This window comes from Stenotrophomonas maltophilia, from assembly GCF_004920835.1.
Lineage (GTDB): Bacteria > Pseudomonadota > Gammaproteobacteria > Xanthomonadales > Xanthomonadaceae > Stenotrophomonas > Stenotrophomonas maltophilia_AQ.
This window is the reverse complement of the sequence record NZ_QFHO01000011.1, coordinates 1-57,671: the sequence shown is the minus strand read 5'-3', so window position 1 is coordinate 57,671 and position 57,671 is coordinate 1. Positions and strand designations below refer to the sequence as shown.

Annotated in this window: 49 protein-coding genes (1 of these 49 running past the window's edge); 29 read left to right on the top strand and 20 right to left on the bottom strand. The window is 66.5% G+C overall.

What is annotated here, in order from left to right; genetic code table 11:
- The 19 genes from DI041_RS10070 to DI041_RS09980 form a co-directional block, all read left to right on the top strand.
- Positions 1-670: the 3' portion of a fimbrial biogenesis chaperone gene (locus DI041_RS10070; RefSeq protein WP_136638659.1), read on the top strand. Its footprint begins 29 nt before the window's first position; only the last 670 of its 699 coding nucleotides appear in the window; its start codon lies off the left edge, out of view; the stop codon is at positions 668-670.
- A gap of 219 nt (positions 671-889) precedes the next feature.
- On the top strand, positions 890-1,693 hold the full coding sequence (rpsB, locus tag DI041_RS10065; RefSeq protein WP_012510514.1) for a 30S ribosomal protein S2: 804 nt from the start codon (positions 890-892) through the stop codon (positions 1,691-1,693).
- 125 nt (positions 1,694-1,818) lie between these two features.
- On the top strand, positions 1,819-2,694 hold the full coding sequence (gene tsf, locus DI041_RS10060; RefSeq protein ID WP_046983136.1) for a translation elongation factor Ts: 876 nt from the start codon (positions 1,819-1,821) through the stop codon (positions 2,692-2,694).
- A 281-nt stretch (positions 2,695-2,975) separates the two neighbouring features.
- Positions 2,976-4,514 (top strand): GGDEF domain-containing protein, encoded by a 1,539-nt coding sequence (locus tag DI041_RS10055; protein ID WP_046983137.1) that lies wholly within the window; start codon positions 2,976-2,978, stop codon positions 4,512-4,514.
- Positions 4,515-4,634: 120 nt separating this feature from the next.
- Positions 4,635-5,363 (top strand): UMP kinase, encoded by a 729-nt coding sequence (pyrH, locus tag DI041_RS10050; protein ID WP_005408745.1) that lies wholly within the window; start codon positions 4,635-4,637, stop codon positions 5,361-5,363.
- A gap of 96 nt (positions 5,364-5,459) precedes the next feature.
- Positions 5,460-6,014 carry a ribosome recycling factor gene (gene frr / locus DI041_RS10045; protein ID WP_004151064.1) on the top strand — a complete coding sequence of 185 codons (555 nt, stop codon included), beginning with the start codon at positions 5,460-5,462 and terminating at the stop codon, positions 6,012-6,014.
- Between the two features lie 5 nt (positions 6,015-6,019).
- The gene (gene uppS / locus DI041_RS10040) at positions 6,020-6,787 is read left to right on the top strand and encodes a polyprenyl diphosphate synthase (protein WP_046983138.1); all 768 of its coding nucleotides are present in this window, start codon (positions 6,020-6,022) and stop codon (positions 6,785-6,787) included.
- Positions 6,784-7,620, top strand: coding sequence for a phosphatidate cytidylyltransferase (locus DI041_RS10035; protein WP_046983139.1), 837 nt, complete (start codon positions 6,784-6,786; stop codon positions 7,618-7,620). The genes uppS and DI041_RS10035 overlap by 4 nt, the downstream gene beginning before the upstream one ends.
- Positions 7,621-7,622: 2 nt before the next feature.
- The gene (locus tag DI041_RS10030) at positions 7,623-8,813 is read left to right on the top strand and encodes a 1-deoxy-D-xylulose-5-phosphate reductoisomerase (protein WP_046983140.1); all 1,191 of its coding nucleotides are present in this window, start codon (positions 7,623-7,625) and stop codon (positions 8,811-8,813) included.
- A gap of 55 nt (positions 8,814-8,868) precedes the next feature.
- Positions 8,869-10,227, top strand: a complete 1,359-nt coding sequence (gene rseP, locus DI041_RS10025; RefSeq protein ID WP_046983141.1) for an RIP metalloprotease RseP — start codon at positions 8,869-8,871, stop codon at positions 10,225-10,227.
- A gap of 74 nt (positions 10,228-10,301) precedes the next feature.
- On the top strand, positions 10,302-12,665 hold the full coding sequence (bamA, locus tag DI041_RS10020; RefSeq protein WP_046983142.1) for an outer membrane protein assembly factor BamA: 2,364 nt from the start codon (positions 10,302-10,304) through the stop codon (positions 12,663-12,665).
- Between the two features lie 376 nt (positions 12,666-13,041).
- Positions 13,042-14,064 (top strand): UDP-3-O-(3-hydroxymyristoyl)glucosamine N-acyltransferase, encoded by a 1,023-nt coding sequence (gene lpxD / locus DI041_RS10015; protein ID WP_046983143.1) that lies wholly within the window; start codon positions 13,042-13,044, stop codon positions 14,062-14,064.
- A complete protein-coding gene (fabZ, locus tag DI041_RS10010) occupies positions 14,061-14,519 on the top strand; it encodes a 3-hydroxyacyl-ACP dehydratase FabZ (protein WP_004150978.1) in 459 nt (152 codons plus the stop codon). The genes lpxD and fabZ overlap by 4 nt, the downstream gene beginning before the upstream one ends.
- 16 nt (positions 14,520-14,535) lie before the next feature.
- Entirely contained in the window at positions 14,536-15,327 is a 792-nt protein-coding gene (lpxA, locus tag DI041_RS10005) for an acyl-ACP--UDP-N-acetylglucosamine O-acyltransferase (protein WP_012510508.1), read from the top strand.
- Positions 15,324-16,583 (top strand): lipid-A-disaccharide synthase, encoded by a 1,260-nt coding sequence (gene lpxB, locus DI041_RS10000; RefSeq protein WP_046983144.1) that lies wholly within the window; start codon positions 15,324-15,326, stop codon positions 16,581-16,583. The genes lpxA and lpxB overlap by 4 nt, the downstream gene beginning before the upstream one ends.
- Complete coding sequence (locus tag DI041_RS09995) at positions 16,580-17,254, top strand: ribonuclease HII (protein ID WP_046983145.1); 675 nt, start codon at positions 16,580-16,582, stop codon at positions 17,252-17,254. Before lpxB ends, DI041_RS09995 begins: the two co-directional genes overlap by 4 nt.
- A 260-nt stretch (positions 17,255-17,514) precedes the next feature.
- Positions 17,515-21,105: a DNA polymerase III subunit alpha gene (gene dnaE, locus DI041_RS09990; RefSeq protein ID WP_046983146.1), complete on the top strand. Its 3,591-nt coding sequence runs from the start codon at positions 17,515-17,517 to the stop codon at positions 21,103-21,105.
- Between the two features lie 65 nt (positions 21,106-21,170).
- Positions 21,171-22,040 (top strand): hypothetical protein, encoded by an 870-nt coding sequence (locus tag DI041_RS09985; protein ID WP_046983147.1) that lies wholly within the window; start codon positions 21,171-21,173, stop codon positions 22,038-22,040.
- Positions 22,041-22,153: 113 nt separating this feature from the next.
- Positions 22,154-23,113 (top strand): acetyl-CoA carboxylase carboxyltransferase subunit alpha, encoded by a 960-nt coding sequence (locus DI041_RS09980; protein ID WP_012510504.1) that lies wholly within the window; start codon positions 22,154-22,156, stop codon positions 23,111-23,113.
- A gap of 327 nt (positions 23,114-23,440) precedes the next feature.
- On the opposite strand, the gene DI041_RS09975 is transcribed toward DI041_RS09980, so the two are convergent.
- Positions 23,441-23,896 (bottom strand): CopD family protein, encoded by a 456-nt coding sequence (locus tag DI041_RS09975; RefSeq protein ID WP_136638660.1) that lies wholly within the window; start codon positions 23,894-23,896, stop codon positions 23,441-23,443.
- Between the two features lie 147 nt (positions 23,897-24,043).
- Between DI041_RS09975 and DI041_RS09970 the strand changes: the two genes are divergently transcribed.
- Together DI041_RS09970 and DI041_RS09965 are read left to right on the top strand one after the other, a co-directional pair.
- The gene (locus tag DI041_RS09970; RefSeq protein ID WP_046983149.1) at positions 24,044-24,634 is read left to right on the top strand and encodes a class I SAM-dependent DNA methyltransferase; all 591 of its coding nucleotides are present in this window, start codon (positions 24,044-24,046) and stop codon (positions 24,632-24,634) included.
- Between the two features lie 93 nt (positions 24,635-24,727).
- Positions 24,728-26,035, top strand: a complete 1,308-nt coding sequence (locus DI041_RS09965) for a polyhydroxyalkanoate depolymerase (protein ID WP_065722413.1) — start codon at positions 24,728-24,730, stop codon at positions 26,033-26,035.
- A gap of 106 nt (positions 26,036-26,141) precedes the next feature.
- Here the strand turns inward: DI041_RS09965 and DI041_RS09960 are convergent, their stop codons facing one another.
- The 3 genes from DI041_RS09960 to DI041_RS09950 all read right to left on the bottom strand — a co-directional run bounded on the left by DI041_RS09960 (position 26,142) and on the right by DI041_RS09950 (position 29,025).
- The gene (locus DI041_RS09960) at positions 26,142-27,131 is read right to left on the bottom strand and encodes a sensor domain-containing protein (protein WP_046983151.1); all 990 of its coding nucleotides are present in this window, start codon (positions 27,129-27,131) and stop codon (positions 26,142-26,144) included.
- Complete coding sequence (locus DI041_RS09955; RefSeq protein ID WP_004150914.1) at positions 27,128-27,493, bottom strand: PadR family transcriptional regulator; 366 nt, start codon at positions 27,491-27,493, stop codon at positions 27,128-27,130. The genes DI041_RS09960 and DI041_RS09955 overlap by 4 nt, the downstream gene beginning before the upstream one ends.
- A 92-nt stretch (positions 27,494-27,585) precedes the next feature.
- A complete protein-coding gene (locus DI041_RS09950; protein ID WP_136638661.1) occupies positions 27,586-29,025 on the bottom strand; it encodes a HEAT repeat domain-containing protein in 1,440 nt (479 codons plus the stop codon).
- A 170-nt stretch (positions 29,026-29,195) separates the two neighbouring features.
- Between DI041_RS09950 and DI041_RS09945 the strand changes: the two genes are divergently transcribed.
- Positions 29,196-30,098 (top strand): peptidylprolyl isomerase, encoded by a 903-nt coding sequence (locus DI041_RS09945; protein WP_136638662.1) that lies wholly within the window; start codon positions 29,196-29,198, stop codon positions 30,096-30,098.
- Between the two features lie 563 nt (positions 30,099-30,661).
- Here DI041_RS09945 and DI041_RS09940 read toward each other — a convergent pair.
- Positions 30,662-31,534, bottom strand: a complete 873-nt coding sequence (locus DI041_RS09940) for a DMT family transporter (protein ID WP_046983154.1) — start codon at positions 31,532-31,534, stop codon at positions 30,662-30,664.
- A 116-nt stretch (positions 31,535-31,650) separates the two neighbouring features.
- Here DI041_RS09940 and DI041_RS09935 point away from each other — a divergent pair, with 116 nt between their 5' ends.
- Both DI041_RS09935 and DI041_RS09930 read left to right on the top strand, forming a co-directional pair.
- Positions 31,651-32,595, top strand: coding sequence for a LysR substrate-binding domain-containing protein (locus DI041_RS09935; RefSeq protein WP_004150868.1), 945 nt, complete (start codon positions 31,651-31,653; stop codon positions 32,593-32,595).
- A 69-nt stretch (positions 32,596-32,664) separates the two neighbouring features.
- Positions 32,665-32,958, top strand: coding sequence for a hypothetical protein (locus tag DI041_RS09930; RefSeq protein ID WP_046983155.1), 294 nt, complete (start codon positions 32,665-32,667; stop codon positions 32,956-32,958).
- 120 nt (positions 32,959-33,078) lie between these two features.
- On the opposite strand, the gene DI041_RS09925 is transcribed toward DI041_RS09930, so the two are convergent.
- Positions 33,079-33,846 (bottom strand): DUF4349 domain-containing protein, encoded by a 768-nt coding sequence (locus DI041_RS09925; RefSeq protein ID WP_211195195.1) that lies wholly within the window; start codon positions 33,844-33,846, stop codon positions 33,079-33,081.
- Positions 33,847-33,878: 32 nt separating this feature from the next.
- Complete coding sequence (locus DI041_RS09920) at positions 33,879-34,235, bottom strand: GFA family protein (protein WP_046983156.1); 357 nt, start codon at positions 34,233-34,235, stop codon at positions 33,879-33,881.
- A gap of 113 nt (positions 34,236-34,348) precedes the next feature.
- Here DI041_RS09920 and DI041_RS09915 point away from each other — a divergent pair, with 113 nt between their 5' ends.
- Positions 34,349-36,157 carry a DUF885 domain-containing protein gene (locus tag DI041_RS09915; RefSeq protein ID WP_136638663.1) on the top strand — a complete coding sequence of 603 codons (1,809 nt, stop codon included), beginning with the start codon at positions 34,349-34,351 and terminating at the stop codon, positions 36,155-36,157.
- Between the two features lie 474 nt (positions 36,158-36,631).
- On the opposite strand, the gene agp is transcribed toward DI041_RS09915, so the two are convergent.
- The 3 genes from agp to DI041_RS09895 all read right to left on the bottom strand — a co-directional run bounded on the left by agp (position 36,632) and on the right by DI041_RS09895 (position 41,497).
- Positions 36,632-37,849 (bottom strand): bifunctional glucose-1-phosphatase/inositol phosphatase, encoded by a 1,218-nt coding sequence (gene agp, locus DI041_RS09905; RefSeq protein ID WP_136638664.1) that lies wholly within the window; start codon positions 37,847-37,849, stop codon positions 36,632-36,634.
- Between the two features lie 120 nt (positions 37,850-37,969).
- Positions 37,970-39,802, bottom strand: coding sequence for a multidrug efflux ABC transporter SmrA (smrA, locus tag DI041_RS09900; protein WP_136638665.1), 1,833 nt, complete (start codon positions 39,800-39,802; stop codon positions 37,970-37,972).
- Positions 39,803-39,934: 132 nt separating this feature from the next.
- Positions 39,935-41,497 carry a serine hydrolase gene (locus DI041_RS09895; RefSeq protein ID WP_136638666.1) on the bottom strand — a complete coding sequence of 521 codons (1,563 nt, stop codon included), beginning with the start codon at positions 41,495-41,497 and terminating at the stop codon, positions 39,935-39,937.
- 110 nt (positions 41,498-41,607) lie between these two features.
- Between DI041_RS09895 and DI041_RS09890 the strand changes: the two genes are divergently transcribed.
- Genes DI041_RS09890 through DI041_RS09880 form a run of 3 tightly spaced genes read left to right on the top strand, consistent with a single transcriptional unit; the run spans position 41,608 to position 43,880 of the window.
- The gene (locus tag DI041_RS09890) at positions 41,608-42,075 is read left to right on the top strand and encodes a VOC family protein (protein WP_136638667.1); all 468 of its coding nucleotides are present in this window, start codon (positions 41,608-41,610) and stop codon (positions 42,073-42,075) included.
- A complete protein-coding gene (locus DI041_RS09885; protein ID WP_136638668.1) occupies positions 42,072-42,887 on the top strand; it encodes a DUF72 domain-containing protein in 816 nt (271 codons plus the stop codon). Before DI041_RS09890 ends, DI041_RS09885 begins: the two co-directional genes overlap by 4 nt.
- 45 nt (positions 42,888-42,932) lie before the next feature.
- Positions 42,933-43,880, top strand: coding sequence for a DMT family transporter (locus DI041_RS09880; protein WP_046983164.1), 948 nt, complete (start codon positions 42,933-42,935; stop codon positions 43,878-43,880).
- A 30-nt stretch (positions 43,881-43,910) separates the two neighbouring features.
- On the opposite strand, the gene DI041_RS09875 is transcribed toward DI041_RS09880, so the two are convergent.
- From DI041_RS09875 to DI041_RS09850, 6 genes are all read right to left on the bottom strand, one after another.
- On the bottom strand, positions 43,911-45,071 hold the full coding sequence (locus DI041_RS09875; protein ID WP_136638669.1) for an AAA family ATPase: 1,161 nt from the start codon (positions 45,069-45,071) through the stop codon (positions 43,911-43,913).
- A 121-nt stretch (positions 45,072-45,192) separates the two neighbouring features.
- Positions 45,193-46,263 (bottom strand): GGDEF domain-containing protein, encoded by a 1,071-nt coding sequence (locus tag DI041_RS09870; protein ID WP_136638670.1) that lies wholly within the window; start codon positions 46,261-46,263, stop codon positions 45,193-45,195.
- A 144-nt stretch (positions 46,264-46,407) separates the two neighbouring features.
- Positions 46,408-47,130 carry a pseudouridine synthase gene (locus DI041_RS09865; protein WP_012510490.1) on the bottom strand — a complete coding sequence of 241 codons (723 nt, stop codon included), beginning with the start codon at positions 47,128-47,130 and terminating at the stop codon, positions 46,408-46,410.
- Between the two features lie 34 nt (positions 47,131-47,164).
- Entirely contained in the window at positions 47,165-48,829 is a 1,665-nt protein-coding gene (locus DI041_RS09860) for a sensor domain-containing diguanylate cyclase (RefSeq protein WP_136638671.1), read from the bottom strand.
- Positions 48,830-48,938: 109 nt separating this feature from the next.
- A complete protein-coding gene (locus DI041_RS09855) occupies positions 48,939-51,362 on the bottom strand; it encodes a putative bifunctional diguanylate cyclase/phosphodiesterase (protein WP_136638672.1) in 2,424 nt (807 codons plus the stop codon).
- Between the two features lie 227 nt (positions 51,363-51,589).
- Positions 51,590-53,527, bottom strand: a complete 1,938-nt coding sequence (locus DI041_RS09850; RefSeq protein WP_046983170.1) for a DEAD/DEAH box helicase — start codon at positions 53,525-53,527, stop codon at positions 51,590-51,592.
- Between the two features lie 265 nt (positions 53,528-53,792).
- Between DI041_RS09850 and DI041_RS09845 the strand changes: the two genes are divergently transcribed.
- The gene (locus tag DI041_RS09845; RefSeq protein WP_006426190.1) at positions 53,793-54,014 is read left to right on the top strand and encodes an RNA-binding S4 domain-containing protein; all 222 of its coding nucleotides are present in this window, start codon (positions 53,793-53,795) and stop codon (positions 54,012-54,014) included.
- Positions 54,015-54,025: 11 nt separating this feature from the next.
- On the opposite strand, the gene ubiM is transcribed toward DI041_RS09845, so the two are convergent.
- The 4 genes from ubiM to DI041_RS09825 all read right to left on the bottom strand — a co-directional run bounded on the left by ubiM (position 54,026) and on the right by DI041_RS09825 (position 57,453).
- The gene (ubiM, locus tag DI041_RS09840; protein WP_136638673.1) at positions 54,026-55,204 is read right to left on the bottom strand and encodes a 5-demethoxyubiquinol-8 5-hydroxylase UbiM; all 1,179 of its coding nucleotides are present in this window, start codon (positions 55,202-55,204) and stop codon (positions 54,026-54,028) included.
- Positions 55,205-55,284: 80 nt separating this feature from the next.
- On the bottom strand, positions 55,285-55,674 hold the full coding sequence (locus tag DI041_RS09835; protein ID WP_032128357.1) for an MAPEG family protein: 390 nt from the start codon (positions 55,672-55,674) through the stop codon (positions 55,285-55,287).
- An 11-nt stretch (positions 55,675-55,685) separates the two neighbouring features.
- Positions 55,686-56,231: a DUF4019 domain-containing protein gene (locus DI041_RS09830; protein ID WP_136638674.1), complete on the bottom strand. Its 546-nt coding sequence runs from the start codon at positions 56,229-56,231 to the stop codon at positions 55,686-55,688.
- A 58-nt stretch (positions 56,232-56,289) separates the two neighbouring features.
- Entirely contained in the window at positions 56,290-57,453 is a 1,164-nt protein-coding gene (locus tag DI041_RS09825; RefSeq protein ID WP_136638675.1) for a COG3904 family protein, read from the bottom strand.
- Between the last annotated feature and the right edge of the window lie 218 nt (positions 57,454-57,671).

Here is a 57,671-nt window from a genome sequence, read left to right as displayed (position 1 = left end):
GCTGCTGGCACTGCCTGCCGCAGCGCTGGAGCTAATGCCGACCACGTTGCAGCTGCCGGCCGAAGGTGGTCATGCCGAATTGTGGCTGCACAACCCGGGCCCAAGCCGCTGGCAGGGCCAGGTGCACATACTGGCGTGGCAACAGCACCCCGATGCCGAAGTGTTGCGGCCCAGCGACCAGATCCTGGCCAGCCCCACGCAGCTGGACCTCGCCCCCGGGGCACGCCAACGCATCTGGCTGCTGCCACGTCAGCCCGCGCCAAGTGTTGGCGAGCAGGCCTACCGGATCGTGCTGGCTCCAGGTGTACCTGACCTGCCTCGTTACTCGCTGCCGCTTTTCCGTGGCCAGGCCGCACCCGTGGCGCAGCCGCGACTGCATGCCCGCGTCGAACCGGGCATGTCGCAACCCGTGCTGCGACTGAACAACACGGGCGCCTTGCACGCCCGCCTCCACGATCTCTCGTTCATCACCGATGGCGGTCGCCGCAACCTCCTGCTGCCGGGGCTGGCCGGCTACATCCTGCCCGGCCAAGTCCGCCGCTGGGCCCTGCCCCAGCGCGCCCAGGGCTACACTGGTGGCCGGTTCCTGGCCCGGCTGCAGGACGGGCGCGAGGTCGAGTTGGCCGTGCCAGACCCTGTGATTGCAGCCAGCGCATCGAGCGGGCTATAATCGTCCGGATTCCTGCCGCATGCGTGCGCGGGAACCCGTCCACACCGGACGTCACCGGTGAATCCACACCTGCTGCCCCCATCCGTGCCGGGGTGCTCCGCAAGGAGTTCGGCCACGGAGGCAACAGGGAAGCCCAACCCCGGAACCATCCGCGCTTCCACGCGTCCCGCATACCTATCCCGCGGGCGGAATCGCCGGTTCCATATCAGGAGTATTGCAATGCCCCAGGTCACCATGCGTCAGATGCTGGAAGCCGGCGTCCACTTCGGCCACCAGACCCGCTACTGGAACCCGAAGATGGCTCCGTACATCTTCGGCGCCCGCGGCAAGATCCACATCATCAACCTGGAAAAGACCGTCCCGCTGTTCAACGATGCGATGAACTTCATCTCGTCGGTTGCCCAGAAGCGCGGCACCGTCCTGTTCCTGGGCACCAAGCGCAGCGCCCGCGAAACCATCAAGGAAGAAGCCGAGCGTTGCGGCATGCCGTTCATGAACCAGCGTTGGCTGGGCGGCACCCTGACCAACTTCCGTACCGTCAAGCAGTCGGTTGCCCGCCTGAAGGAACTGGAAGCCGGTGAAACCGACGGCACCTTCGAGAAGCTGGTCAAGCACGAAGTGCTGGGCCTGCGTCGCGAGCGCGACAAGCTGGAAGCCTCGCTGGGCGGCATCAAGGACATGAACCGCCTGCCGGACGCCATCTTCGTGATCGATATCGGCCACGAAGACATCGCGATCAAGGAAGCCAAGAAGCTGGGCATCCCGGTCATCGCCGTGGTTGATACCAACTACAACCCGGAACTGGTGGATTACGCGATCCCGGGCAACGACGACGCCATCCGTGCCGTGCAGCTGTACTCGCGCGCCGCCGCCGACGCCGTGCTGGAAGGCAAGGCTGCTGCTCCGCACGCCGCCACCGTCCGTGAAGAAGAGTTCGCCGACGCTCCGGCCGAAGACGCCAAGCCGGCCCGCCGCGCTCCGGCCAAGAAGGCTGCTGCCGACAAGGGCGAAGCCCAGGCCTGATCCAGGCCCCGGTGGGCGCCACGCGCCCACCTGTCCTGTCCGCTGCCGATGGCGCGACGACAGGACACTGTCACACGGGCCGGCCACCATGCCGGCCCAACCCCTTTCTTTCGTGAGGTAATCCCGTGGAAATCACTGCTTCCCTGGTCAAGGAACTGCGCGAGCGCACCGGCGCCGGCATGATGGAATGCAAGAAGGCTCTCACCGAAGCCAACGGCGACATCGACGCTGCTGCTGAAGCCATGCGCAAGTCCGGCGCTGCCAAGGCCGACAAGAAGGCTGACCGCGTGGCCGCCGAAGGCCGTCTGGGCCTGGCCCAGGATGGCGGCAAGGCCGTGCTGGTCGAAGTCAACTCGGAAACCGACTTCGTCGCCAACGACGTCAACTTCAAGAACTTCGTCGATTCCGTCGCCGCTGCCGCCCTGGCATCGGGCGCCAACGACGTCGAAGCCGTGAAGGCTGCCAAGCTGGCCGATGGCCGCACCGTTGAAGAAGCCCGCGCCACCGCCGTGCAGACCCTGGGTGAGAACATCCAGATCCGTCGCATGGTGAAGGTTGATGGCAACAACACCATCGGCGCCTACGTCCACACCAACGGCAAGGTTGGCGTGCTGGTCGACCTGGTCGGCGGCGACGTCGAGCTGGCCCGTGGCCTGGCCATGCACGTGGCTGCCCTGAAGCCGCCGCACAACAAGGCTGCGGACGTCCCGGCCGAGTTCGTCGAGAAGGAAAAGGAAATCGAGCTGGCCAAGATGTCCGAAAAGGACAAGGCCAAGCCGGCCGAGATCCTGGAAAAGATCATCAGCGGCAAGATCAACAAGATCGTCAGCGACGTGACCCTGTACGGCCAGACCTACGTGCTGGGCGACACCACCGTCGAGCAGGTGGTCAAGGCCGCTGGCGCCGACGTGGCAGGCTTCAAGCTGCTGGTCGTCGGCGAAGGCATCGAGAAGGTGGTGGAAGACTACGCCGCCGAAGTTGCCAAGGCGATGCAGGTCTGATTCCAGCCTCCCGGCTGTGATGCGACCAGAAGGAGCCGCGGGGAACCGCGGCTCTTTTTTTATGCCCGCCCCGGTGACAGGTGCGCACCGCTGGTGCCATCTCTGCCATATCTGTGGGTGCGCACCGTTGGTGCGCATACCGGCACCCAGGGTCTTTGCGTTGCGCGCGAATCAGGCCGATACTCGGCGCAGGGAATCCACAGTCACATAGCAGGAACGAAAGTCGCGGACTGTGATGTATTCCTAGGTATTCTTGTCCTAATGGAATTGAACGATCCGACATGCCTCCCGAGCTGACAGCTGCCCTGGCGCTCTGCCGCAACCTGCCTTCGCCGCCCGGTATTGCCCTGCGCATCATCGAACTGGCCCAGGACCCGGAAGCGGACATCGCCACCGCCGCCGACATCATCGCCATCGACATGGCGCTGAGCGCTCGCATGCTGCGCATCGCCAATTCGCCGCTGTATGCCAGCCGCCGCCGGATCGAGAACCTCGGCCAGGCACTGACCATGCTCGGCCTGAACGCCACGATCAGCCTCGCGCTCGGCTTCACCGTCACACAGGGCCTGACCGGTGGCGCTGGGGCCGATCATGACCTGCGCCAGCGGGCGTGGAAGCGCAGCATCCTCAGCGCACTGGCCGCCAGCCAGCTGGGCCAGGCCCGCGGCCTGCGCCGGCTGGAGGAGCTCATGCTGGCCGGCCTGCTACAGGACCTCGGCGTACTCTGCCTGGCCCAGGCCGAATCGGAACGCTACCTGCCGCTGCTGCGCGAGGCCGGCGACAACACCGACCTGGTGGCGCGCGAGCGCAGCGAACTGGGTTGCAGCCACGCCGATGTCGGCGCCTGGGTGGCCGAACAATGGGGCCTGCCGCGCTACCTGGTGGAAAGCATCAGCCACAGCGAGGATGAAGGCGCTGCCGAATCGCCGTTCCAGGCGTGCGTACAGCTGTCCGGCGCGGTGGCCGACATCTGGCTGGATACCGATGCCGACGCCGCCCGCGAACGCGCCCTGCAGCAGGTACACGACCGCCTGGAGCTGGACAGCGCCCGCTTCGACCAGGTGCTGGCCCGCATCAGTGCCGCCCTGCCGGACATCGCCAGCCTGTTCGAGGCCGGACTGAACTCGCCGTCGCGGGTGCGCGAACTGATCGACCACGCCCAGGAACTGGCGACCCTGCGCAACCTGCGCGAACTGCAGGATGCCGACCAGGCACGCCGCCGCGCCGACGAATTCGAGGCCCGGGCCAAGCGCCTGGCCGACCAGGCGCACCGCGACGCACTGACCGGCGTACTCAACCGCCGCCAGCTGGAGGCGGTGCTGGAACAGGAATTCCTGCGCGCCGGCCGCCAGGGCTGGCCACTGTCGGTGGCCTTCATCGACCTCGACGACTTCAAGAAGATCAACGACGCCCACGGCCACCTGACCGGCGACGAAGTGCTGCGGGCCTTCGCCGGCAAGCTGCAGGGCCAGCTGCGCAACAGCGACACCGTGGCCCGCTTTGGCGGTGAGGAGTTCGTCGCACTGCTGCCCAATACCAGCGAGTCGGTGGCACTGGACGTAATCCGCCGGGTATTGGCCAACATCGTTGCCACGCCGATGGCCGAGATCGAGGGTGGCCCGCTGTTCGTCACCTTCTCCGCCGGCGTGGCCACCCAGGGCGGCTACGAGCGCTTCGCTGACGTGCAGGACCTGCTGCGCGCCGCCGACGACGTGCTGTACCGCTCGAAGAACCTGGGCCGCAACCGGGTGATCGCCCGCTCGCCCGGCGCCCTCGGCCACGACGAGCTGTCAGCCACCGCCGGCGCTGAACTGGGCTGAACGAACGCCCCGGATGACCGGGGTGAACGCCGGCATTTTGCGCCGCAGTGCACAAAACACTTTGGCGCAACGCTGCATGCGCGTAGAATCGCCCGCGATTTCCACGCACCCGAGGTCCCTATGTCCAAGCTCGCCTATCGCCGCATCCTTCTGAAACTGTCCGGGGAGGCGCTGATGGGAGATGAGGACTACGGCATCGACCCGAAGATCATCAACCGCCTGGCCCGCGAGGTCATCGAAGCCCAGCAGGCCGGTGCCGAAGTGGCACTGGTGATCGGCGGCGGCAACATCTTCCGCGGTGCCGGCCTGGCCGCTGGCGGCATGGACCGGGTCACCGGCGACCAGATGGGCATGCTGGCCACGGTCATCAATGCGCTGGCCATGCAGGATGCCCTTGAAAAGCTGGGCGCCAAGGCCCGCGTGATGAGCGCGATCAAGATCAACGACGTGTGCGAGGACTACATCCGCCGCCGCGCCATCCGCCACCTGGAAAAGGGCCGCCTGGTGATCTTCGCCGCCGGCGTTGGCAGCCCGTTCTTCACCACCGATTCGGGCGCCGCCCTGCGCGCCATCGAAATCGGCGCCGACCTGCTGCTGAAGGCGACCAAGGTCGATGGCGTCTACGACAAGGACCCGAACAAGCACAGTGACGCGGTCCGCTTCGACAGCCTGAGCTACGACGAAGTGATCCGCCGCGGCCTGGAAGTGATGGATACCGCCGCCTTCGCGCTGGCGCGCGACAGCGACCTGCCGATGCGCGTGTTCGACATGGGCCAGCCGGGCGAGCTGCTGAAGATCCTCAACGGCGAGAACATCGGCACCCTGGTCCAGGGCCGCGATCCGGCCTGAGCCTGAGCGCCAGGCGAGCTGCGGGTCGATTCAGGCCCGGCAGCGTCCCGTATTCGCCTATAATCGCCCGATTCCAGTTACACCCAGGACCGGGCGATGCTCAACGACATCAAGAACAACGCGCAGACGCGCATGGCCAAGAGCATCGACGCTCTGAAGCACACCCTCACCTCGATCCGCACTGGCCGCGCCACGCCGGCCCTGCTAGACCGGGTTACGGTCAATGCCTACGGCAATGCCAGCACCCCGCTGAACCAGGTTGCGTCGATCTCCAACGCCGACGCCCACTCGCTGCTGGTCACGCCGTTCGACAAGAGCATGATCAAGGAGATCGAGAAGGGTCTCTACAACGCCGAGTTCACCCCGAACACCCTGGGCACCGCGATCCGCATCAACATGCCGCCGCCGACCGAAGAGCGCCGCAAGGAGCTGGCCAAGCAGGTGCAGAAGGAAGGTGAAGGCGCCAAGATCGCGATCCGCAACATCCGCCAGGACGCGAACAAGGAAATCGCCAAGCTGGACAAGGACAAGGCGATCAGCGAAGACGAGAAGAAGCGCGGCGAAGACGACATCCAGAAGTTGACCGACGCCAATATCAAGGACGTCGACAAGGTCGTCGCCGACAAGGAAAAAGAACTGCTGTCGGTCTGAAGTCGATGCCTTCAGTCCCGCCTCCGTTGCCGGCTGCCCTGCCCCGCCACATTGCCATCATCATGGATGGCAATGGACGCTGGGCACAGCAGCGCCGTCGCCCGCGCGTGATCGGCCACCGTGCCGGCGCGCGCGCGGTCAACCGCACCATCGAGCGCTGCCTTGAACTGGGCATCCCGGCGCTGACCCTGTTCGCGTTTTCCAGCGAGAACTGGGGCCGGCCGCAGGAAGAAGTCGACGCGTTGATGAAGCTGTTCCTCGGCGCGCTCGACCGCGAAGTGGACGAGCTGCATCGGCGTGGCGTGCGCGTACGCTTCATCGGCGAGCGCGAACGCTTCGGCGCCGGGCTGGTCAGCCGCATGCAGCTGGCCGAGCAGCGCACCGCCGACAACACCGCACTGACCCTGTCGATCGCCGCCAGTTACGGTGGCCGCCAGGACATCGCGCGTGCCGCGCGCGAACTGGCCGCCGAAGTCGCGGCAGGCCGCCTGCTGCCGGAGCAGATCGACGAATCGCTGCTGGGCCGTCAGGTCGCGCTGGCCGATCTGCCGCCGCCGGACCTGTTCATCCGCACCGGTGGCGACACCCGCATCAGCAACTTCCTGCTGTGGCAGCTGGCCTACACCGAGCTGTGGTTCACCGAGGCGCTGTGGCCGGACTTCGATGCGGCCCTGCTGCAACAGGCGCTGGACGCCTATGGCAGCCGCGAGCGGCGCTTCGGCCTGACCAGCGCCCAGATCGCCGCACTGGCCACCGAGACCACCAGCCCATGACCAAGACCCGAGTCCTCGCCGCGCTGATCATGGCGCCGGTCGCCATTGCCGCGATCCTGCTGCTGCCGACGCAATGGCTGGCCGCCGCCGCCGCCGCCGTGCTGCTGATCGGCCTGTGGGAGTGGCTGAAGCTGGCCGGGATCGAAGACACCCTGGCGCGTACCGTGCTGCTGGTGCTGAACCTGCTGCTGATGGTGCTGCTGGTCTGGGCCGATGGCAGCACGCTGGTGCTGTTCCAGATCACCACCCTGGCCGGCGTTGCCTGGTGGCTGGCGGCGCTGGTCTGGCTGCGCTTCTTCAATTTCGGCGCCCAGCCTTCGGCACCCTCGCGGATCGTGAAGATGCTGGCCGGCTCCCTGGCCATCGTCCCGGCCTGGGCCGCGCTGGTACTGATCCACGCCGGCGGCGATCCGCCCGGCAAGCAGGGCCACCTGTGGCTGCTGGCCGCACTGGCGCTGGTCTGGGCCGCCGATTCAGGCGCCTATTTCGCTGGTCGTCACTTCGGCAAGCACAAGCTGGCCCCACGCATCAGCCCGAACAAGACCTGGGAAGGCCTGTTCGGTGGCCTGCTGGCCGGTGTCGCCGTGGCCGTCGGCCTGGGCTGGCTGGCCGGCATCGACATCGCACACCTGCCGGGCCTGCTGATCACCTCGGTGGTGGCGGTGTTCGCCTCGGTGCTGGGCGATCTGTTCGAGAGCCTGATCAAGCGCCATGCCGGTGCCAAGGACTCAGGGCACCTGATCCCGGGCCATGGTGGCGTGCTCGACCGTGTCGACGGTGTTCTTGCCGCCGTGCCGGTGTTCGCGCTGGGCAAGGAAATCTTCGGGTTCTGACCATGAATGCTGTCGCAGACCTGCGCCGGGTCGCCGTGTTCGGCGCCACCGGCTCGATCGGTGCCTCCACGCTCGACGTGATCGCCCGCCACCCGCAGCGCTATCAGGCCACCGTGCTCGCCGCCGGCCGCCAGGTGCAGGCGCTGCTGGCATTGTGCCGGCAGCACCGTCCGGCGCATGCGGTGATCGCCGACGAATCGCTGTTCGCCGAGCTGCGCGACGGCCTGCGCGAGGCAGGCCTGTCCACCGAGGCCCACGCCGGCCATGCCGCGCTGGACCAGTTGGCCGCCAGCGACGCCTGCGACACCGTGGTCGCGGCGATTGTCGGCGCTGCCGGCCTGTCCTCGACCCTGGCCGCGGCCGCCGCCGGCAAGCGCATCCTGCTGGCCAACAAGGAATCACTGGTACTGGCCGGCGAACTGCTGACCCGTACCGCCCAGCAGGCAGGCGCCGAGATCATTCCGATCGACAGCGAGCACAGCGCGATCTTCCAGTGCCTGCGCTCGCGCGACGCCAGTGTCGATGGCGCCGGCGTACGCCGCATCCTGCTCACTGCGTCTGGCGGCCCGTTCCGCGGCCGCAGCCGCGCCGAGCTTGCCGCGGTCACCCCGGCGCAGGCCGTGGCCCACCCGAAGTGGTCGATGGGCCCGAAGATCTCGGTCGATTCGGCGACGTTGATGAACAAGGGCCTGGAAGTGATCGAGGCCCACCACCTGTTCGGCATCCCTGGCGAGCGCATCGAAGTGCTGGTGCACCCGCAGAGCCTGGTCCATTCGCTGGTCGAGTTCGTTGACGGCTCGACCCTGGCCCAGATGGGCCTGCCGGACATGCGCACCACCCTGGCCGTTGGCCTCGGCTGGCCGCAGCGCATCGAATCGGGCGTGGCCGGGCTGGACCTGCTGGCGCAGGGCCGGCTCGATTTCGAGGCCCCGGATACCAAAGCCTTCCCGTGCCTGGCGCTGGCCTGGCAGGCCATGCAGGCCGGCGGCACTGCCCCGGCCGTGCTGAACGCCGCCAATGAAGAGGCGGTTTCAGCGTTTCTTCAGGGCCGGATCGGTTTCCTGACCATTCCGGAACTGGTTGCTAACGCTCTTTCAACACTGCCGACCCAAGCAGCCGATACACTTGAGGTTCTGTTGTCCGCCGACCAGCGGGCACGCCAGCTCACCCTGAACACCATCGCCGCCGCCTGAACGAACGCCTCGCCCAGCATGACGACGCCGCCCCTGCCCGCCAATGTGAGCCTGCATGACTGATTTCATCGGATCGGTCTGGTGGATGATTGTCAGCCTCGGGCTGCTGGTCACCTTCCACGAATTCGGGCATTACTGGATAGGCCGCCTGTGCGGGGTCAAGGTGCTGCGCTTCTCGGTCGGCTTCGGGCGCCCGCTGTGGTCGCGCCGCGACAAGCACGGCACCGAGTTCGCCATTGCCGCCATCCCTCTGGGTGGCTACGTGAAGTTCCTCGACGAACGCGAGGTGGAGGTCCATCCGCACGAACGCGGCCAGGCTTTCAACCACAAAACGGTCTGGCAGCGCATCGCCATTGTCGCCGCCGGACCGATCGCCAACCTGCTGCTGTGCATCCTGCTGCTGTGGGCGATGTTCGTGATCGGCAAGCAGGACTATTCGCCGACCATAGGCCGCGTCAGCGGCATCGCCGCCACAGCCGGCCTCGGCAGCGGTGACCGCGTGCTGCGCGTGGACGAGCGCCAGGTGGTGACCCTGGGCGAGGCCAGCATGGCGCTGACCGCCGCGGCAATGGACCGCCGTGACGTGAAGCTGGAAGTGCTGGACCCGGCCGAACAGGTGCGCGTGCGTACCCTCCCCCTGTCGCAGCTGCCAGCCGGTTTCGATGAACGACGGGTGCCGATCCTGGCGGGCCTGTACTGGCAGTCGTGGCTGCAGCCGGCGCTGGTGGAATCGCTGACCCCGGATTCGGTCGTCAGCGGGCAACTGCAGCCGGGCGACCTGATCGTGGCCATCGACGGCCAGCGCATCGACGGCGCCGACCAGGTGATCGGTGAGATCCAGGCGCTGGGGCGTGCCGGCGGCCCGGGCATGATCGAGGTCCTGCGTGGCGGCGAGCGCCTGGCGCTGGAAGTCACGCCACGCAAGGGCCAGGACGCCAAGGGCGACCCCACCTGGCAGATCGGCGTTCAGTTCCCGACCAAATTCAGCCCACCCTACGACACCCTGCTGCGCTACGGCCCATTGGACTCGGTCACCGTCGCGGTACGTGAAACCGGCCGCCTGGCGGCCGATTCGCTCGGCATGATGGGCCGCATCGTCACCGGCAAAGCCTCGCTGCAGAACGTTTCCGGGCCGGTCACCATCGCCCGCGTGGCCAATGTCTCGGCCAAGCGCGGCCTCGACTGGTTCCTGCAGTTCCTTGCCCTGTTGTCGCTCAGCCTGTGCATCATCAACCTGCTGCCGATCCCGATCTTGGACGGCGGCCACCTGCTGTATTACCTTATCGAGTTGGTCAAGGGCAGCCCGCTGAGCGAGCGTGCCATCGCCGCCGGCCAATACATCGGCCTGGCGTTGTTGGCCGGGCTGATGGGGTTGGCGTTCTACAACGACATCCTCGGCCTGGTCCCGCGATGAACTTTTCCACGTTGTTGCCGTCTACAGCGTCGGCATCCCGCACCAATGAAATCGACCTTCCTACCGGACGTGACATGACGCGACTCCCCAATCGCCGCCTGCTGGCCCTCGCCCTCGCCGCCGTCACCGGCGCCCCCGGCCTTGCCCAGGCAGCCGAGCCCTTCACTGTCAGCGACATCCGCGTCGATGGCCTGCAGCGCATCAGCTCGGGCACGGTGTTCACCTACCTGCCGGTGGAACGTGGCGAGACGGTCACTGACAGCAAGGTCGGCGAGACCATCCGCGCCCTGTACAAGACCGGCTTCTTCGAAGACGTGCAGCTGGACCGCCAGGGCAGCATCCTGGTGGTGACCGTCAAGGAACGCCCGGCGATCAACAAGCTGACCGTGACCGGCAACAAGGACATCAAGTCCGAGCAGCTGCTCAAGGGCCTGTCCGACATCGGCCTGACCGAGGGTGGCACTTTCGACCGCCTGAGCCTGGACCGCGTGACCCAGGAACTGCGCCGCCAGTACAACGACCGTGGCAAGTACACCGTCGAGATCACCCCGACGGTGAGCCCGCTGGACCGCAACCGCGTGGACATCGCGATCGCCATCAAGGAAGGCAAGGCGGCCAAGATCCGCCACGTCAACCTGGTCGGCACCGAGAAGTTCGAGAGCAAGGACATCCTGGAAACCTGGGAGTCCAAGGAGCACAACTGGGCGTCGTGGTACCGCCGTGACGACCAGTACTCCAAGGAAAAGCTGTCCGGCGACCTGGAAAAGCTCAACTCCTGGTACCTGGACCGCGGCTACGTCGACTTCAGCATCGACTCCACCCAGGTGTCGATCAGCCCCGACAAGCGCGACATGTTCCTCACCGCCGGCGTGACCGAAGGCGCGCAGTACAAGATCTCCGAGATCAAGGTCAGCGGCGACACCATCCTCCCGCAGGAGGACGTCGAGCGCATGGTGATCCAGAAATCCGGCGACACGTTCTCGCGTGCGCTGCTGGAATTCAGCTCGGATACCATCACCAATTCGCTGTCCAACATCGGCTACGCCTTCGCCAAGGTGAACCCGATTCCGACCACCAACCGCCCCGAGCAGACCGTTGCCATCAACATGCAGGTCGTTCCCGGCCCACGCGTGTCGGTGCGCCGCATCCTGTTCCGCGGCAATACCCGTACGTCCGACGAAGTGATGCGTCGCGAAATGCGCCAGTTCGAGAACAGCTGGTACTCGCAGGCCGCGATCGACCGCTCCAAGATCCGCCTGCAGCGCCTGGGCTACTTCGAGTCGGTGGAAGTGGAAACCCCGGCCGTCAGCGGCAGCAACGACCAGGTCGACGTCGTCTACAACGTCAAGGAAACCACCTCGGGCAGCTTCGTGTTCGGCCTGGGCTATTCGCAGTCCTACGGCATGACCACCTCGGTGCAGCTGTCGCAGAACAACTTCCTCGGCGGCGGCAACCGCGTGTCGGTCGAAGCCTCGCGCAGCAGCTACCTGCAGCGTTACGGCTTCAGCTACACCAACCCGTACTTCACCGATGACGGCGTGTCGCTGGGCTACAACCTGTCCTGGCGCGAGCTGGACTACTCCGACTTCAACACCGCGCAGTACAACAGCACCAATGGTTCGGCGCAGGTGGTGTTCGGCGTGCCGATCACCGAGACCGATACCGTCTCGCTGATGTTCGGCATCGACAGCAACCAGATCACCACCTACCAGGGCTCGACGCCGCAGTCGATCATCGACTACATCAACGTACTGGGCAGCAAGACCTTCCATGCCTGGCGCACGGAGCTGGGCTGGGCACGCGACTCGCGCAACGACTACTTCATGCCGACCCGCGGTACCTACCAGCGCGTTGGCCTGGAAACGACGCTGCCGGGCTCGACCATCGAGTACTACAAGCTGAACTACCAGATCAGCAAGTACTGGCCGATCATGCCGTCGCTGGTCATCAACACCCGCGCCGAAGTTGGTTACGGTGACAGCTATGGCAGCGACAAGACCGCAATGGTGCCGGACAAGGATGGCAACCTGCGTTCGGTCACCGCATCGGGCCTGCCTTTCTACGAGAACTTCTACGCCGGTGGTACCAACTCGGTGCGCGGTTTCGAGGACAACACCCTCGGCCCGCGTGAAGCCACCGCCGGTTATCCGGAAGGCCAGCCGCTGGGTGGTTCGCTGAAGACCGTCGGTTCGGTCGAAGCCTATTTCCCGCGCCTGTTCGACAGCCCGTCGGCGCGCGTGTCGGCCTTCGTCGACTTCGGCAACGTCTACACCGGCGTGGACAACTTCAAGGCCAACGAACTGCGCGTGTCCACCGGTGTGGCCCTGCTGTGGCGCGCCCCGGTCGGCCCGATCTCGATCAGCTACGCCTTCCCGCTGAAGAAGGAAGACGGCGACAAGGTCGAGCGGCTGCAATTCACGTTCGGTGGCCAGTTCTGAGGAACGTCGTTCCTCAGAACTGATCCACCTCCGGTGAATTGCCCCCGCATTTCACCTATCCCCCGCGCCGCTGGCGCGCCCCCCTTAACAAAGGGGGGCTCTCCACCAGTCGGGGTGCGAAGCGCCGGGCATTGCCCGGCGTTTTCGTTCTACTTGCTCGCCGCCGCCGTTACTTCCCGCGCTCGCGTGGAATCATCTGGTGATGGCGCAGGGGGCTGACCAGGACCGTTGGCGCCATGGATGGCGCCATCGAGCCCCCAGGGATGGGTTTACGGCGTGTCCTGGGCAGCCCCCTGCGCCATCACCCCGGGACATCAGGCAGGCGCCGCTTTTGACCCTGCATGACCGAAATGGCGTCACACGTTAAACTCCCGCCGTGAATACTCCCACCTACACCGCCCAGCAACTCGCCGAGCAGTTCGGCCTGCAGGTCCATGGCGACCCCGCCACCGCCATCCATGGCGTGGCCACCCTCGCCCATGCCGGCCCAGGCCAGCTGACCTTCCTCGCCAACCCGCGCTACCGTGCGCAGCTGGCCGACAGCCACGCCTCGCTGGTGGTGCTGCGTGCCGAAGACGCCGAGGCCGCCCCCGGCGCCGCGCTCGTGGCCAAGGACCCGTACACCACCTTCGCCAAGATCGCTGCACTGTTCGACATCGCGCCGACGCGCCCGCCGGGCATCCATCCCAGCGCCGTCATCGATCCCAGCGCCCAGGTCGCGGCCAGCGCGCATATCGGTCCGTTCGTCTCCATCGGCGCACGCAGCGTGGTCGGTGAGAACTGCATCATCGGCACCGGCAGCGTGATCGGCGAAGACTGCAGCCTGGACTCCGGCTGTGAACTGATTGCCCGGGTTACCCTGGTGACCCGGGTCAAGCTCGGCAAGCGCGTCCGCGTGCACCCCGGTGCCGTGCTCGGCGCCGATGGCTTCGGCCTGGCGATGGACGCCGGCAAGTGGATCAAGGTGCCGCAGCTCGGTGGTGTCCGCATCGGCGACGACTGCGAGATCGGAGCCAATACCTGCGTCGACCGCGGAGCGCTGGAAGACACGGTGCTGGATGAGGACGTTCGTCTGGACAACCTGGTGCAGATCGCGCACAACGTGCAGATCGGCGCGCACTCGGCCATCGCCGGCTGCACCGGCATCGCCGGCAGCGCCAAGATCGGCCGCTACTGCCTGCTCGGCGGCCACGTCGGCGTAGTCGGCCACCTCGAGATCTGCGACAAGGTCGTGATCACCGGCAAGTCCGTGGTCCGCAACTCCATCCATGAGCCGGGCGAATACTCGTCCGGTACCCCGTTGACCGATAACCGCACGTGGCGCAAGAACGCCGCGCGCTTCAAGCAGCTGGACGTATTGGCTCGCCGCGTCCTGGCTGCTGGCAAGGAGAAAGAATGAACGACACGCTGCAGCTTCCGATCGACGTCTGCCAGATCCAGGAACTGCTCCCGCACCGTTACCCGTTCCTGCTGGTCGACCGGGTGCTTGAGCTCGACATCGAGGCCAAGCGCATCCTGGCGCAGAAGAACGTGAGCATCAACGAGCCCTTCTTCCAGGGTCATTTCCCGGGCCGCCCGATCATGCCCGGCGTGCTGATCATCGAAGCGCTGGCCCAGGCCGGTGGCGTGATGACCCAGCTCACGCTCGGCCGCGACTCGCAGTCCAAGCTGTTCTACATGGTCAAGGTGGAAAACGCCCGCTTCAACAAGCAGGTCGTCCCCGGCGACGTACTGCTGCTGGATGTGCAGATGAAGCGCTTGATCCGCAACATGGGCTGGTACTACGGCGAAGCCAAGGTCAACGGTGAAGTCGTTGCCTCGGCCGAAGTCATGTGCGCCGGCGCCAAGGGCTGATCCACTGGAGGCAGGAATGACTGACAACGCACCCCGGATCCACCCGACCGCCGTCATCGATCCGGCCGCGCGCCTGGCCGATGACGTCCAGGTGGGCGCCTTCACCCTGATCGGTGCCGATGTGGAAATCGGCGCCGGCACGGTGGTCGGCCCCCATTGCAGCATCCACGGCCCGACCCGGATCGGCCGCGACAACCGCTTCGTCGGCCACGCCGCGATCGGTGGCGAACCGCAGGACAAGAAGTTTGCTGGTGAGCGCACCGAGCTGGTGATCGGCGACCGCAACGTGTTCCGTGAATTCGTGACCGTGAACCGCGGCACCGGCGGTGGCGGTGGCATCACCACCATCGGCAACGACAACTGGATGCTGGCCTACACGCATGTGGCGCACGACTGCCATGTCGGCAACTTCTGCGTGTTCTCCAACAACACCACTCTGGCGGGCCACGTGACCGTGGGCGACTACGTGATCATCAGCGGCTTCGCCGGTGCCCACCAGTTCTGCCGCATCGGCGCGCATGCCTTCCTCGGCATGGGCGCGCTGACCAACGGTGACGTGCCGCCGTTCACCATGGTCGGCACCGACTCTCTGGGGCGCCCGCGAGGCATCAACAGCGAAGGCCTGAAGCGCCGTGGCTTCGATGCCGAGCGCATCTCCGCCATCAAGCGTGCCTACCGCACGCTGTACGTGGCCGGCCTGCCGCTGGCCGAGGCCAAGCAGCAGCTGACCGAACAGGCGCGCGGCAGCGATGACGTGAAGGCCATGCTGGACTTCATCGAGCACGCCGAGAGGCCGTTGCTGCGATGAGCAACGCGACCGGCCAGGCGCCGGCCAGCGCCGCCGTGATCCCGCTGGCCTCGATGGCCGGCAGCGTCCCTGCGCAGCGGGTGCTCAGCGAGCGCCCACTGCGTATCGCCCTCGTCGCCGGTGAAGCCTCCGGCGACCTGCTCGGTGCAGGCCTGGTGCGTGAACTGAAGGCGCGCTTCCCGAATGCCGAATTCGCCGGCATCGGCGGCGATGCGATGCGCAGCGCCGGCTGCCAGACCTGGCACGATGCCAGCGAACTGGCGGTGATGGGCCTGACCGAAGTACTGCGCCACCTGCCACGCCTGCTGAAGCTGCGCTCGGCGTTCCGCCAGCGTGCGCTGGATTGGCAGCCGGATGTGTTCATCGGTATCGACGCCCCCGACTTCAACCTCGGTATCGAGCGCTGGCTGAAGCAGCGTGGTGTGCGCACCGTGCATTACGTCAGCCCCTCTGTCTGGGCCTGGCGCGAGAAGCGCGCCGAGAAGATCGGCAGCAGTGCCGACCTGGTGCTGTGCCTGTTCCCGATGGAACCGCCGATCTATGCCAAGCACGGCGTCGACGCGCGCTTCGTCGGTCATCCGATGGCCGATGACATTCCGCTGCACGGCAACCGTGAGGAAGCCCGTGCCGCACTGGGTTTGCCGACCTCGGCCAAGGTGCTGGCGGTGCTGCCGGGCAGCCGCCTGGGTGAAATCTCGCGGCTGGGTGAGCCGTTCTTCGAGGCCGCCTGGCAGGTCTCCGAGCGCATCCCCGGCCTGCATGTGGTGGTGCCTGCCGCCAACCCAGCCTGCAAGCGCCTGATCGAAGAGCAGCTGTCGCGCTCGGCGTTGCCGGTGGCGTACTCGCATGTGCTCGACGGCCAGGCCCGCAACGCGATGATCGCCGCCGACGTGGTTGTGCTGGCTTCCGGCACCGCGACCCTGGAAGCAATGCTGGTGAAACGGCCGATGGTGGTCGGCTACCGCGTCAACGAGCTGACCTACCGGCTGGTCAAGGCGCTGGGTCTGATCAAGGTGGACCGTTTCGCACTTCCCAACATCCTGGCTGGCCAGGACCTGGCGCCGGAACTGATGCAGCACGACTGCACGCCGGACAAACTGGCGGCTGCGGTCCAGCAATGGTTCGACCACCCGCAGCGGGTGACCGATCTGCAGGGCACCTATGCCCGCCTGCATGAGCGCCTGCGCCGCAATGCCTCGGCCCGCGCCGCCGACGCCGTCGGCGAACTGCTGATGCGCGAACAGGACCAGGCATGAGCCGCCGCCACGCCGCAGCGGCCAGCCTGGCGCTGTTCGACGGCGGCGCGGTGATCGAACCGGAGCGCCTGGTCGCCGGCGTCGACGAAGCCGGCCGTGGCCCGCTGGCCGGGCCGGTAGCGGTGGCGGCGGTGGTATTCGATCCATCGCGGCCACGCATCAATGGCCTGGACGATTCCAAGCAGCTGACCGCGGCCCGTCGCGAGCAACTGCATGATCGCATCATCGAACGGGCGCTGGCCTGGCACGTAGTGCTGGTGGACGTGGACACCATCGACCGCCTGAACATCTACCAGGCGACCCTGCAGGGTATGCGCGACGTGGTTGCGGCCGTGGCCCATGTGGCGGGCTTCGCCCGCATCGATGGCAACGTGGTGCCGAAGGGCCTGGTGCTGCCGGCACAGGCGCTGGTCGGAGGCGACGGCATCGACCGCGCCATCATGGCGGCCTCGATCCTGGCCAAGGTTTCGCGCGACCGTTACATGCTGGACGTGCATGCCCTCCACCCGCAATACGGCTTCGAACAGCACAAGGGGTACGGCACCCCCGCCCACCTGGCCGCCCTGCGCGAGCACGGGCCCTGCCTGGAGCACCGGCGCAGCTTCGCCCCCGTGCGCGAGTGCCTGGAAACGCCGCCCGCGGCGGCTGACATCGCCATCGCGATCGCCTGAACAACGGCCGCCGGGCATGGCCCGGCGCTACCGCGGCAGCGTGGACGCACCCGGCGACCGGGAAATCCACGTACACGGCAATATGAACGCATCCGGTAGCGCCGGGCCATGCCCGGCGGCATGCGCGCAATCGCCGTACCGTCAAGCCTTGTCGCCACCCCCTGCCCTCGCTACCCTGACCAGGCACTCCAGCGCTTCCCGACCCCGGCGACGATTCCCCCGTCAGCACCCGGGGCCCGCGCGCTCCAACCTGGTCCGGCATGTCCAACTCCCGCTTCGTACATCTCCACGTCCACACCGAGTTCTCGCTGGCGGACTCGACCATCCGCGTGCCGGCCAAACCCGATCAGGCCGACCCGAAGAAGGCCAAGCAGGCCAACCTGCTGTCGCGCTCGGTCGAGCTTGGCCTGCCCGCACTGGCGGTGACCGACCTCAACAACCTGTTCGCCCTGGTCAAGTTCTACAAGGCGGCCGAAGGCGTGGGCATCAAGCCGATCGCCGGCGCCGATGTGCTGATCGCCGAGGACGGGCAGGACCCGTGGCGGATGACGCTGCTGTGCCGCGACCGCGAGGGCTACCTGAGCCTGTCGCGCCTGCTGACCCGCGCCTGGATGGAAGGCCATCGCCCCGAAGGCGGCGTTGCAATCCACCCGGACTGGCTGAAGGCCGGCAACGCCAACCTGTTCGCACTCGCTGGCCGGCAGAGCCTGGCCGGGCGCCTGGCGCTGGACGGCAAGCATGAACTGGCCGAGCAGCAGCTGGCCGACTGGCAACGCGTGTTCGGCGACGGCCTGCACCTGGAGCTGACCCGCACCGGCCGCGAAGGCGAAGAAACCTTCAACCAGTTCGCACTGATGGCGGCCGGCCAGCGTGGCCTGCCGGTGGTGGCCAGCAACGACGTGCGCTTCCTGTCGCCGACGGATTTCAGCGCGCACGAAGCGCGCGTATGCATTTCCACCGGCCGCGTGCTGGACGATCCCAAGCGCCCGCGCGAGTACAGCGACCAGCAGTACCTGAAGTCGGCCGAGGAGATGTGTGCGCTGTTCGCCGACATCCCCGATGCGATCGACAACACGCTGGCGCTGGCCGAACGCTGCAACATCGAGATGCGGCTGGGCACCTACTTCCTGCCCAACTACCCGGTGCCCGACGACGAGACCCTGGACACCTGGATCCAGAAGATGTCGCGCGACGGCCTGGAAGAGCGCCTGGAGAAAAATCCGCTGGCGCCGGGCAAGACCCGCGAGGAGTACTTCGAACGCCTGGAGTTCGAGCTCAACACCATCATCAAGATGGGCTTCCCGGGTTACTTCCTGATCGTTGCCGACTTCATCCAGTGGGGCAAGAACCAGGGCATCCCGATCGGCCCGGGCCGTGGTTCGGGTGCCGGCTCGCTGGTGGCGTGGGCGCTGAAGATCACCGACCTGGACCCGCTGCCGTACAACCTGCTGTTCGAGCGATTCCTCAATCCGGAACGCGTGTCGATGCCCGACTTCGACATCGACTTCTGCATGGACCGCCGCGACGAGGTGATCGACTACGTCGCGCGCAAGTACGGGCGCGAGCGCGTCAGCCAGATCATCACCTACGGCACCATGGCCGCAAAGGCAGTGGTGCGTGACTCCGGTCGCGTGCTCGGTTTCCCGTACGGCCTGGTCGACGGCGTCTCCAAGCTGATCCCGAACATCCTCGGCATCCACCTGAAGGATGCGCTGGGCAAGGGCAAGGAAGGCCCCAGCTCGGAAATGGCCTCGGCCGAACTGATCCAGCGCTACGAAACCGAGGACGATGTCCGCGACCTGATCGACCTGGCGCTGCAGTTGGAAGACCTGACCCGCAACGCCGGCAAGCATGCCGGTGGCGTGGTGATCGGTCCCGAGCCGCTGAGCGAGTTCTGCCCGCTGTACGCCGAACACGACGAGAACGGGCTCGGCAAGAACCCGGTCACCCAGTTCGACAAGAACGACGTGGAAGAAGTGGGCCTGGTGAAGTTCGACTTCCTCGGCCTGCGCACGCTGACCATCATCGATTGGGCGGTGAAGGCGATCAACAAGCGCCATGAGCGCGCCGGCATTCCGCCGGTGGACATCGCCGCGATTCCGCTGGACGACACGCCCACCTACAAGGACATCTTCGCCAACGGCAATACCGGCGCGGTGTTCCAGTTCGAATCCTCGGGCATGCGGCGCCTGCTGAAGGACGCGCGCCCTGACCGGTTCGAAGACCTGATCGCGCTGGTGTCGCTGTACCGCCCCGGCCCGATGGACCTGATTCCTTCCTTCAACGCGCGTAAGCACGGCCAGGAAGAAATCATCTATCCCGATCCGCGCACCGAAGCCATCCTGAAGGACACCTACGGCATCATGGTGTACCAGGAGCAGGTGATGCAGATGGCGCAGATCGTCGGCGGCTACTCGCTGGGCGGCGCCGACCTGCTGCGCCGTGCGATGGGCAAGAAGGTGCCGGCCGAAATGGCCAAGCACCGCGAGATCTTCCGCGAAGGTGCGGCCAAGGACGGCGTGGACGAAGCCAAGGCCGACGCGATCTTCGACCTGATGGAGAAGTTCGCCGGCTACGGCTTCAACAAGTCGCACGCCGCCGCCTACGCGCTGGTCAGTTACCAGACCGCCTGGCTCAAGCGCCATTACCCGGCCGAGTTCATGGCGGCCACGCTGTCCTCGGACCTGGACAACACCGAGAAGGTGGTGGGCTTCCTGGACGAGGTGCGCAACCTGGGCCTGACCGTGCTGCCGCCGAAGGTGAACCACTCGGCCTTCATGTTCGAAGCGGTCACCCCGGACACCATCCAGTACGGCCTGGGCGCGATCAAGGGCGTCGGCCAGGGTGCCTGCGAGGCGGTGGTGGACGAACGCCTGAAGGGCGGCGACTACAAGGACCTGCTCGACTTCTGCACCCGCGTCGGTTCGGCCAAGCTCAACCGGCGCACGCTGGAGGCGATGATCAACTGCGGCGCGCTGGACGAGCTGGGCCACAATCGCGCCTCGTTGATGCTGCAGCTGCCGGAAGTGATCAAGGCCACCGAGCAGATGGCGCGCGAGCGTGCCTCCGGCCAGAACTCGCTGTTCGGTGGCCCCGACCCGAGCACGGTGACCATCCAGCTGGACCTTCCCGAAGCCGAGGAATGGCCGCTGCTGCAGCGCCTCAATGGCGAGCGCGACACGCTGGGCTTCTACCTCAGCGGCCACCCCTTCGACCCCTGGCGTGACGATGTGCGCGACCTGGTCGGTACTGACCTGGGTTCAGTGGAAAAGATCTGGAGCGCCAACAGCGGTGGCGGTGGCGGCGGCGAGAAGCGCTGGCGACCGGAAGTGCAGACGGTGCTGGCCGGCCAGGTGGTCGGCGTGCGCCGCAAGGGTGAAAGCCAGATCTTCATCCAGCTCGAAGATGGTCGCGGTCGCGTCGAGTGCAGCGCGTTCTCCGACGCGATGGCCGAGTTCGGCCACCTGATGACCAAGGACCGCATCCTGGTGGTCAAGGGTGGCCTGCGCGAGGACGAATTCAACGGTGGTTTCGCATTGCGCATCCGCCAGTGCTGGGACTTCGACGAAGTCTGCGCCAACTACGCCACGCGGCTGTCGCTGCGCCTGGACCTGCGCCAGCAGCGCCCGGTATGGGAGCGCATCGACGCCCTGCTCGACCGCCACCGCCCCGGCCGCACGCCGCTGCGCCTGGACCTGCTGCTGAAAGGGCCGCACGGCGGCGTCGCCGGCATGCTCGATGTGTCCGGGCAGAGCGCGGTACGCATCGATTCCAAGCTGATGGAGGCGCTGCGCGCCGACCCGGCCGTGCGCACGCTGAAGGTGCGCTACAGCCCGCCATGGGCCAGCTGAGGCTGGCTCCCTGGTTTTCCTGAAACTTCTGTTTTCCCCGTTCCAAGTATCAAGGACGATTACCGATGAAGACCCTGTTGTTCCCGTTCGCCGCTGCGCTCGCACTGGCCGCCTGCTCCCCGTCGAAGATCGAGTTCCAGATCGACAACCCGACCGACACGCCGCTGGCGTTGAGCATCGACGGCCAGGACCTGCCGGTGGCCGCACAGGGCTCGCGCCCGATTTCGCTGGCCGTGGGCGAGCATCGCCTGCACACCGACAAGCTCGGTGATGTGCGCTTCATCGTCTACGTCGACGGTCGTGGCGGGCTGATCAACCCGACCCTGAGCGAGTACGTGGTCGCCCGCGAGATCTATGTCACCGACGAGAGCAAGCTGAAGAACTTCGGCACCGGCAAGGCCGGCATCGAGCTGGGCGGTGTCGACTTCGAAGGCCCGTTCGAGAAGAGCCACGAACTGTTCATCGACAAGACCTGGACCTACGGCGTGCGCGAACCGTTCCCCGAGGAAAAGGTGGTCGCCCACGTCGATTCCAGCGGCGGCCAGATCGTGGCCAAGGTGTTCACCGCGCCGGATTTCATCACCTACGTGGAAGAAGGCATGGGCGAGCCCGGCGCGTTCAAGCGCGAGCAGCCGGCCGGCTACGTGGCCCCGACGTTCGGCCTGGAACCGGCCCCGGCCAGCCTGCCGGCGCTGGTGCCGGCCTTCGAGGCGCATGCCGCGCCGCTGCGCGAGGTCTATGCGCGCTGGCTGAAGGCGACCACCGCCGATGAACAGAAGGCCCTGCGCAAGCAGGACTTCGCCGCACAGATGGCCTTCACCTCGGCCACCGCCACTCTGGGCAGTGGGCTGGGCCGTGAGGCCAACGAGGCCTACAACGACTTCGTTTCCCAGCGCAGCCAGCTGATGGGCCGCAGCGCGCTGGTGGTGCCTTGAGCTGACTGGCGCGCCCTGCCCGGCTGCGCTACCGTCGCCTTCCAGACGAAGGCGTACGGGTGCTTTGCACGCATTCGGCTAGAATTCCCCCCTTCTTTACACGACGGCTTCCGATGAATCCGAACTACCTCGACTTCGAGCAACCCATCGCCGACCTGGAAGCCAAGATCCAGGAACTGCGCAACGCCAGCGCCGGGCCGGCGGTCAATGTCGAGGCGGAAGTGCACGCGCTGCAGGACAAGCTGCGCCTGCGCACCGCGCAGATCTTCCGCAACCTGACCTCGTGGCAGGTACTGCAGCTGGCCCGTCACCCGTCGCGCCCGTACACCGCCGACTACCTCCGCGTGATGTTCGATGAGTTCCAGGAGCTGGCCGGCGACCGTGCCTTCGCCGACGACAAGGCCATCATGGGTGGCCTGGCCCGCATCAACGGCCGTTCGGTGATGGTGATCGGCCACCAGAAGGGCCGCGACACCAAGGAAAAGATCAAGCGCAACTTCGGCATGCCCAAGCCGGAGGGCTACCGCAAGGCGCTGCGCCTGATGAAGATGGCCGAGCGCTTCGGCCTACCGGTGCTGACCCTGATCGATACCGCCGGCGCCTGGCCGGGCATCGACGCCGAATCGCGCGGCCAGTCCGAAGCGATCGCGCGCAACCTGATCGAGATGGCTGAGCTGAAGGTGCCGATCATCTGCACCGTGATCGGCGAAGGCGGCTCCGGCGGCGCGCTGGCGCTGGGCGTGGGTGACCGCACCGTGATGCTGGAATATGCGGTCTACTCGACCATCACCCCGGAAGGTTGCGCCTCGATCCTGTGGAAGGACGCCGGCAAGGCGAAGGACGCGGCCGAGCAGCTGGGCCTGACTGCCCCGCGCCTGAAGAGCCTGGGCCTGGTCGACAAGGTCGTGCGCGAGCCGACCGGTGGCGCCCACCGCAACCCGACGCAGATGGCCAAGCGCCTGAAGGCGGTACTGCTGAACGAGCTGGATGCGCTGGAAAAGCTGTCCACCGAGCAGCTGCTGGAACAGCGCTATACCCGCCTGCGCAGCTACGGCACGTACGAAGCGGCCTGATCGCTACCTGACGTCGGATAAAAAAAGAGCCGGGCAGATGCCCGGCTTTTTTTTGTCTGTACCTCGCACAGCATCCGCGCATGGCGTGGATCTACTGGGTGCAGGTGTGGCGTTTGACGTTGGGTCCGCCTTTTAGCGAGCCGAGCATCGCAGGGGAATCAGGCGCGAAGAGTCGCCGGTGTCTGAGCGCAGCGAGTTCGGCACCGTCCACTGATTCACCGAGAAGCGCAGGGAACCGGTGCGCAGCACCGGCCCACGTTCGGCGGCGAGTTCTTTGGTTACTTTCTTGCACGAGCAAGAAAGTGACATGTTCGAACGCGCGGGACTTCAGAACGGCTTGGCCAGCACCAGCCACACGATCGGAATGAACGCCAGCAGCGGGATCTCGTTGATCCAGCGCAGCGCGCGCGACGACGGCAGCGCCCTGCCCTTGGCCACGCCCTTCAGCAGCCGCCCGATCCAGATGAAGTACGCCAGCAGCAAGACTACCAGGCCCAGCTTGGCGTGCAGCCAACCAGCGCCACCGGGGGCGACCATGGTCGGGAAATCCGGGATGACCCTGTAGCCCAGCCACAGCACCAGACCCAGCAGGAACGCCAGGCCGAACATCGAGTGGCCGAAGCGGTACAGGCGCAGGCCCATCAGCTGCAGGCGCTCGGTCACCGCCGGCTGGCCAGTGGTCTCGGCCAGATTCACCAGAATGCGCGGCAGGTAGAACACCGTCGCCATCCACGCCACCACGAACACGATGTGGAAGGTCTTGACCCAGTAGTAGCTCTGCATGCGCTCGCTCCGGCGGCTGGCGTAGGTTGGCGGCCATTCTCGCATGCCGTGGCCGGGCCACCCCTCGCGCCAGCGCCGCGACACATCGACGCATGGCACGCCGCAACGCCGTACGATAAGCGCCATTTTCACCACTGCGACCGATCCATGGACAAGACCTACGACGCCGCCTACTTCCAACGCTGGTACCGCAGCGCCGACATCGGCGGCAGCGCTCGACTGGCGCGCAAGGTCGCTCTGGCCGTGGCCAGCGCCGAGTACTACCTGGAACGGCCGATCCGCAGCGTGCTGGATATCGGCTGTGGCGAAGGCGCCTGGCGCGCACCGCTGCTGAAGCTGCGTCCGAAGGTCGAATACCTCGGCTTCGACAGCAGCGAGTACGCTGTGCGCCGCTACGGTCGGACCCGCAACCTGCACCTGGCCAGCTTCGGTGATTTCGCCTGGCTGCGGCCCTGTGCCCCGGTCGACCTGCTGATCTGCTCGGACGTGATGCACTACGTACCCAATCGCGAACTGCGCGCAGGCCTGGCCGGCGTGGCTGAACTGACCGCGGGCGTGGCCTTCCTGGAGACCTTCGCCGCCGAGGATGCGTTCGAAGGCGACCACGATGGCTTCCAGGCCCGCCCGGCGCGCTGGTACCGGCGTGAACTGGCCCGGCAGGGCATGCAGCCGGCAGGGTCGCATTGCTGGCTCGGCCCCGCTCTGGCAGGCGATGCGGCGGCGTTGGAGCGGATGTGAATCCGGATTCATTATTTTCAGCCAACTTAACCTGCGGGACACCCGGATGGGATATGCTGCGCGGCAACATATGACCATACATATTCGGTCGGCATGCTCTATCAACTGCACGAACTGACCCGCAACCTGCTCGCCCCCTGGGTGCACCAGGCCCAGGCCAACGCAAAGTTCTTCGCCACCCCGGGCCACTGGTGGTCGCAGATGCCCGGTGCCGATCGACTGGCGGCCGTCAATGAGCTGTTCCATCGCATCGGCAAGGATTACGAGAAGCCCGAATGGGGCATCAACGAAATCGATGTCGAAGGCGAGCGCGTGCCGATCGTCGTGCACGAGGAAGTGAGCAAGCCGTTCTGCAAGCTGCTGCGCTTCAAGCGCCACAGCAATGAAGCCGACCAGCTGCACACCATGCTCAACCAGCCGTTCGTGCTGGTGGTGGCGCCGCTGTCCGGCCACCACGCCACGCTGCTGCGCGACACCGTGCGCACCCTGCTGCGCGACCACCGCGTGTATGTGACCGACTGGGTCGACGCACGCATGGTGCCGGCCAGCGAAGGCGAGTTCGGCCTCGACGACTACATCGCCTACATCCAGGAGTTCATTCGCCATCTCGGCGTCGAGCGCCTGCACGTGGTGAGCGTGTGCCAGCCGACCGTGCCGGTGCTGGCGGCGGTTTCGCTGATGGCCAGCCGTGGTGAACCTACGCCGCGCACGCTGGTGATGATGGGTGGTCCGATCGATGCGCGCTGCAGTCCGACCGCCGTCAACAACCTGGCCACGCAGAACCCGCTGTCGTGGTTCGAGAACAACGTTATCCACACCGTGCCGGCCAGCTATCCCGGCGCCGGCCGTCGCGTGTACCCGGGCTTCCTGCAGCACGCCGGCTTCCTGTCGATGAATCCCAGCCGCCACTTCAGCTCGCACTGGGATTTCTACACCGACCTGGTCAAGGGCGATCTGGAAGACGCCGACGCTCATCGCAACTTCTATGATGAGTACAACGCCGTGCTGGACATGCCGGCCAAGTACTACCTGGATACCATCCGCGTGGTGTTCCAGGACTTCCTGCTGCCGCGTGGCGAGTGGGTGGTCAACGGCGAGAAGGTCGATCCGTCGGCGATCCGCGATACCGCACTGTTGAGCATCGAAGGCGAGCTGGACGACATCGCCGGCCTCGGCCAGACCGAAGCGGCGCAGGCGCTGTGCACTGGCATCGGCGCGGACCGTCGCGAGCATTTCATCGTTGAAGGCGCCGGCCACTACGGCATCTTCAGCGGCCGTCGCTGGCGCGAAGTGGTGTACCCGAAGGTGCGCGATTTCTTCGCCGCGCATGCCGAAGCACCGGCAGCGAAGGCCTCAAAGAAGAAGAGCAACGTCACCCCGTTGCGCCGCAAGGCGGGGTAACTCGCCCCTGGTAGATGCCAACCCTGGTTGGCGCTCTACCATGAATCCCGATATCCGATGGATCGTGCCAACCAAGGTTGGCACCTGCCAAAGCGTGGATTCACGCTTACAGCCGCACCAGCAGGTTCTTGGCGATCAAGCCATGCAGCTTGCCGATGCCGCGTGCCAGATGCAGGGTCAGCACCAGCAGCAGCGCACCCACTGCGGCAACCGCGATCGCCACCAGCGGCGAGGCCGCCATCGGCAATACGTTCACGTCGTTGATGTACACGCCGGGGATGTCGCCACTGAAGACCGCCGCGACCGGTGCCCAGATCAGGCTCAGCGACAGCGACAGCAGCGTCACCGCGATGGTGAAGTAGATGATGCCCAGCGGCAGCATCAGCACGAAGTACAGCAGCGTCAGCCAGGTGCGACCATCGGTGAACATGTCGCCGATGCGCTGCAGCCATGTGCGGCTGCGGTCGGTGTAGCGCGGACGACGCGGCATGCGCTCGCCCAGCAGCGCTTCCACCAGCCGCCCTTCCAGCAACGCCAGCCCGCGCACCGAGCCGAAGAACAGCACCGTCAGCGGGATGCCGATGATCAGGATCAGCAGGCCCAGCGACAGCGACAGACCAGTCACCACCCAAGTGAAGAAGAAGATGCCGGTGGCCAGTGACAGCAGCATGTAGAACAGCGCGCCATAGGTATGCGGATCGGCCACCACGCCGAAGAAACGCGCCAGCAGCGAGCGCTGCACCGGCGTCGGCGGCGGCGCGGCAGGCTCCACGCCGCTCGCTTGCGCGGCCGCACGCAGCATCGGCGCGGTATCCGCACGCGGCGAGCGCAACGCACGATTCACCGTCACTTCGGTCTCGCGGTAGATCTCGGCCACTTCATCCGGTGCGCCATAGCTGCCGGCGACGTCGGCGATCACTTCGGTCTCGCTGCGCCCGGGCTGCGCCGCCAGCTCCGAGCGCAGATACTCCTCGGCGTCGTACAGTGCGTCCTGCACCATCGCCGGGTCGGCGCCTTCCAGTGCCGCGCGCAGCTGCGCCAGATACTGCGGAATGGTGGTCGGCAGGGCACTGCCTGCCAGGCTCGGGTCGTTCATTGTGGTACCCCCTCCAACACGGAATCGACGGAATCGCGGGTGGCCTGCCACGCCTGGCGCCATTGCGCCAACACCTCGCGGCCACGTTCATTGATGCGGTAGTAGCGCCGCGGCGGCCCGCTGCTGGACGGCTCCACATGACTTTCCAGCAGGCCCGCACCCTCCAGGTTCCGCAGCACCGGGTACAGCGCGCTCTGCTTGCCGCTCAGCACGCCCTCGCCCACCCGCTCCAGCTCCTTGGCAATCAGGTAGCCGTACAGCGGCTCGCCGGCCCGGGCCAGCACTGCCAGCAGGGCCAGCGACACGGTTCCGGCGCTGAGCTCCTTCTGGAACTTCTTCAGGTGGACATCGTCCTCGGACATGACCGGCCCTCCACTACGTTGAAGTCCACAGTAGTGCGAAGTTCGGTATAGCGAATGTGTCGTTAGTCACTCTGACGGTTGGCGAGGCGCATTCAGGCCCGACGTATCGCCTCCAGCACCTGCGCGGTGGCCGCCTCCGGCAGCGTGTGCCTGCCCTCTTCTAGCCGGCTGACCAGTGCCTGACGGCGCGCGGCCCCCAGTGGTGAGTAATGCTGGCTCGCCCGAAGCCAGTTCTCCACCAGTCGCAGGTGCCAAGCCCGCTCATCCTCGCGCTGCGGCACCGCGTCCAGCAGCAGATCGAGGTGCTGCCAAAGGGGCAGTCTGCGCAACTGGCTCAGCAGGCCGACCTGTGCCACGTGCGAAGGACCATCGTGGCAGAACGCCACCAGCCGGACCGGATCCAGCTCGCCGGCCCACAGGGGCGTCGCACGGGCCAGCAGCTCGTTCACTGTCCGCCCAGGCTCTTCCAGTGCGGCACGCAACCATTCCAGACTGGCGCCGTCCCCAGCCCTCAGCCAACCGCGCAGGCAGCTGCGTCGATGGCGCGCCGACACCTGGGGCAACAACGCGCGCAGCGCGGTCGCATCTGCAGCCTCGGCGTGGTCGCCCAACGCTTCCAATGCCTCGCGCCAGCGCCCGCGGGTACGCTGCTGAAGTTCATCGCGCCACAACGTGATCGCGGGGGGAGCATGGCGCTGCTGAAGCAGCCACGCCGCCAATCTGCGCACGCTGCGCGAACGGTCAAATGCGGCAGCTTCGATGTGTGCATCGAGACCCGGCACGTTACGTTCGACCAGTGCCCGCAACGCGCCGGCACGCACCCCGCTGGAGGGCGCGGCCAACGCCACGACACATTTCTCTTCGATCTCCCCAGGCACGCCGTTCGCCAAGAGATGTGTAAGTGCCAGGTGCGAGACTTGCGGACTGTTGTCCAGCAGCGCGAGCGAGCGCAGTTCCTCCGGGTCTGGATGGATCTGCAGGGCGATGGTGAAGGCGGCCAGCCGGGTTCTTGCCTCGGGGTGGCCCAGCAGCCCTTCAAGAACGGGGTGAGCGGCTGGCGACGACAGCCAGGCGAACAGGCCGCCGTCGAGCCACTCCCGTTGCACGCGCTGTGCATCGCGCAAGCGGACAGCGATCGGCCAAGCCTTCAGCACGTGGTGCACAGCACACTGTTCGAGCAGGGACATCACAACATCCCGCGCTACCGCGCGCACTTCGGCCACCCAATCATTGCAGCGGAGCAAGGCACAGGACAACGTCAGATGGCTGGGCACCGAGCGCATCTTCTGCAACGCGGCCTCGCGCGTGTGACCATTGCCGTCCGAGCCCGCAAGGAACAGTGCCGCCGTCTGCACATCGACCGGCGGCGCTGCGCAGGCCTTCAGGCAGTCGAGCAGGCCATCGCCGTTGGGGGCCCACCAGCTGCGTCGACGCTCATCAAGATCGAACAACCCTCGTGGCGACAGCGTCTGCAACCAATGCAGACGATCCACCCCCTCATCGACGAACCCCTTCAGGATCTGGTCGATCATCGCGCGCAGTGCGGCTTCGGGCGCTTCCGGATGCGGTATCACCATCATCTGCTTCCATCAAGGACAATGGCCATCGTGCCGCACCTGCATGGACAGGGCCAGCACGCCACCGTGGCGCAGGCGCGTACTCTCGCGCAGAATCAGACCCTCGTTCATGTTCCGGGGATCCCATGCCGCACCGTCGACGCCTTGCCCTGACCGCCCTCGCCCTGACCTGCCTGCTGCCCGCAATGGCCAGCGCGGCCTCGCCCTACAGAAGCCCGCAGCAGATCCTCGACGCCTCGGCGGCCAGCGACTGGCGCACGCCGGACCCGGCCAACCTGCTGTACATGGACCTGCCGGCCGGACGGGTGATCATCGAGCTGGCTCCGCAATTCGCCCCGCGCCATGTCGCCAACATCCAGACCTTCGCCCACGAACACTTCTGGGACGGCACCAGCATCTACCGTTCGCAGGACAACTTCGTGGTGCAGTTCGGTGATGCCGACGCCGATGACGCGGCCAAGGCCAAGCCGTTCGGCAGTGCCGCGCGCAAGCTGCCGGCCGAGTTCGAGCGCGCCAGCGCAGGCCTGAAGGTCAGCGTGCTGCCGGATCGCGATGGCTGGGCCGCGCAGACCGGTTTCTTCGACGGCTTCCCGGTCGGCCAGGACCCGCAGGCCGGCAAGGCCTGGCTGGCGCATTGTTACGGCATGCTGGGCGCGGGCCGCAGCAACGAAGAGGACAGCAGCATCGGTGCCGAACTCTATGTGGTGACCGGCCAGTCGCCGCGTCAGCTGGACCGCAACATCACTCTGGTCGGTCGCGTGCTGAAGGGCATGGAACTGCTCAGCGCGACCCCGCGCGGACCGGCGCCGATGGGTTTCTATGCCGACCCGAAGCTGCGCACGCCGATCGTGTCGATCCGCCGCGCCAGCGACGTGCCGGCGGCCGAGCGCACGCCAATCCAGGTGCTGCGCACTGATTCAAAGACGTTCGCCGATACGGTCGAAGCGCGACGCAATCGCGTGGATGATTTCTACAAGCGCCCGGCGGGTCATATCGATCTTTGCAATGTTCCGGTGCCGGTGAAGTAACGCCGTCGCGGGTTCTGCGCGTGGCGCGTGCTGAAGGTGCGTCACTGTTCATGGGCGTTACTTTTCTTTGTACGCAAAGAAAAGTAACCAAAAGAAACGTTCCGCCAGCCGCGAGCCGATGCTGCGCACCGGTGCCCTGTGCTCCTCGGCCCGTCGAGGGACGGCGCGGGAACTCGCTACGCTCAGACACCCGCGCCTCTTCGCCCTCGCCGGACCTGCGGTGCTCGGCTCGCTCAAGGCGGACTGGAAGGTCAAGATCAACCGCAAAAGCATCCACGCATGGCGTGGATCTACTGGGTGCAGCTGTGGCCTTTGATCTGGATCCGCCTTGAGCGAGCCGAGCATCGCAGGGGAATCAGGGGCGAAGAGGTGCCGATGTCTGAGCGTAGCGAGTTCGGCACTGTCCCCTGATTCACCGAGAAGCGCAGGGGACCGACGTGCGAAGCACGGCGGCTCGCGACCTGGCGGCGCGTTTCTTTTGGTTACTTTTCTTTTCGCGCGAAAAGAAAAGTGACGCCCATGAACAATGAAGCGCCTTCAGCACGCACCACGTGCAAAACACCTCAGCCCTTCTGACTCACCGCCACACTCCCCAGAATCAACGCACCGGCAATCAACATCTGCACCGTGACCGCTTCACCCAGGAACAGCCACGCGAACGCTGCGCCGAACAACGGCACCAGATAGGTCACCGTCGATGCACGCGACGGGCCGATGCGGCCGATCAGACGATAGAACATCAGGAAGGCGAATCCAGTACAGACCACGCCCAACGCGATTGCCGCGCCCCAGGCCTTGCCCGGGATCGGGCCCTGCGGCAGATGGGTGAGCGCCATCGGCAACAACCACAATGAGGCGCACGACAGCGTGGCGGCGGCCGCAGCAGCCGAAGGCAATCCGGTCATGTGCCGCTTCACCAGGTTCACGCCCAGACCGTACAACAGCGAAGCGGCCGCGCCGGCCAGCACGGCCGTACCGATGCTCAGGCCCGAGATCTTGGCCGTGGCCAACACCACTACGCCGGCAAAACCAACCAGCAGCGCACCCGCACGCCGCGCACCGATCTTCTCGCCAAAGAACAGGAAGGCGATCAACGCAGCGAACAGCACCGTCATCGCATTGCAGATCGCGCCGATCGCTGCCGGTGCACGCTCGGCCGCGTAGGCGAACAGCACGAACGGCAATGCCGAATTGACCAGGCCGATCGGTGCCAGCCACAGCCAGCGCCGCGGCGGAAACTGCGCCCGCGCTTGCCACAGGAATGGCAGCAGCACCAGCGCGCCCAGCACCAGCCGCACCTCGACCAGCGCGAACGGGCCGAACGATGGCACCGCCACCCGCATGAACAGGAACGAGCAGCCCCAGATGGCGCCCAGCAGGGTCAATTCCAGCGGCGTGCGCCAGTCGCGCTCGGCCGCCTGTGGCACCGCATTCATATCCGTTCTCCAACCATCACTGCATTCCTCGTCCGGCCTCACAGGATCGGCCGCAGACGACCGCCACACAAGCGCGTAGTATCGCTGCCAGCCACAAATATGGTTTGAGGCTCGACATGCTGCTACGCCCTTCCCTGCTTCCTGCCCTGGCCGTTTTCGCGGTCGCTGCGCGCCATCAGAACTTCGCCCAGGCCGCGCAGGAACTGCACCTGACCGCCAGCGCGGTCAGCCACCATGTGCGACGCCTGGAAGAGGTGCTGGAGACCCGGCTGTTCCTGCGTCATGCGCGAGGCGTTCGCCTCACCGCCGAGGGACGGCAGCTGGCCGATGCCGCCAGTGCGGCCTTCGCTGATGTGGCCGCGGTCGCCCATCATCTGCAGCCTGACGCCGACAGCGTGCCACTGCGGATCACCACGCTGCGCTCGTTGTCCTACTGCTGGCTGCTGCCACGGCTGCCGCGCTTCACCCAGGCCCATCCGCACATACGCATCGAGCTGCACACCGGCAGCGGCCTGGACCGCTACGACGACAACGGGCCAGAGGTCGGCATCCGCTACGGCCTGGGCCAATGGCCCGGCCTGCATGCGCAGCATCTGATGGACGACAACCTGTTCCCGGTCGCCTCACCGGCGCTGGCCGGGGTCGAAACGCTGCAGGACCCGGCACGCATCGCCGAGCTGCCGCTGCTCAGTGATCTGTCACCGCAGGGTTGGCGCGACTGGTTCCGCCACGCCGGTGTACGTCCGCCCTCGCCCATGCCGCCGATGCACACCTTCGCCGACAGCACCGATGCGATGCGTGCGGCGGTGTACGGCATGGGCGCGGTACTGGCCCGCACGCATGTCGCCCAGCCCTATCTGCAACGCTATGAGCTGCTGCGCCTGCCTGGCCCAGCGTTGAAGGCACGCTATGCCTACTACGTGGTGCATGCCGAAGGACAAGCGCCGAGCCCGGCCGCGCGCCTGTTCATCGACTGGTTGCTGGAACAGGCCCAGGACGAACGCACGCCGATCCCGGCGCTGCCGGACAGCCTGCTGGGGCGCATGCCCACAGCCGGCTGACCGTGCCCTCACCCGGTCTTTGCCCGCGGCTGGCTAGTCTGCAGGCGAACTCCCCTACGTGCTTCTGCCATGGCCCTGCTACGACTGCGTATTACCGGAACCGAAGACGACGCCCGTGCGATCAGCGATCTGCTGCTTGGCCTGGACGGCATCGAGCATGTCGAGGAAACCGACGACCTGATGCCGCACATGGACGACGACGATTCCAGTTCGGCCGGTTTGTCCGATGACATCGGCCCGGGCACCCACGAACTGGAGGTGGAAGTGGGCAACGAGAGCACTGCGCAGAAGGTGCGCGATGCAGTGCAGGAGCTTGCGCTGGAGCTTGATGTGTTCGTCGAGTACGAGACGGACGAGGGCTGAGGACTCGCCGGGCATGGCCCGGCGCTACCCGATGCTCGAAGCACCCCGGTAACGCCGGGCCATGCACCGTCTGTTCCGGTAGCGCCGGGCCATGCCCGGCGAACACCGGGCGCGGTTCGATCAGGGCTTGCGGCGTCGGCGACGCCACCACGCCCGCACACCCCAGGTCGCGATCAACGCCAGCACCGCTACCGGCAACAACGCGGCGGCAGCGCGGATCAGGAACGCAATGCTGGTGCTGAAGATGCTGCCCGATTCGCTCAGCGCCTCACCGATCTCGCTGCGGCTGCGCTGGCCCGATGTGGTATCGAAGTGCATCGTGACCAGCTGGGTATCGATGCGCCGGCGTTGCTGCGCCGAATCCTTGTTGGCCTGTTCGACGCCCGCTTCGATCTCCGACAGGCGCGTGGTGATCGCCATCAGGTCCTCGATCTTCAGGTCCTTGCGGTCCTGGTAGGACAGCAGCCGCGCGTGTTCCTTCTCCAGCCGCGCCTTGGTCAGTGCGGTGTCGGCGACCTGCTGCGCGAGATCTTCGGCGCGCGTGCTACGCGACTGCAGCTTGCCGCCCTCACCGGCCAACGCGATCAACGGCTCAGTGCCCTTCGGTGCAATCCGCACCTTGACCTCGCCGCTGGGCTGCTCGCCACTGCGCTGATCGACCTGCAGCACCGCGCAGTCACCGAACCTCGCGCTCTGGCAGGCCTGCGCCACCTGCTGGATGCGCGGTGCGATCTGCGCCGCTTCCAGCTGCACCTGCACGTCGTGTTCGTAGGCGAGGAATGCGCCTTCCGGTGAAGCAACGGCAGCTTCGGCGGCGGTGGCGCCGGCATCGGCCGCCACATCGCCGTGTTTGGCACAGGCCACCAGCGCCAGCAGCAGCACCGGCATCGTCACCACGCGCATCCACACGTGCACCGGCCTCACAGTGCCGCTCCGTCGTAGGACATCACCGCCAACGTGGCCAGATCCACCTGCGGTACGCAGCGCACGTTCACCGCCACCATCGGCGTGCCGGTGCGCGGGTCCACCGCTTCGCTGTAGGGCGCAACGCCGCACTCGCGGCAATGGTGATGATCGATGTGGGCCTTGTTGAAATGATAGGTGGCCACGTCCGCGGGATTGGTGCTCAGCTGGAACGCCTCGCGCGGGGCAAACCACAGCAGGCTGCCGCGGCGACGGCACATCGAGCAGTTGCAGTCGATGACGTCGCTGATCGGCGCCTCGGCCTGTACGGTGAATGCGATCCTGCCGCAATGGCAGCTTCCCTGGTATTCCATGTCCTGCGCTCCGCTGGAGGGTCCTTGTCAGTGCCCATGGTAATCCTATGGCACGGGGACAAAGCAGCTCCGGGGGCCTATGCTCGGGAATTGACCCCAGTACAGGAACGCCGATGCGCCCGCATCTTCTTGCCCTCGCCCTGGTCGCCGCCCTGGCCGGTTGCCAGCCGGCCGACGCCCCGACCAACGGTTCCACCCCGGCCGCCAACCAGCAGGCCGGTGACGCAGCGGTTGATGCCGCCTTCGCCGACCTGTCCAAGCGCGCCCTGGACACCTGGATGCAGCTCTCGCCGGTCAGCGCCACCCAGATCGGCGACCACCGCTATGACAGCGAGATCGACGACCTGAGCGCGGCCGGCCAGCAGAAGACCCTGGCCGCCTACAAGGCGCTGTTGGGCGAGCTGGACAAGATCGAGGTGGCCAAGCTCGGCCGCGAGAACCAGGTGGACGCGGCGATCCTGCGCAACCAGCTGCAGTCGGAGATCTGGAATGCCGAGGTCATGCAGTCCGGCAAGTGGGACCCGCAGCTGTACAACGGCGTGGCCGGCAGCGCGATCTACGGCCTGATGGCCCGTGAGTTCGCACCGCTGCCCGAGCGCCTGAAGTCGGCCACCGCGCGCATGGAGAAGCTGCCGGCGATCTTCGCCCAGGCCCGCGAGAACCTGGATCCGGCCCGCGTGCCAAAGATCCATGCCGAGACGGTGGCCAAGCAGAACAAGGGCATTCTCAGCATCGTCGATACCTTCATCACCCCGCACATCGGCGAACTGCCGCAGGCCGACCAGCAGCGCCTGCAGGCCGCCATCGATGGCCTGAAGAAGGCCGTGGACGAGCAGCAGACCTGGCTGGACAAGACCCTGGTGCCCAACGCCAAGGGCGACTTCCGCATCGGTGCGGAGAAGTACGACCAGAAGCTGAAGTTCGCGCTGAATTCCTCGCTGTCGCGGCAGGAGATCGGCGAGCGAGCACGCGCCGAACTCAAGCGCGTGCGCGAAGACATGTACGGCATCGCGCAGACCGTGCTGAAGCACAAGCCCGGCGCACCGGAGATGCCGGCGCAGCCGACCGACGAGCAGCAGCAGAAGGCGATCGAGGCCGCGCTGGAACTGGCCTACGCTGACAAGCCTGCACGCGACAAGGTGGTCGACGATGCCAAGGCCGCGCTGGACCAGTCCACTGCGTTCGTCCGCGAACACGATCTGATGACCCTGCCCGACGCGCCGGTGGACATCATCCTGATGCCGGAATTCCAGCGTGGCGTGGCCGTGGCCTACTGCGATTCGCCCGGCCCGCTGGACAAGAACCTGAAGACCTTCTACGCCGTCTCGCCGATTCCGGAGGACTGGAACGACAAGCAGGTCGACTCGTTCCTGCGTGAGTACAACTCGCGCATGATCCACCTGCTGAGCATCCACGAAGGCACGCCGGGCCATTACCTGGAAGGCTGGCATTCGGCCAAGTTCCCCTCCACCCTGCGTGCGGTGCTGCGCTCGGGCCTGTTCGCCGAAGGCTGGGCGGTCTACACCGAGCGCATGATGCAGGAGCAGGGGTATCTCAACAACGACCCGTTGTTCCACCTGGTGCAGCTGAAGTTCTACCTGCGCACGATCTCCAACGCGATCCTCGACCAGGGCGTGCACGTGGACAACTGGGATCGCGAAAAGGCGATGCACCTGATGACCCACGACGCGTTCCAGCAGGAAAGCGAAGCCTCCGGCAAGTGGGTGCGCGCACAGCTGACGTCGGCACAGCTGCCGACCTACTTCGTCGGTGCGCAGGAACACTTCGACACCCGCAAGGCGATGCAGGACAAGCTGGGTGACAAGTTCAACCTGAAGGCCTACCACGACCAGATGCTGTCCTACGGCGCACCGCCGGTGCGCTTCGCACGCCAGCTGATGCTGGACCAGCCGATCGAGTGATCGATCAGGTGTGAGTCGGAAATGGAACGGCCCGGGAAGACCCGGGCCGTTTTCTGTTCTGGCAGTTGCGACCTGCCATCCTGGTGGGTGCGAACCTTGGTTCGCACCGCTTCTGCCACCACTCAATCAGACGATGTGGATATACAGCTTCCTCGAGTTCAGTCTCAAATCGAGGAAGTACTCCACACCACACCCGCGGCAGGCAGCGGGACAATCCTCGTCGCTCCCACGTTGGTTCTCCGAGGCATCGGCCACCACCGGATATCCACAATCAAAACACGTAAAGGCAATGTTGCTGCCATGGGGATCCGCCCTTATTTCATCTCCATCACCGTCCATTACAAGAAAGCCCGTAATGTTCATGATTCACCGAGATCGCTTGGTTGATCGCTGGAGACTACCCGAATCCGAGCATACGGGACGCGAAGCTGCCTCCGTCTCATCACAATGCGACGCTGCCATCCATCCCCGGATTCAAGGTGAATGCAGCAGCTTCTTGAACTGCGCTTCACTGCAACCCGACTGCCCACAGCCCGGCAGCATCAGCTCCACCCGCCCCGGCGGCTGCGCGTCGGTCAACGGGATAGCACCACGCAGCTGCCCGCGCGTGGGATAGACATACACCAACCGATAACGCGCTTCGCCTGCCCCATGATCACGCCAGCGTTCAAACTGCAGCAGACCGCCGATCGGCGTCTTCTCGTACTGGCCCGGCAACGTGTAGTCCGCGATTCCCAGCGCCGCCAGCACGGAACCGATGTTGGAATCGTGGCCGACCAGCAGGCTCACCTTCGGCGATGCCGGGTCCTCGAACAACGCATTCACTCTTGCCAGCAGCGGCGCGGCCACGTCATGGGCGACCTCGGGGGTGCCGAATAGGATGTCCTGGTAGCGGTTGCGGATCTGCGCCAGCGCCTGCCATTGGGCCTCCGTGTTCAATCGGCCCCAGCCTTCGCGGGGGATGCCATTGCCCTGGTAGTGCTCCATTAGCAAGGCATCGACCAGCCCGCTGGCCAGGGCCAACGAACCGGTAGTACGCGGTTCCCTGCCCGGCTCTGCGCTGAGAATGGAATCGGCCGGCGTCAGGTGGCATTCGCTGCGGCCTGCGCACGCAGCCGACTGCGGGTAGCGGGTGATCGCCTCCACCACTGCCAACGCCGGTGCCAGATACGATGCGACCTGCGCCTGTTGCATCGCCGACAACGCGCGTTCGCGGAAGGCCGCATCACCGTTGTGGATCACCGGGTTGAACAACGGATCCATGACTCCCAGCGGCATGCGCTGCTCGACCGTGACATGGCAGCCCGGGAACGCACCGGCGATGAAGAACTGTGCGGTGGCCTGGGTGCGCTGCAGGCTGTTGGCATGGGCATGGAAATCAGCCGGCTGCGGGCAGCCTGATACCGGCAGCAGCTGTGCGTGGCGCAGCCACTGGCCAATGTAACGGCCCATGTAGACCTCCAGCACGCCGCCCTTGGTGGTCAGCTCGCCAGCACCCACGTCCCAGATTGGCCAGCGCTCCGGTGTGGCATTGGCCAAAGCACCCGATGCCACCACCGGAGCGCGCAGGTTGTGGCGGCTGAGCAGGACAACCTGCTCGAGGTGGTCGCCTTCCACTGGCGCCGGCGCAGCGGCCGCAACCGTTGCGGCGAGGGTGAGCGCCAGAAACAGGGGGCACAGGAATCGGATCATGCTGGTTTCCGGAAAGGGCTCGGTGTCAGAGCCTTTTCCTGCGGAAAAGGTTCCGTCCTTGGGGGACGTGATGTGGGGTCGGAGCCCTTTCCACCGGAAAGGGCTCCGACCCCGAAACGATCACTGATCAGCAGCGACGAAACCACCGGTCTGTCGCGCCCACAACCGCGCATACAGTCCACCGGCCTCGATCAGCTCGGCGTGGCTACCGGTCTCGACGATGCGGCCCTGGTCCATCACCACCAGCCGGTCCATGCGCGCGATGGTCGACAAGCGGTGCGCGATCGCGATCACCGTCTTGTTGCCCATCAACTGGTCCAGGCTGTCCTGGATCGCTGCTTCCACTTCCGAGTCCAATGCCGAGGTCGCCTCATCCAGCACCAGGATCGGTGCGTCCTTCAGCAGCACGCGGGCAATGGCGATGCGCTGGCGCTGGCCACCGGACAGCTTCACGCCGCGCTCGCCCACGTGCGCGTCGTAGCCACGCCGGCCTTGCCCGTCCACCAGCGTATCGATGAAGGCTGCGGCGCGCGCCTTGGCCACGGCGGCATGCAACTGCTCGTCAGTGGCATCGGGGCGGCCATACAGCAGGTTGTCGCGGATCGAACGATGCAGCAGCGAGGTGTCCTGGGTGACCACGCCGATCTGCTGGCGCAGGCTTTCCTGCGTAACGTAGGCAATGTCCTGATCGTCGATCAGGATTCGCCCGCTTTCCAGGTCGTAGAGCCGCAGCAGCACGTTGACCAGGGTCGACTTGCCGGCACCGGAAGGGCCGACCAGGCCGATCTTCTCGCCCGGCTTCACCACCAGGTCCAGTCCGGCGATCACGCCGCCCTTCTTGCCGTAGTGGAAGTGGATGTCCTGGAAGTGCACGCCACCACGGGTCACCTGCAGCGGCACCGCATCCTCGCGGTCCTGCACGGTCAGCGGCTGGGCGATGGTGGTGATGCCATCCTGTACCGTGCCGATGTCCTCGAAGATGCCGTTGATGGTCCACATGATCCAGCCGGACATGTTGTGGATGCGGATCACCAGGCCGGTCGCCAGCGTGATCGCGCCAACGGTGATGTGGCCGCCGTTCCACAACCACAGCGCCAGGCCGCAGGTACCGGCGATCAGGAAACCGTTGACGATGGCGATGGCCAGGTCCATGCCGGTGGTGACCCGGGTCTGCGCGCGGTGCTTCACCGCCAGTTCCTGGATCGACTCGGCCACATAGGCCTGCTCGCGGCCACCATGGGCGAACAGCTTCAGCGTAGGGATGTTGGTGTAGCCGTCGACGATGCGGCCCATCGCCTTGGAACGTGCTTCGGAAGCGATCCACGCCCGTTCCTTCGCGCGCGGCACGAAGTACATCAGGATCACTGCATAGGTCAGCAGCCACAGGATCAACGGCACCATCAGGCGCCAGTCGGCCTGTGCGAACAGGTACAGCGCAGTGCCGGTATAGACCACGATGTACCACAGCGAATCGACCATCTGCACAGCCGATTCGCGCAGCGAGGTACCGGTCTGCATCACCCGGTTGGCCACGCTTCCAGCGAAGTCGTTCTGGAAGAAGTTCAGGCTCTGCCGCACCACGTAGTTGTGCATCAGCCAGCGCGAGCGGTTGCTCAGGCCTGGCACGATCGCCTGGTTGACCAGCAGGTTGTGCAGGCCGACCAGGATCGGCCGAGCGATGACCGTGATGAACAGCATCCAGCCCAGCTCGTTGGCATGGCGCTGGAAGAAGCCGGCACCGGGCTGCTCGGCGACCATGTCGACGATGCGGCCCAGGTAATCGAACATCGCCACTTCCACCAGCGCCAGCAGCAGGCCGGCAATCAGCGTGGCCAGCAGCACCGGCCACACCGGGCGCAGGTAGTGCAGGTAGAACGGCACCACCTTGCGCGGCGGCATGCGCCCGTCCACGGGCGGAAACACCGGAATCAGGGATTCAAACCAACGGAACATCGCATTCCCTCGCCTCTTGCAAGCGGCGAAGTATCCCACGCCGGATGTGTACGCCAGCCGATGATCGCCTGAGCCCCCCGGTAGTCGCCCACCTTGGTGGGCGCCCTACCGCAGGCCAACCAAGGTTGGCACCTACCGGGCCACCGGGGTGAACAGCAGGTCCTGGAAATCGAAGCTGAAATCGGTCAGGTCGGAGATCGACTGCATGCGCACCTCGCGCACCCTGCCGTCCGGGTCCAGGCTGAAGTTCACGAACGCATCGGCGTTGAGCGAACGGTCGTCCCAGCGCACGATGAAGGTGTCGTGCTGCCAATGCTCCAGCCGGCCGCTCAGCTGCGCGGTCTTCATGAAGCGCAGGCGCAGCCCCTTGCCCTCGGCGCTGACCTGCATGTCGCCGTACCAGCGGTCGCGGAAGGTGCCGCTGTAGCCGGCCATTGCCAGCGACGGCTTGCTGCCCTTGTCGCGCGCCGCCTGGTGCTTGGCCCAGGCCTCGTCGGCCTTGTCCTGGCCCTTGGCCACGGCCTTGGCATAGGCATCCACCCAGTCGTGCTTCTCGCCGCCCAGATAGGCATCAAGCACGCTCAGGGTGATCGCGTTGAACGCCGCACCCACTTCCTGGTTGGTCAGCACCACCACGCCCAGCTTCTCGCCCGGCACCAGGGTCAGCCGCGAAACCATGCCCGGCCAGCCACCGGTGTGCCAGACCAGTTTCTGCCCGCGGTAGTCACTCAGGCTCCAGCCCTCGCCATAGCCGGCGAAGTTGGCCCGCGCCGGTGCCAGCTCCGGCACGCTCGGCGCCGGGATCGACTGTGGCGTGATCATCCGCCACATCTGCTGCTGGCTCTTGTCGGTGAACAGCAGCGTGCCATCGGCCAGCTTGCCCTCGGCCAGCTGTACCTGCATCCAGCGCGCCATGTCGTGCGCGCTGGAATAGATTCCACCGGCGCCGGCGTTGTTCGACCAGGTCAGCGGCGCGACGGTGCGCAGGTCCTTGAAATCGAACTTGGCGTGGCCGACCGCCGCCTTGTCGCCCGGCTTCAGGTGATCGGCGTTGTAGCGCGTGCCGGCCATGCCCACCTTGTCGAAGATGCGGGTCTGCAGGAACTGCTGGTAGCTCATGCCGGAGACATGTTCGATCACCTGCTGGGCGACCGCGTACAGGATGTTGTCGTAGGCGTAGCTTTCGCGGAACCCACCCTTCAGTGGCACCTTGCCCAGACGCTCCACCACTTCAGCGTTGCTGTAGGAGGTTGTCGGCCAGAACAGCAGGTCACCGGCACCCAGGCTCAGGCCGCTGCGGTGCGATAGCAGGTCCCGGATCGTCATCTGGCCGGTCACGAACGGGTCGGACATGCGGAACGACGGCAGGTGGTCGATCACCTTGTCGTCCATCTTCAGCTTGCCGTCCTCGGCCAGCAGGTTCAGCGAGGTGGCGGTGAATGCCTTGGTGTTGGAAGCGATGGCGAACAGCGTATCGGCCTGCACCGGCTCCGGCTTGCCCTGCTCGCGCACGCCCCAGCCGCGTTCCAGCACCACTTGGCCGTCCTTGACCACGGCCACGGCAATGCCGGGCACGTCGAACTGTGCACGCACGCGCTCGACGGTGGCATCCAGGTCCTTCAGCTGCTCCGGGGTCGCAGCGTTCGCCATGGTCGTGCACGCCAGCAGCACGGCTCCTCCAATCCAGGTTTTCATCCAGCACGATCTCCGAACAGGGGTGGCGGCCATGTGCAGGCCGTCACCGGGGTTTCGCGCGATGGTAACGGCCCCGGGCGCAGCCTGCCCTGTGCCATAGGAGGGGTGTCATGGGCGAGAACGGACAACCGAGCAACGGGTCGACCATCATTCCGTGCCTGCGCTACCGTGACGCGCGGGCCGCCATCGAGTGGTTGCAACGCGCCTTCGGTTTTCACGTCCAGGCGGTGTATGCCGACGGCGATATCGTGTTCCATGCGCAGCTCACATATGGCAGCGGCATGATCATGCTCGGCTCGAGCAGCAGTAGCGGCGAATGGTCCAAGCTGGCGGTGATGCCGGACGAGGTCGGCGGCCGCCAGACCCAGAGCGCCTGCGTGATCGTTGCCGATGCCGACGCGCACTACGCGCGGGCCAAGGCCGCCGGCGCTCGCATCGTCATCGACATTGCCGACCAGGACTACGGTGGCCGTGGCTACGCCTGTGCCGACCCAGGTGGCTACGCCTGTGCCGACCCAGAAGGTTACCTGTGGTGGTTCGGCAGCTACGATCCGTGGCGCGTGGACCACGGCCAGTGACTGCCGCAACGACGCAGGCCGCGATCCGCTGCGGCATCGGTGGCTGGGTGTTTCCCGAATGGCGCGGCGGCATGTTCTATCCGCCGGGCCTGCCGCAACGCGAGGAACTGGCCCATGCCAGCCGCGCGCTACGCTGCATCGAGATCAACGGCACCTTCTACCGCACGCCCACTGCCGCCCAGTGCGCGCAATGGGCCGCGCAGACGCCGGAGGGCTTTCGTTTCTCGATGAAGGCGCCGCGCTACCTGGTGCAATGTCGCGACCTGTCCAGCACCGTGGAAGCTGCAGCGCCGTTCCTGCAGGCGGCGCTCGCGCTGGGTGACCGGCTTGGCCCCTTGCTGTGGCAGTTCGACCCACGCCATCCGGCCGATGCCGAAGCGCTGGGCGCAATGATGGAACAGCTGCCGAGGCAGTTGGACGGCGTGCCGCTGCAGCACGCGCTGGAGGTTCGCAACGCCGAAGCACATGGCCCGGCACTGGTCGCCGCCGCGCGCCGCCATGGCGTGGCGCTGGTGATCGAGGACAGCGACGAGGCGCCATTGCATGGAGATGTCAGTGCCGGCTTCGTCTACGCGCGGATCAAGCGCAGCCAGGCACGCTTGAACGAGGGCCTGCCGGCCCCGGTGCAGCAGCGCTGGGCGGAGCGCGCAGGACGCTGGTCACGCGGCGAGCCGGTGGCCGACCTGCCCTGCCTCGCCACGGCAGCCACGGAAATACCGCGCGAGGTCTACCTGCTGTGCATAGGCGCTGCCAAAGCGCGCAATCCTGCGGCGGCAATGGCGCTGCAGCGGCACGTAGACGGCGGCGCATAGCACGACCGATGCGCGACGGGCGCCGCCTTGCCTCACAATAGGCCGATGAGCACACCCGACACCCGCAAAGCGCTGTGGCAGATCCACTTCTGTGTCCTGCTGTGGGGCGTCACCGCCATCCTCGGCAAACTGATCACCCTGCCCGCGCTGCCGCTGGTGTGGTGGCGCATGCTGCTGGTGACAGCGATGCTGGCCCTGCTGCCGCGGGTCTGGCGCGGGCTGCGTACCCTGCCACTGCGACTGGTGGCAGGTTATGCCGGCATCGGCGCGCTGGTCGCCCTGCACTGGTTGACCTTCTACGGTGCGGTGAAACTGGCCAACGCTTCGGTGGCCGCCACCTGCATCGCGCTGGCACCGGTGTTCACCTCGATCATCGAACCCTGGGTTGCCAAACGGCCGTTCCAGCTGCGTGAACTGGCCTTCGGCCTGGCCGTGCTGCCGGGCGTGGCACTGGTGGTCGGTGGCGTGCCCGACGGCATGCGCCTGGGTGTGTTGATCGGCGCGATATCGGCGCTGCTGGTGGCGGTGTTCGGCTCGCTCAACAAGCGCATGGTCAGCCACGCCGATCCGCTTACGGTCACGGCACTGGAACTGGGTGCAGGTACCCTCACCCTGACCCTGCTGGCGCCGCTGATGCCCTACCTGCTGCCGGCGCTGGCCAGCCCGCTTTGGGTGGTACCGGACCTGCACGACGGCATCCTGCTGCTGGTGCTGGCCGGGTTCTGCACGCTGCTGCCGTTCGCCCTGGCGCTGGTCGCGCTGCGCCACCTGAGCGCCTACACCGTGCAGCTGGTGACCAACCTGGAGCCGGTCTATGCCGTGCTGCTGGCGGTGGTGCTACTGCGTGAACAGCACGAGGTCACCCCGTGGTTCTACCTGGGCGTGGCGATCATCGTCGGCGCGGTATTCCTGCATCCGTTGTTGAACCGCCGCAGGCCGGTGCAGCACCCGGAGATTCTCGGTACCGCCGAAGCACGCAACATCGCCGACTGAGCGCAGTCACCCCGGGCGTGGATGGCCGTGTCAACGCTGCGGCCAATGCCATGCCGGTGCATCCAGCAGGCCCTGCCCGCTCAACAGCGTGCGGCCATGTTCCTTCTGCAGGTGCAGCGAGTGGCATCCGGGCGCCTGTTCCAGCGCCGCGATCAGGCGGCTGGCATGTGAAACCACCCATACCTGGCTGCGTGCGCTGGCGGCGATGATCAGCCGCGCCAGCGCCGGCAGGAGATCGGGGTGCAGGCTGGTCTCCGGCTCGTTGAGCACCAGCAACGGTGGCGGACGCGGCGTATGCAGCGCAGCGGCCAGCAGCAGGAAGCGCAGCGTGCCGTCGGACAGCTCGGCCATCGACAACGGCCGCAGCAGGCCGGGTTGGTGGAAGCGCAGGGCCAGCCGGCCATCCAGCGGCTCGAAGCTGACCGTGGCACCCGGGAAAGCATCGTCCACGCTGCGCGCCAGTGCGCCCGGATCCCCGATCTCGAGAATGGTCACCCACGCTGCGGCCAGATCGCGGCCGTCGTGATGCAGCACCGGCGTACGCGTGGCCATCGCCGGCTGCCGCGCCGGTGCGTCGGCATCACTGCGGAAATGATCGTAGAAGCGCCAGCGACGGATGTACTCGCGCAGGGCGATGGTCTCCGGCATGCGCTGCGGATCGCCGACCTGGGTGAACAGGCTGTCGAACAGTGACACGTGGTCGTCAACCAGATCCCAGCCATGCGCATGGCGTTGCCGCACCATTGCACCACGGCGGTCGACCAGCAGGTTGGCACTGCGCAGGAAGGGCCCAGCCCAGATCGCCTCGGCCTTGATCTGCGGGTCCAGTGCGAATGCGGAACGGCTCGGTGGCGGGTAGCCCAGATCGATGGCATAGCCGAATTCGTCAGTGGTGAAGCCCAGCTTCAGTCCCACCGATTCCTGGCGTGGGCCGCCCTGCAATGGAATCTCACCGGCAGTGACCCGTCGATCTGGTTTTTCCGGACCCGCCCACAATGCCGAAGCGAGGCCGCCTTCACGGGCCAGCACCGCCGCGACGCCGCCCTGCGCGGTCTCCGCCAGCAAGCGCAGCGCGCGGTACAGGCTGGATTTGCCGCTGCCGTTGTCGCCGGTGACCACGTTCAGCTGCTGCAGCGGCAGCACCAACCCGTGCAACGAACGGTAGTGGGCGATGGCCAGGGTCTGCAGCATGGTCGGCGTCCGTGGGAATAGTAGCGCCATGGTGCAGCGCGTGGATCGCAGGGAATGCGACGCGCACGGCATTCGAATGGATTCTTCACCCACGCGTGGCGTTGATCTACCTGAGGGTGCTTCAGCCCGCCCGTTCCACCCGGTTGCGGCCATTGCCCTTGGCCCGGTACAGCGCCTTGTCGGCGCGAGCCAGCGTGTCATCCACACTTTCACCTGGCTGGTGCTGGGCAACACCGATGCTGACCGTGACCGGGAATCCAAGCGGCAGGTCGGCCACCGCCAGGCGCAGGAACTCGCACTGCAGTTCGGCCGTGTGCAGGTCGGTCGACGGCATCACCGCCACGAACTCCTCGCCGCCGTAGCGCGCAGCCATGCCGCGGCCGGTGAAGTGCGAGCGCAGCAGCACACCCAGCTCGGCCAGCACCCGGTCACCGGTGGAGTGGCCCTGGAAATCGTTGATGTGCTTGAAATGGTCGATGTCGAGCAGCGCAACGCAGGCGACGCCCGGTTGACCATCCGCCACCGCAACCGCCTCTTCCAGCGCCGCCGCCATCGCGCGGCGGTTGGGCAGGCCGGTCAGCGCATCGGTACGGCTCTGCTCGGCCAGGTCGGCATTCTGCGCAAGCAGCACGTCCTGGTATTCCGACAGCAGGCGCTCGTAATCATCACGTTCCAGCATGTGCTTCTGGATGTCGAGCGCAAAGCGGCGCAGCTCCATCACCAGCATCACCTGCCGCGACAACGCCGCCAGCGCCTCGGCCTTGTCGCTGGGCAGGTGCTGAGGATGCGCGTCGAACACGCACAGCGTGCCCAGCGGCAGGCCATCCGAGCTGATCAGTGGCGCGCCCGCATAGAAGCGGATGTGCGGGTCGCCCACCACCACCGGGTTGTCATGGAAGCGGATGTCCTGCAGCGCATCCTCGACCACCATGATCTGCTGCGGTTGCAGGATCGCGTGGCCGCACATCGAATCACTGCGCAGGTTCTCCGCCGCGTCGATGCCCTGGATCGATTTGAACCACTGCCGTTCCACATCGATCAGGGTCACCGCCGCCATCGACGTGCCACAGACCGCCTTGGCGATCGCGACCAGGTCGTCGAAGGATTTCTCACGCTGCGAATCCAGGATCCGGTAGCGGTACAGCGCCTCGAGCCGAAGGGCTTCGTTGGCAGGCTTGTCGGGCTTGATCATGCAGCGTCACGTTCCGGCAGGTCACTGCGGAGTCTAGCCGATGCCGGTCCGCAATCCGCGCAACGGGTAGTGCCGGCCGCTGGCCGGCATCCCGCGCTCATCCGATGCCTGGTGCAGCCGGCCAGCGGCCGGCACTACCTCGCGTTACCAGTCCAGCTGCTTCGGCAGCAGGCCCTGGAGTTCCTGCTCGGTCAGGTTGCGCCACTGGCCCGGCTTCAGCGCGCCGATCTTGATGTTGTCGATGCGCACGCGGCGCAGCTGGGTCACGCGATAGCCGAACTCGGCAGCCATCAGGCGGATCTGCCGGTTCAGGCCCTGCTGCAGAGTGATGCGGAAACCGAACTTGGCGATGCGCGAGGTCTTGCACGGCAGCGTCATCTGGTCGTGGATGCGCACGCCGCGGGCCATGCCACGCAGGAATTCGTCGGTGACCGGCTTGTTCACCGCCACCAGGTATTCCTTCTGATGGCCGTTCTCGGCACGCAGGATCTGATTGACGATGTCACCGTTGCTGGTCATCAGGATCAGCCCTTCAGACTCCTTGTCGAGACGGCCGATCGGGAAGATGCGCTGTTCATGGCCAACGAAGTCGACGATGTTGCCCTTGACCGAGGTTTCGGTGGTGCATGTCACGCCCACCGGCTTGTTCAGCGCGATGTAGACGTGGCGGCGGGTACCGGGTTTGCGTGCAACGCGCGCGCGCAGCGGCTGGCCGTCGACCAGCACCTGGTCTTCCTCGCCCACCACCGCGCCGGTACCGGCCGGGTGGCCGTTGACGGTGACCCGGCGGGCGGCGATCAGGCGATCGGCCTCGCGGCGGGAGCAGAAGCCGGTGTCGGCGATATGTTTGTTGAGTCGGGTGGTCATCGGCCCATTATCCGGCATCGCCGCCCGCTGCGCTTCATTCCGGCACGGGTGGATCGAGTTCTTCGCCGTCGAAGACGCGGTTGCGGCCCGCCCGCTTGGCCACGTACATGGCATGGTCGGCCCGGCGCAGCAGCGCGGCCAGGTCATCCTCGCCCGGACGCCACTGTGCCAGGCCGATGCTGGCCGTGACCTCCAGCCCTGGGACCTGCAATGCCTGGCCAGCCTCGATGATGCGCTGGCGCAGCCGATCCAGCCGCGCCGACGCCGCTTCGCGCGGCATGCCCGGCATCAGCAGCAGGAATTCCTCGCCGCCCATCCGCACCACCTCATCCTCGCTGCGCACCGCAGTCCGCAGCGCGCGCGCCACCGCCACCAGCACCTGGTCCCCCACCGCATGGCCGTGGCGGTCGTTGATGTCCTTGAACAGATCGATGTCCAGGAAGCCGATCACCAGCGGGCCACGCTCACGATCGACCCGCTCCAGGTGCCGGGCCAGCTGCTGCAGGCCGGCGCGGCGGTTGGGCAATCCGGTCAGGCCGTCGGTCTCGGCCAGCTGGCGCAGCTCATCACGCTGCTGGCGCAGCCGCCCCAGCCGCTGGTTCAGGGCATAGGCCGCCATCATCAGCAGCCAAGTCACCGACAGTTGCAGTGCTTCCACCCGGTACTCCAGCAGCCACTCCGCACTGCTGGCATCGGCGGCGATCATCACCAGCAGCGGCACCAGCGCCGCCAGGCCTGCCAGCGCCCAGCAGTCACCACGCAACCACGCCCGCATGCCGGCGGCCAGTGACAGCAGGCAACCGAGGATGAAGCTCAGCTGCAGGCCCTGCGCGACCAGCGCCAGGGTTTCCCAGCGCAGCCAGGGTACCAGCGCGGCCAATCCCATCAGGCCCCACAGCACGCCCTGCTGTGCCGGCCGTGAGCGTGGCAGCAGGCGGTCCCCGCCGTTGAGGCGCCACAGAGCGGGCAGTACCAGCGCCTGGGTCGCAGCGGTCAGCGCCAGCAGCCACCATGCGCCACGCTCCCCCACCGGCAGCCAGGGTTCGGGGTAGCCGCTCAAGCCGCCAAGAATCGCCTGCCACACCACCACCACGAACGTCGCGCCGATGTAGACCAGGAAGCTGCGGTCACGGGTGGTCAGGTAGGCCATCAATGCCGACAGCGCCAGCGCGATCGCCACCGCGATGCAGGCCGCGCGCACCAGCAGGCGGGCGGTATCGTTCTGCTGGACCGGACTGGGCGCACCCAGCCGCAAGGTCGGCACCCAGCGCGCTTTCAGCGGCGCCTGCCACGACACCAGGAACGGCTCATGGCTGCCAGCCGCCGGCACCGCCACCAGGCCGATGCCGGCACGGAAGCGTGAATCACGGGTGCGTGCATCGTGCATGTTGCCGCAGATCTCGCGGTCGCCATGCTGTACGCGGACTTCGCCAGCGAACACGTTGAACACATCCAGGGCCTGGGGTTGCCCCGACCACCCCCCGGGCGGCGCCGGTACCTCTACCTGCTCGCGTGGCCCGGCCAGCATCGCGGGCGTGCAGCCACGATGCGGCGTCGGTTCATCCGTAGGTGCGCCAACCAGCAGGAAATCCCGGCCGGCCTCGGCCATGCGCGCGCGCGCCGGATCGGGAAACAGCACTCCCATCAGCAGGACGACCAGCAGCGCCCCTGTTTCGTACCGCCACTGCCTGACGCCCACGCCACATCCTGTTCCTGCTTACGTCCGCGCCCACTGCGCGTCGCCCCTGGCGCGCATTATCGCAGCCGGGCGCGCAGCGCATGTGTAGACCAAAGTCGCCACCGGCCGTTCAGCCAGCTGCCGGAGGCCCCTTCACCGCCACCAGGCGCACCGGCCTCAGGTCACTGAGGGTCATCCGTTCCAGCGGCTGCGGTCGCTCGATCGCATACCCTTGCAACCCCTGCACGCCGAGCCGGGTCAGCGCGGCGGCCACCTCGGCGGTCTCCACCCATTCGGCCACCACCTCCATCTGCAGTTCACGCCCTAGCTCGCTGATCGCACGCACGGTGGCGTGGCTGATCGGGTCGGTATCCATGTCACGCACGAATGCGCCGTCGATCTTGAGGATGTCGGCCGGCAACTGGCGCAGGTAGCCGAACGAGGACAGGCCGGAGCCGAAATCGTCCAATGCCATCCGGCAGCCGCGTGCCTTCACCGCATCGATGAAAGCGCGGGCCTGGCTGAGGTTGCTGATCGCCGCGGTCTCGGTGATCTCGAAACACAGCTTCGAGGCCAGCGCGCGGTTGCGCTCGAGCAGATCGCAGACGAAGGCCAGGAAGCCGGGCTCGGCGATCGACTGCGCGGACACATTGACGTTGCACAGCCCCAGCTGGCGCACGTGTGCCGGGCAGACCTGCAGGTGGCGGAACAGCAGCCCCAGCACGTGCCGGTCCAGCGCCACGGCCATGCCATAACGCTCCACGGCCGGCATGAACTGGCCGGGCAGGTGCAGGCTGCCATCGCTACCGCGCATGCGCACCAGCACTTCGTAGTGCAGGTAGGACGGATCCCCCACCCGGGCGATGCGCTGTGCATACAACAGCATGCGGTTCTCGGCCATCGCCAGGCTGACGCCCTGCAGGCGCTCGGCTTCCTGGCGCCGCTCCTCCAGCGCCATGCGGTTCTCGTTGAAGCAGTGCACACGGTTGCGCCCGGCCTGCTTGGCCGCATAGCAGGCGCTGTCGGCGGCGCTCATCAACCAGTTCGCGTCCGGCGCCTCGGCACTGACCTCGACCACGCCGATGCTGCAGCTCAACTGCGGGCTGCCCTCGCTGATCGGGAACGTGGCCTGGCCCAGGTTGCGGATCACCCGTTGCAGTACCCGCTTGGCCTCGTCCTGCCCGGCATGGGCGAGGAACACCGCAAATTCATCGGCACCGAGCCGGCCCACCCAGTCACCATCACGCACTGCTGCCACCAGGTAGTCGGCGAAACTGCGCAGCATCTGGTCACCGGCAGCATGGCCGAAGCTGTCGTTGACCAGCTTGAAGTGATCCAGGTTGATGTAGCACAGCGAATGCGTGCCGCCCTCGCTGCGCACCTGCAGCAGTGAACGTTCCAGCAGCCGCTCGATCTCTCGACGATTGATCAGGCCGGTCAACGGATCGTGGCTGGCGTGATGCTCGATCTCGCGCGCCAGTGCATGGTTCTGGCTGACGTCCTCGATGATCGCAAACACCGACAGCCCACCCCCGGCACTGCGCACGCCGGTACCACTCCAGCGCCCCCAGACCAGGCTGCCATCGCGGCGGCAGAAGCGCAGCTCGCTCGGTCGCAGCTGCCGGTCCCAGTCGATGCGGCCCACGCCATCGATGACCAGCTCGCCTTCCATCAGCAGGTCACCCAGTGACATCTGCAGCAGCACGTCACGGCGATAGTCGAGGATATCGGCCATCGCCTGGTTGGCTTCCATCACCTTGCCATCGGTGTCGAGCTTGAGCATGCCGACGTTGGCCTGGTAGAACGCGGCACGGAAGCGGCTCTCATGCTCGGTCAGGTCCTTGCCGACGCGACGCGCCAGGGCCACCGCCATCAGGCTGATCGCCAGTACCGACAGGCCGCCGACCATCAGCGTCGCCACCCGCACCATCGTGGCCATCCGCAGCAGCGCCTGCGAGAACGCCTGCGCCTGTACCTGCAGGCGTCGATCAAGATCCCGCAGCTGCTGCAGGTAGCGATCACGATCGGTCAATGGCAAGCTGCCTCCGCCGTGCCGCCGCTGCAGCTCCGCCACCAGGTCCTGCACCGCCATCAGGTCGCCATCGGTCTGCCGCCACAGCGCGGTCGCTTCGCGGAACGCACCCAGGTCCCGCGCATAGCGGAACGAGAACACCAACCGCGGAATATCGGCGCGGGCATTGCCGCCCTGCAGGAAGCCCTGCCGCGCCCGAGACTCATCGGGCTCGGCCTGTTCAAGCGCCAGCCTTGCCTGCAGATCGCCCAGGGGCACCTGCAGCGCCTGCCGCGCGTCGTTCAGATCCTGGGCATGGCCGCGCGCCAGATAACGGCTCAACGCTGCAGTCGCATCCTGCTGCCCCCGTGACCAGTAGCCCTGCCCGGCAATCCAGGCCGTGGACGCCGCCTGCAGCTCCTGGATAAGGGCGGACAAGGCGACCAATCCGATCGCCATGCCCGTCAGCAACGCAAATCGCAGTCCCAGCCCACGGGTCATCGGCACCCGCCGGCTGTGTTGGTCCGTGCCACTCCTACCCATCCCGGATCCCCCCGAATGTGCTGCGGTGACAACCTCCCTTGGAACCGAGCCAGCCTATGACCGCCAATGTGTTTGCCATGCGAAAAGGGGACGGAGGGGATTAAGTCGTTTTCGGCATAAGCGCACTGCCGGGCATAAGCGACTTAATCCCCTCCGTCCCCTTTTCCGGGCCCACAACGGACAACGCCAGCCCGGAGGCTGGCGATGTTCAGGATCGCAGGTGTGGCTTAGTAGCTGCGCGGGCCGCGCGGCTTGAAGCCGTCACGGCGCGGCGGGCGGCTGTCGCGGTCACCACCGCGGTCGCCACCATGGCCACCCGGGCCACTGCGGCGCGGACCACCCGGGCCGCCCGGGCCGCCCGGACCACGCTTGTCGAAGCGCGGCTTGAACGGACGCGGCGCCGGATTGATCTCTTCACCGGCCGCCAGCGGACGCATCTGCAGCTGCTGGCCGGAGACCCACACCTTCTGCAGGTGGGTCAGCACGTCCGACGGCATCTGCGCCGGCAGGTCCAGCAGCGAGAAGTCGTCGTGAATGTCGATGCGGCCGATGAAACGGCTCTCCAGGCCAGCTTCGTTGGCGATGGCGCCGACGATGTTGGCCGGCTTCACGCCATGCTGGTGACCGACCGAAATGCGGTAGGTTTCCATGCCCTGCTCCGGTGCACCGCGCGGCGGCACGTCACGGCGCGGGCGCTGCTCGAAGCCGCCCTCGGCATCGTCACGACGCGGGCCACGCTCGAAGCGCGGGCCACGTTCGTTGCGGTCGCCACGTTCCGGGCGCTCGCTGCGCTCGAAACGCTCACGCGGCGCACGCTCTTCGCGCGGTGCACGCACCGGCGGCTGCAGCAGGAACGGGGTATCGCCCTGCATCATCTTCGCCAGCGCAGCAGCCACTTCGATGGCCGGCACGTTCTGCTCGGTTTCGAAGCGTTCCAGCAGCTGGCGGTAGAAGTCCAGGCCGCCCTGGCCCAGGGTCTCGGTGATGCGCGAAGTGAACTTGTTGATGCGGTTGTCGTTGACCGCTTCCACGCTCGGCAGCTGCATTTCTTCGATCGGCTGGCGGGTGGCGCGCTCGATCTGGCGCAGCATGCCCTTCTCGCGCGGGGTGGCGAACAGGATCGCCTCACCGCTGCGGCCGGCACGGCCGGTACGGCCGATGCGGTGCACATAGCTTTCGGTGTCGTACGGGATGTCGTAGTTCAGCACGTGGCTGATGCGTTCCACGTCCAGGCCGCGGGCCGCCACGTCGGTGGCGACCAGGATGTCCAGCTTGCCTTCCTTCAGCATGGCGATGGTGCGCTCACGCTGCGCCTGCTGCATGTCGCCGTTGATGGCGGCAGCGGCCAGGCCACGGGCCTGCAGCTTGCTGGCCAGCTCCTCGGTGCCGGCCTTGGTGCGCGCGAAGATGATCATCGCGTCGAACGGCTCGACTTCCAGGATGCGGGTCAGCGCGTCCAGCTTGTGCATGCCGCTCACCCACCAGTAGCGCTGGCGGATGTTGGCCGAGGTGGTGGTCTTGGCCGCGATGGTCACTTCCACCGGATCCTGCAGGTAGGTCTGCGCGATGCGGCGGATCTGCGGCGGCATGGTGGCCGAGAACAGCGCCACCTGGCGCTTGGCCGGCAGCTTCTTCAGCACGGCTTCGACGTCGTCGATGAAGCCCATGCGCAGCATTTCGTCGGCTTCGTCCAGCACCAGCGTCTTCAGCTCGGACAGGTCCAGCGTGCTGCGATCCAGGTGGTCGATGACGCGGCCGGGGGTACCGACCACGATGTGCACGCCGCGACGCAGCGCCGACAGCTGCTGGCCATACGGCTGGCCGCCGTACACCGGCAGCACGCGGAAGCCGGGGATCTTCGAGGAATAGGACTGGAACGCCTCAGCGACCTGGATGGCCAGCTCGCGGGTCGGGGCCAGCACCAGCGCCTGCGGCTTGATCTGCTGCAGGTCGATGTTGGACAGTACCGGCAGCGCAAAGGCGGCGGTCTTGCCGGTGCCGGTCTGGGCCTGGCCCAGCACGTCACGGCCTTCCAGCATCGCCGGGATGGTGGCAGCCTGGATCGGCGACGGGGTTTCGTAGCCGATGGCGGTGACCGCCTGCATGACAGACTCGGACAGGCCGAGCTGCGCGAACTGCAGCTGCGCTTGGGATTCTTGGGACATGGGGAACTCCGAAGACACTGCCGTCTTCCTGGCAGTGCGATAAAAAAGGTGATGGTCCGCGCTTTGGGCGCCCTTCTTATCGCGTGCCCTGGCGCTGCTCGGTTGGAGGAGATTTCACTCGCTCAGAGCGGAATCATACCGCATTGATCCTGAACCATGCATACAGGTTGCCGTGCGTGTGCCGTCATGCCCCGTGCTGGCGCACAATACGCGCCCTCTCCCGGCCCGGCCAGAATCCGGCGCCCCTTCCCAGGAAACCCGTTCCATGCAGATTCTCGAATTCGACCTCGACGGCGACTACGTCGAGCTCAAGCAGCTGCTCAAGCTGGCCGACCTGGTCACCAGCGGCGGCGAGGCCAAGATGGTCATCAGCGAAGGCCAGGTGCTGGTCGACGGCGAGGTCGAACTGCGCAAGGCCTGCAAGATCCGCGCAGGCCAGGTGGTTGAATTCGCCGACAGCCAGATCCGCGTGCTGGCCGCCGGCTGATCTGAATCCGTTCAGGCCACGCGCTGGGTCAGGTGCGAGGCGATCAGCTGCCTGAACGGCGCAACGCCCTGCGCCAGACGCAGGCCGGCCGCGCGCAGCAGCCGCGCCGGGCGGCGATCGTCGGTATACAGGCTGGCGATCGCGTTGGTAGCCTCGTACAGCGGCCGCGATGCCAGCCGATGACCGCGCTGGTAGCTGGCCAGCATGCCGGCGGCGGCGATGTCGGCACCGCGACGCTGCTGTTCGACGATGCCCTGTGCCAGCCGCTGCGCACTGGCCAGGCCCAGATTGAAGCCATGTGCGGTGACCGGATGCATGCCCACCGCAGCATCGCCGATCAGCGCCGAACGCTCGCCGACAAAACGGTGCGCATAGACGCCAACCAGCGGATACGCCTGCGGCGTGGCCACCGGCTGCATCCGGCCCAGACGGTGCTCGAAGCAGTCACTGATGGCGTCACCGAAGGCCACTTCGTCCATCGCCAGCAGCGCTTCAATCTGGCGCGGCGGCAAGGTGACCACCGCAGACGCCTGGCCCTCGTTGAGCGGCAGCAGTGCCATGGTACGGCCGTAGCCGAACCATTCCCATGCGGTGTGGTGGTGATCACGCTCGACCTGCATGCGGCACACCAGCATCGACTTGCCGAAGTCGCGCATCTGCGCGCCGATGCCGAGCATGCGGCGGGTTGCTGAGAAGCGGCTGTCGGCGGCCACCAGCAGGCGCGCGTGCAGCGTGCTGCCGTCATCCAGCGTGACCACATGGCCCTGCGCATCGGCCTGCACGCTCTGCACCTTGCGCCCGTCAAACAGTTCCAGTCCGTCCTGGTCCTGCACGGCATCCCATGCAGCGCGGCGGATCAGATGGTTGGGCACCAGCCAGCCCAACGGCTGGCCATCGACCTGGCTGCTGGCAAAGGTCAACGCAAACGGCGAACTGCCGTTCATCACCTTGGCATCGCGTAATTCGGCGACTTCGGCGTCCGGCAGTCGCTGCCACAGGCCCAGCTGTTCCATGCTCTGCCGCGAGGCATGGGTCAACGCGATCTCACGGCCATCGAAGGCAGCCTCGGCCAGCGCCTGGCGCGGCTGTACTTCGACCATGCCGACCTGCAGGCCACTGCCGGCCAGCGCGCGCGCGAAGCACAGACCCGCCGGTCCGGCGCCGACCACCACCACGTCCATCCTGCGCATGCGCGCCTCCTGCCGTTGATTCAGTCGCCGCCAGCATAGCGCTGCGGACCTGAGCGGCCTTGATCTGGATCAGGCCACGATCACAGCAGCGCGAACACCAGCGCCAGGATCGACAGCAGCGATACCGCCCAGACCAGGCTGCGCACGTAGGGCACGCCTGCGGCATACAGCGGCAGGTAGACCACCCGTGCCCAGAAGTAGGCCTGCGCCGCCAATGCGGTGGTGTCGTTGCCGCGCCCGGCCACCACCACCGCGATCGCAGCAGCGGCGAAGAACGGGAAGGTCTCCAGGAAGTTGGCCTGGGCCCGCTGCAGGCGACCGGCCAGCGGGCTGAGTGGCCTGGCTTCGCCATCACGCGCCGAGGCATTCCACTTCATCCCGCGCTCGCGGGTGACTACGGTGGAGGTGGCGAAGATGTAGACGAAGCCCAGCAGCACCGACCAGGCCAGCATCGTCAGTTCAGTTGCCATCGTTCATCTCCTCAGGGTGCCGACGCACGCAGGCTGTAACCGGCCAGGCGCCACACATGGTCCTCGTCGAAACGGAACGACACCAGTTCGCGTACGGGTTGTGCGCTGTTGGCGAAACGGGTCGGGAAGCTGACGTTGATGTACAGGCCTTCGGGTACCGCCGCACCGGCGTTGTACTTGACCCGGGTGATGGTCGGCTGGCCGCGGCCAGCCAGGGTGCCCAGCCGCGCACGCTCGCTGGCCAACTGGCTGACGAAGGCCGCCTTCGGTACAGCACGGCGTGCGACGGCCGAAGCGCCATCCCACAATTCGCCGGCGCGGTTGGCATCGACCAGCTGCGCCGCCTTCACTGCGGCCGCGCCCATTTCCGCGTCCTGTTTCTGTACCTGCGCCTGCTGCGCGGCGGTCAGCGCCGGTGCGCCGGCCGTGGCCGGTTTTGCTGCTGCTGGCGAAGCAGGTGCCGGGCGGGCGGGCGCCGGTGCAGGCGTGGCGGGCGCAGGCGCCTGCGCCAATGCAGTCAGGGGCAGCAAGGACAGCAGCAGGAGCACGCGCTTCATGGACACCGCCGGTTCTCGGGAAAGAACCGCAGTCTACGCCAGCGCAGTGACTACGCCGTCAGCGTGCCGGGGCGCTGCCTTCCACCACTGCTGCATCGGCCTGTGCAGCGGGCGCGGTAGTGTTCACCGGTGCCTGTTCGGCCACCGGCGGTGGCTCCGAAGGCGCGGGCGGCAGCGTTGCTACATCGATCTCCGACAGTGGGCTTTCTTCCGGGCACACCGCATCGGGGAAGCCGAAGCGCTGCTTCAACGCCTGGCCGCAGCTGTTGATCGATTCCATGTCGGCGCCTTCGTGCTTGCACTGCTGGTCGAAGGCGATCAGGAACGCGTCCTTGCGCTGCACGAAGTCGTCACCACAGGCACGCATCTGCTTGATCCGCTCCAGGTCGTCCTGCACCGCGTTGGTGCCGTCCAGGCCGTACTGGCGCAGTTCGTCCGGCGTCAGCAGGCGCAGGCTGCGATTGGGCACCGTCATCATCAGGTCGGCCACGCCTACCGCCACGCCGTTGCGCTGCAGGTAATCCTTCACGTTGTCGTAGACCTCGTGCAGCTCGCGGTTGAGCTCAGCGCGCGAGGTGGCCCTGGAACTGATGCGCATCATGCGGTGGATGCCGACCTTGCCTGACAGCAGGCGGTTGTCACCGGCGGCCAGCACGAACACGCAGGCGCTGTGGCAGATCGAGCCTTCGCGCACCCAGATGGTCCAGCCCGATTCACCGATGCTGTCGCCGGCGACGATCGCCGATTCCACCTGGCCACCACTGGAGTCCAGGTCAAGGATGCGCTTGTGGATCTTCTGTTCGTCGGCGACCACGGCCAAACGCCACATCATCTCGGCAAAGCCGGGATTGATCTTGCCGGCGTAGCGCACGCGTAACAGGCCTCGCTCGGCGCACGGCGCCAGCGCCTGACTGATCTGGTCGCGTTGCAGCCCTTCCAGCTCGGTGCCGTCGCCGGCATCGCCGGCATACTCGGTGCTGCAGCTGACCCAGGCGCGGCCATTCTCCAGCTGCGCCTGCGGCCACGGCCGATCCGCCCGGCTGCGCGGCGGCGCCGGCGGCGGCGGTGCATCGGCGGCATTGATCGACACCATGTTCTCGCCATCACTGGCCGGCGCCCGCGCCGCCTTGTCGGCAGCGGTCACATTGCCCGGATTCTCCAACTGACTGCAGCCCGCCAGGGCCAGGCACAACAGGGGCAACCAGCGGAATTTGGCGGACATCGGGCAACCGGTCATCATGTAAACAAGAGCCACAGTCTACCCGTCCACGACGCGCATTCAGCGCGTGGCACTGAACCCCTTCTGACCCTTGGGAAAGCGTGTCGACCAAGGTCGACACCCACCAACAGCACTGCGGAACGCCGTCCCGACAGGTCGCAGGAACCTGTCGAAGGCGGAGTGGGCCTTGCAGCGCCCCCTGCAACCGGACCCAACCCGCC

Excerpts from the sequence above, each read along its gene's own strand:
- rseP (WP_046983141.1), top strand. The coding sequence starts at position 8,869 with ATGACTGATTTCATCGGATCGGTCTGGTGGATGATTGTCAGCCTCGGG.
- smrA (WP_136638665.1), bottom strand. The coding sequence starts at position 39,802 with ATGTTCCGTTGGTTTGAATCCCTGATTCCGGTGTTTCCGCCCGTGGAC.
- DI041_RS09995 (WP_046983145.1), top strand. The coding sequence starts at position 16,580 with ATGAGCCGCCGCCACGCCGCAGCGGCCAGCCTGGCGCTGTTCGACGGC.
- DI041_RS09865 (WP_012510490.1), bottom strand. The coding sequence starts at position 47,130 with ATGACCACCCGACTCAACAAACATATCGCCGACACCGGCTTCTGCTCC.
- uppS (WP_046983138.1), top strand. The coding sequence starts at position 6,020 with ATGCCTTCAGTCCCGCCTCCGTTGCCGGCTGCCCTGCCCCGCCACATT.
- lpxA (WP_012510508.1), top strand. The coding sequence starts at position 14,536 with ATGACTGACAACGCACCCCGGATCCACCCGACCGCCGTCATCGATCCG.
- DI041_RS09930 (WP_046983155.1), top strand. The coding sequence starts at position 32,665 with ATGGCCCTGCTACGACTGCGTATTACCGGAACCGAAGACGACGCCCGT.
- DI041_RS09825 (WP_136638675.1), bottom strand. The coding sequence starts at position 57,453 with ATGTCCGCCAAATTCCGCTGGTTGCCCCTGTTGTGCCTGGCCCTGGCG.
- DI041_RS09980 (WP_012510504.1), top strand. The coding sequence starts at position 22,154 with ATGAATCCGAACTACCTCGACTTCGAGCAACCCATCGCCGACCTGGAA.
- bamA (WP_046983142.1), top strand. The coding sequence starts at position 10,302 with ATGACGCGACTCCCCAATCGCCGCCTGCTGGCCCTCGCCCTCGCCGCC.
- DI041_RS09935 (WP_004150868.1), top strand. The coding sequence starts at position 31,651 with ATGCTGCTACGCCCTTCCCTGCTTCCTGCCCTGGCCGTTTTCGCGGTC.
- DI041_RS09970 (WP_046983149.1), top strand. The coding sequence starts at position 24,044 with ATGGACAAGACCTACGACGCCGCCTACTTCCAACGCTGGTACCGCAGC.
- DI041_RS09870 (WP_136638670.1), bottom strand. The coding sequence starts at position 46,263 with ATGATCAAGCCCGACAAGCCTGCCAACGAAGCCCTTCGGCTCGAGGCG.
- DI041_RS09880 (WP_046983164.1), top strand. The coding sequence starts at position 42,933 with ATGAGCACACCCGACACCCGCAAAGCGCTGTGGCAGATCCACTTCTGT.
- DI041_RS09955 (WP_004150914.1), bottom strand. The coding sequence starts at position 27,493 with ATGTCCGAGGACGATGTCCACCTGAAGAAGTTCCAGAAGGAGCTCAGC.
- DI041_RS09830 (WP_136638674.1), bottom strand. The coding sequence starts at position 56,231 with ATGAAGCGCGTGCTCCTGCTGCTGTCCTTGCTGCCCCTGACTGCATTG.
- DI041_RS09845 (WP_006426190.1), top strand. The coding sequence starts at position 53,793 with ATGCAGATTCTCGAATTCGACCTCGACGGCGACTACGTCGAGCTCAAG.
- DI041_RS09925 (WP_211195195.1), bottom strand. The coding sequence starts at position 33,846 with ATGCCGGTGCTGCTGCTGGCGCTGGTGGCCTGTGCCAAACACGGCGAT.
- DI041_RS09985 (WP_046983147.1), top strand. The coding sequence starts at position 21,171 with ATGAAGACCCTGTTGTTCCCGTTCGCCGCTGCGCTCGCACTGGCCGCC.
- DI041_RS09895 (WP_136638666.1), bottom strand. The coding sequence starts at position 41,497 with ATGAAAACCTGGATTGGAGGAGCCGTGCTGCTGGCGTGCACGACCATG.
- DI041_RS09835 (WP_032128357.1), bottom strand. The coding sequence starts at position 55,674 with ATGGCAACTGAACTGACGATGCTGGCCTGGTCGGTGCTGCTGGGCTTC.
- DI041_RS10055 (WP_046983137.1), top strand. The coding sequence starts at position 2,976 with ATGCCTCCCGAGCTGACAGCTGCCCTGGCGCTCTGCCGCAACCTGCCT.
- DI041_RS09920 (WP_046983156.1), bottom strand. The coding sequence starts at position 34,235 with ATGGAATACCAGGGAAGCTGCCATTGCGGCAGGATCGCATTCACCGTA.
- dnaE (WP_046983146.1), top strand. The coding sequence starts at position 17,515 with ATGTCCAACTCCCGCTTCGTACATCTCCACGTCCACACCGAGTTCTCG.
- DI041_RS09945 (WP_136638662.1), top strand. The coding sequence starts at position 29,196 with ATGCCGCACCGTCGACGCCTTGCCCTGACCGCCCTCGCCCTGACCTGC.
- DI041_RS09950 (WP_136638661.1), bottom strand. The coding sequence starts at position 29,025 with ATGATCGACCAGATCCTGAAGGGGTTCGTCGATGAGGGGGTGGATCGT.
- lpxB (WP_046983144.1), top strand. The coding sequence starts at position 15,324 with ATGAGCAACGCGACCGGCCAGGCGCCGGCCAGCGCCGCCGTGATCCCG.
- DI041_RS09855 (WP_136638672.1), bottom strand. The coding sequence starts at position 51,362 with ATGGGTAGGAGTGGCACGGACCAACACAGCCGGCGGGTGCCGATGACC.
- DI041_RS09965 (WP_065722413.1), top strand. The coding sequence starts at position 24,728 with ATGCTCTATCAACTGCACGAACTGACCCGCAACCTGCTCGCCCCCTGG.
- fabZ (WP_004150978.1), top strand. The coding sequence starts at position 14,061 with ATGAACGACACGCTGCAGCTTCCGATCGACGTCTGCCAGATCCAGGAA.
- DI041_RS09960 (WP_046983151.1), bottom strand. The coding sequence starts at position 27,131 with ATGAACGACCCGAGCCTGGCAGGCAGTGCCCTGCCGACCACCATTCCG.
- rpsB (WP_012510514.1), top strand. The coding sequence starts at position 890 with ATGCCCCAGGTCACCATGCGTCAGATGCTGGAAGCCGGCGTCCACTTC.
- ubiM (WP_136638673.1), bottom strand. The coding sequence starts at position 55,204 with ATGCGCAGGATGGACGTGGTGGTGGTCGGCGCCGGACCGGCGGGTCTG.
- DI041_RS09915 (WP_136638663.1), top strand. The coding sequence starts at position 34,349 with ATGCGCCCGCATCTTCTTGCCCTCGCCCTGGTCGCCGCCCTGGCCGGT.
- DI041_RS09940 (WP_046983154.1), bottom strand. The coding sequence starts at position 31,534 with ATGAATGCGGTGCCACAGGCGGCCGAGCGCGACTGGCGCACGCCGCTG.
- DI041_RS10035 (WP_046983139.1), top strand. The coding sequence starts at position 6,784 with ATGACCAAGACCCGAGTCCTCGCCGCGCTGATCATGGCGCCGGTCGCC.
- DI041_RS10030 (WP_046983140.1), top strand. The coding sequence starts at position 7,623 with ATGAATGCTGTCGCAGACCTGCGCCGGGTCGCCGTGTTCGGCGCCACC.
- pyrH (WP_005408745.1), top strand. The coding sequence starts at position 4,635 with ATGTCCAAGCTCGCCTATCGCCGCATCCTTCTGAAACTGTCCGGGGAG.
- DI041_RS09890 (WP_136638667.1), top strand. The coding sequence starts at position 41,608 with ATGGGCGAGAACGGACAACCGAGCAACGGGTCGACCATCATTCCGTGC.
- DI041_RS09850 (WP_046983170.1), bottom strand. The coding sequence starts at position 53,527 with ATGTCCCAAGAATCCCAAGCGCAGCTGCAGTTCGCGCAGCTCGGCCTG.
- DI041_RS09875 (WP_136638669.1), bottom strand. The coding sequence starts at position 45,071 with ATGCTGCAGACCCTGGCCATCGCCCACTACCGTTCGTTGCACGGGTTG.
- DI041_RS09975 (WP_136638660.1), bottom strand. The coding sequence starts at position 23,896 with ATGCAGAGCTACTACTGGGTCAAGACCTTCCACATCGTGTTCGTGGTG.
- frr (WP_004151064.1), top strand. The coding sequence starts at position 5,460 with ATGCTCAACGACATCAAGAACAACGCGCAGACGCGCATGGCCAAGAGC.
- agp (WP_136638664.1), bottom strand. The coding sequence starts at position 37,849 with ATGATCCGATTCCTGTGCCCCCTGTTTCTGGCGCTCACCCTCGCCGCA.